This is a genomic window from Mesorhizobium sp. B2-3-2, from assembly GCF_006442295.1.
GTDB lineage: Bacteria > Pseudomonadota > Alphaproteobacteria > Rhizobiales > Rhizobiaceae > Mesorhizobium.
Genome location: NZ_VFWA01000001.1, coordinates 1 through 57,671, shown reverse-complemented (window position 1 = coordinate 57,671; position 57,671 = coordinate 1). Strand labels below are relative to the sequence as shown.

Genomic DNA, 57,671 nt, shown 5'->3' with positions numbered 1-57,671 from the left:
GCATCGCCGAGCCGATCCTGATCGGCCGCCCGCACGTCATCGAGGTGCGCTTGAAGCGCTACGGACTGCGCATCAAGCCGGGCGTCGACTTCGGCCTGATCAACCCGGAGGACGATCCGCGCTACCGCCACTATGTCGACCTGCTGATCGAGCTCGCCGGCCGGCGCGGCGTGACGACGGAGGCGGCGCGCACCATGGTGCGCACCGACAACACGGTGATCGCGGCCCTCGCATTGAAGCGCGGCGACGCCGACGCCATGGTCTGCGGCCTCGAAGGGCGTTTCGAACGGCACCTGCGCAACGTCACGCTGATCATCGGACCACGAACCGGCATCAAGGACCGGGATCTGTCGACGCTGTCCATGCTGATCTCGCAACGCGGCATCATCTTCCTGACCGACACACACGTTTCCGTCGACCCGACGGCCGACGAGATCGCCGAGATGACGGTGCTGGCGGCGGAAGAAATTCAGCGCTTCGGCATCGAGCCGAAGGCCGCACTCCTGTCGCATTCGGATTTCGGCTCGCGCGATTCGCCGAGCGCGCTCAAGATGCGGCAGGCGGCGGCGATCCTGGCGCGCATCGCGCCCGAGCTGCAATGCGACGGCGAGATGCATGCCGATTCCGCGCTGTCGGAACATCTGCGCCAGCGCGTCTATCCGCATTCGCGTCTGAAGGGCGAAGCCAATCTCCTGGTTTTCCCCAACCTCGATTCCGCCAACATCACGCTGACCGCGCTCAGGACCATGATGGATGCACTGCATGTCGGCCCGATCCTGCTTGGCACCGACAAGCCTGCGCATATCCTGACGCCCTCCGTGACCTCGCGCGGCGTCGTCAACATGACAGCGCTGGCGGTGGTCGAGGCCGCCCACAAGGCGCAGGCCGTCGTCGATCTGGGCTGAACGCCGATTCGGGGGTAAACTGCGGCTTAACCACGAGCACGTAGCGTGCGGCGGAACAACCAAGCAGGGTTTCGGGCGGATGATGGGCGAAGGGTGGAAGCAGGCGCATCTTGCCGTGCTGCTTGGCCTGCTGCTTTCGGGCGCCGCCGTCTCCGAGCCGCAGGCCGCCTCGCGCGTCTGCCGCCAACTCGAGGCCGATCTTGCCGCGACCTCGCGCGGCGGCGGTGGACCGGCCTTGATCCGCAAATATGACGCCGCGATCGACCGGCAACGCGAGCAGATTTCAAAGGTCCGCGGCCAGTCCAGCGGCGCCGGCTGCGGCTTCTCGCTGTTCAGCCGCAATGTCAGCCAATGCGCCGGGTTCAACGCCACCATCGAGCGCATGAACGCCAATCTCGATAGCTTGCAGGCCAAACGCGCCCGCCTCGCCGGCGGCGGTTCGCGCCGCGATCGCGGACGAATCCTGGCCGCGCTCGACGCCAATGGCTGCCGCGAGGACGCGGTGGCGCCGCGCCGCGAACCGCCGCGCGAAGCGGAACGGGAACAAGGCAACGGCAATCTGTTCGACCAGCTGTTCGGTGGCGACACACGCCGGCTCGACACGCTCGACCAGTCTGACGACCCCGGCGAGGAGCGCAATGTCCGCCGCGTGCCGGGCCGGTCCGGCATACCGGACTTTCCCGGCGTCGGCGGCGAGTTCCGTACCACCTGCGTGCGCACCTGCGACGGCTACTTCTTCCCGATGTCGAATGCCGCTTCGGTCGGCGATTTCGAGCGCGACCAGAAGAACTGCGAATCGAGCTGTCCCGGCACCGAAATCCAGGTCTTCTATTCGCGCGGCATGGGCGACGATTCAGCCGACATGACTTCGTCGGTCACCGGCCGACCTTACAGCGAACTGCCGACGGCCTATCTTTACAAGCAGCCCAACCTGTCGCGGCCGCCGGCCTGCGGCTGCAACGCCGCGCAGAACTTCCAGATTATCGGCGGCAATCCGCCAAGCCAGCAACAGTCGCAGCCGCAAACGGAGGGTGCCCCGTTCATTCCGGTGCCTGCCTCCAAACCCGATCCAGGTGCCGATCCTGAGACGCTGGCAAACGCCGCTGGCGGGCTGGACCGCGACGCCATCAAGCGGCTTGCGGTCAAACCGGTCACGTCGCCGGTCCCGGTGTTGCCGCCGGAACAGCGAAAGGTCAGGGTCGTCGGGCCAACGTTCCTTCCCGACCCATCAGCGGCAATAGATCTGCAAGCTCCGGTCCCGAAGTCAGTCCGGTAAGGGCGAGCCTCAGCGGCATGAACAGCGCCTTGCCCTTGCGGCCGGTCGCTTCCCTGATCTTGGCCGTCCAGTCCTTCCAGACGGTCCCGCTCCAAGGCTCCTCGGGCAGGAGATCGATGGCCTGGTGAAGAAAATCTCGATCAGCGTCGGAAAATTCCGGCTTTTCCTGCGGTCCTTCGCGCAGGATGCGCCACCAGCCGACAGCATCGGCCAGCCGGTCGAGATTGCCGCGCACAGCCAGCCAGAACGGTTCCGCCTGCTCACCCGATATGCCGAGCACCACCAGCCGATTCTGCGCTTCGGAGAAGGGCATTTGGTGCAGCAGCGTCCGGTTGAGCACGAAAAGCTCGTCCGGATCGAACTTTGCCGCCGACTTCGAGGTCGCAGCCGGGTCGAAACGGCTGGCGAGTTCGGCCAGGTCGTGCGCGGCGGCGACATTCTCCGACGTGCCGACCAGCACGGCCAGCGAAGCGACCGCCATCGGCTCGATGCCGTCCTCGCGCAGGCTTTCGATGGAAAGTGCCCCAGTGCGCTTCGACAGCCCCTCGCCCGAAACCGTGGTCAGCAGATTATGGTGACCGAATTCCGGCGGCTCGGCGCTCAGCGCCCGGAACAGCGCGATCTGCACGCCGGTGTTGGTGACGTGGTCGTCGCCGCGGATGACATGGCTGACGCCCATCTCGATATCGTCGACGACGGATGGCAGCGTATAGAGATAGGTGCCGTCCTCGCGCACCAGCACCGGGTCCGACAGCGAGGCGAGATCGACGGTTTCCTGCCCGCGCACCAGGTCGTTCCAATGGATTTCAGTGCGCTCCGGCTGCTGCGGATCGCCGGTGAAATTGGGCAGCAGGAAGCGCCAGTGCGGCCGGCGGCCATCGGCCTGATATTCGGCGATCTGTTCCGACGTCAGCGTCAGCGCTTCGCGGCCATAGACTGGCGGCAGGCCGCGCGTGCGGCGCACCTTGCGCCTGAGGTCGAGCTCCTCCGGTGTTTCATAGCAGGCATAGAGAACGCCCGCCGCCTTCAGCCGCTCGACCGCCGCGTCATAGATCTCGAAGCGACGCGACTGGTATTCGGTGGTGTCGGGAAAGATGCCAAGCCAATGCAGGTCGTAAAGGATGGCGTCGGAAAATTCCTGCTTCGAGCGCGCGACATCGGTGTCGTCGAAGCGCTGGATGAAGCGCCCCTTATGGTTCATGGCGAACAGCCAGTTGAACAGGGCGGTGCGCGCATTGCCAATATGGATGCGGCCTGTCGGTGAAGGGGCGAAACGAACGGTAACTGTCATGAGCGGGGCGTACCGGATGCTTTTGTGATTGACAAGACGCGCCCCCGTGCCGTGCCGCAGACATAGAACATGGCGCAAGCAATGAAAAGACTTGGCAGACGCGGCTCCGCCAGCAATCCGACGTCCCGCACCGCCCGCCCGTCAGACCGACAGCGCCTGATGGGATGGCCTCCGGGCCAGAGCCGGAGGCCGTCCCCGATCAGGTGACAAGTCCCTTGGTCAATTCGAGCGCCTGGCGCTCGAACAGGCGGCGGTAGATGCCGCCCTGCAGCCGGATCAGCGCGTCATGCGAGCCTTCCTCGGCGATCTTGCCGCGATCGAAGACCAACAGCCTGTCGAGCGCCCGCACCGTCGAAAGCCGGTGCGCGATGACCAGCGTGGTGCGGCCGACCATCAGCCGCTCCATCGCCTGCTGGATCAGCACCTCCGATTCCGAATCGAGGCTCGACGTCGCCTCGTCCAGGATCAGGATGCGCGCATCGGCGAGGAACGCGCGTGCGATCGCCACGCGCTGGCGCTCGCCGCCCGACAGCTTCACGCCCCGCTCGCCGACGAGCGTGCCGTAGCCCTTCGGCAGGTTGACGATGAAGTCGTGCGCGCTCGCCAGCTTCGCGGCGTGCTCGACCTCGGCCTGCGTGGCGCCGGGCCGGGCATAGGCGATGTTTTCGGCCAGCGAGCGGTGGAACAGGATCGGCTCCTGTTGCACGATGGCGATCTGCGCACGCAGCGACGCCTGCGCCACCTCCGAAATGTCCTGGCCGTCGATCAGGATCCGGCCGGCGTTCACGTCATAGAGCCTCTGGATCAGCTTGACGAAAGTCGTCTTGCCCGACCCGGAATGGCCGACCAGCCCGACCCGCTCGCCCGGCGCGATATCGACCGAGAAATCGCGATAGAGCGGCGAACGGTGACTGCCGTAATGGAAGGTAACGTCGTCGAAGGCGATGCCCCCTTGCGTGATACGGATCGGCCCGGCGCCGGGCCGGTCCTCGATGCCAAGCGGTTCGGACTGGAAGTCGACCAGTTCCTCCATGTCGTTGATCGAGCGCTGCAGGTTGCGGATATGCGTTCCGATATCCCTGAGATAGCCTTGCAGGACGAAGAAAGACGTCAGCACGAAGGCGACATCGCCGGCGGTTGCCTGTCCCCACGACCACAGCATCAGCGCCAGCCCGATGACCGCCGCTCTCATCACCAGCAGCAGCGCCCCTTGCGTGGTGCCGTTGATGGTTCCGCGCACCCAGGTCCGCCGCGTGCGGGCGCGCCATTTGGCGACGACTTTGGCAAGCCGGTTCTCCTCGCGCTCCTCGGCGCCAAACCCCTTGACCACGGCGTTGCAGCTCACCGCGTCGGCCAGCGAGCCGCCAAGGCGCGTGTCCCAGGTGTTGGCGAGCCTGGCCGCCGGCGCGACATAGCCAAGCGACAGCATCGCCGTGACGACGATGAACAGCACCGAGCCGGCGGCGACAACCGCTCCCATCAGCGGCCAGAACCAGCCCAGCAGCAGCGTCGAGCCGACCAGCATGACGACGGACGGCAGCAGCGCGATCAGGATCGTGTCGTTGAGCAGGTCCAACGCCCACATGCCGCGCGTCACCTTGCGCACGGTCGAACCGGCGAAGCTGTTGGCATGCCAGTCGGTGGAAAAGCGCTGGACACGATGGAAGGCGTCGGCGGCGATATCGGCCATCATCTTCAGCGTCAGTTCGACGATTCCCATGAAGGCCAGATTACGCAGGACGACACCGGCCAGCGCCAACGTCATCAGCATGGAAAACGCGGTCATCGCGGCATTCCAGGCAATCTCGTCGGCGCCGGCGCTGCTGGCGACGGCATCGACCAGCCGGCCGGAATAGAGCGGCGTCAGCACATCGGCCAGCGTCGACAGCAGGAAACCAACCATGATCAGCGAAAGCCGCCAGGGCTGGCGCCGCCAATGGGTGAAAGTGAAGCCAAGAACGCTGCGAAAGGCGCTCGCGCGCAAATCGATTCGAAAACGAGCCATGATGTCATTCGGGCGCAAAAAGCCCGATCCCGGTAAGGTCGAAAATGAAAAAACCGCGCAAGGGGCTCAATGCCCGGGAATGCGGAGGTTCGGTTATGAATGGCCGCTTGCCCGAAGGCGGCGACCGGCATCGGCAAAGGCCTGTTCTCGATCCGGCTTCGTTCCGAGGGTGAAAACCCTGCGGCGCGCCGGTCGGGACCTAGGCTTCGCGGCCTCGCATAACGATGTCAAATCCTGGCATTCGGTCCTCCCTAAAGGGAATCGCGGAGAGGCCCTTATAGAGATGCCTCATCGTATCGCCAAGGCTGGCCGTCACCAAAACGGCATCTGGCCCAGCCGATGAGGCGATTTTGCAACAGTCGCGGGTTGAGCCTACCGTCGCGCACGCCGCTCATCCGGCAGGCGGTGCGCGTTCGAGGCGCATGTACCGCCCATCGGTCGACGGCTTGAAGCCCAATTTCTCATAAACCCCATGCGCGTCACTGGTCGACAGGCTCCAGTGCGAAACGGTGCCGAGTTCGGGATGATCGATGAGCGCCCGCACCAGTCGCAGGCCTATACCCTGGCCGCGATATTGCGGCCAGACGATGATATCGGCGAGATAGGCAAACACCGTGCGGTCGGTGATCGCCCGGCCGAAGCCGACCTGTTTGCCTTCGACATAAGCGCCGACGCAGAGCGAATTGGCGAAGGCGCGGCGGTGGGTCTCGTCACTGCGTCCGCCGCCCCAATAGCTGGCCATCAACAGGTCCGAGGTCGCCCGGAAGTCGATCCGCGACAGGTCGAAGCTGATTTCACACTCAGGCATCGCTACCCTCGCCTGCGGCATGACGCGAATTTTCGGCCGGAACGGTGTCTAGCCGCGATCCCGGAACCGATTGGTGATGGGATAGCGGCGGTCGCGGCCGAAATTCTTCCTGGTGATCTTCACGCCGGGCGCCGCCTGCCGGCGCTTGTATTCGGCGACGTAGAGCAGGTGCTCGATGCGCGTCACCGTCGCCCGGTCATGGCCGCGCGCGACGATGTCGTCGACGCCCATCTCGTTCTCGACGAGGCATTCGAGGATGTCGTCCAGCGCCGGATAGGGCGGCAGCGAATCCTGGTCGGTCTGGTTCTCGCGCAGTTCCGCCGACGGCGCCTTGTCGATGATGTTCTTTGGGATCACCTCGCCCGACGGTCCGAGCGCGCCCGGCGGCACATGGCTGTTGCGCCAGCGCGACAGCGCATAGACCTGCATCTTGTAGAGGTCCTTGATCGGATTGAAGCCGCCATTCATGTCGCCGTAGAGCGTGGCATAGCCGACCGACATCTCGCTCTTGTTGCCTGTCGTAACCACCATCGAGCCGAATTTGTTGGAAATCGCCATCAGGATGGTGCCGCGGGCGCGGCTCTGCAAATTCTCCTCGGTGATGCCTTCCTTGGTGCCCTCGAAAAGCTGCGTCAGCGCATGCAGAAACCCTTCGACAGGCTCGAAGATCGGCACGATGTCATAGCGGCAGCCGAGTGCGCGGGCACAGTCCTCAGCGTCCTTGAGCGAATCCTTCGACGTGTAGCGGTAAGGCATCATCACCGCGCGCAGCCGCTCCTCGCCGAGCGCGTCGACCGCAAGGGCCGCGCAGATGGCCGAATCGATGCCGCCCGACAGGCCAAGCACGACGTTCTTGAACCCGTTCTTGTTGACGTAGTCGCGCAAACCCAGCATGCAGGCGCGGTAGTCGGCCTCCTCCCGTTCGGGGATCTTCGACATCGGTCCTTCCGAACAGACCCAGTTTTCGCCCTGTCGCCTCCAGGTGGTGATGTCGACCGCCTCCTCGAACTGGCTCATCTGGAAGGCAAGCCGCTTGTCGGCACCTATGGCAAACGACGCGCCGTCGAAGATCAACTCGTCCTGGCCGCCGAGCTGGTTTGCATAGATCATCGGCAGCCCGCATTCGATAACCTGGCGGATGACGACCTGGTGGCGCACATCGATCTTGGCGCGGTAGTAGGGCGAGCCGTTCGGCACCAACAGGATTTCCGCGCCGCTCTCGGCCAGCGTCTCGCAGACGCCGACCTCGCCCCAGATGTCCTCGCAGATCGGGATTCCCAGACGCACGCCGCGGAAATTGACGGGCCCCTGTATCTCCGGTCCGGCCTGGAAGACGCGCTTCTCGTCGAACTCGCCATAATTCGGCAGATCGAGCTTATAGCGCTCGCCGATGATCTTGCCGCCATCGGCGAAGACGATGGAGTTGTGGGTGCCCGTCTTGCGCTTCAGCGGCGTGCCGATGATGACGCCGGGACCGCCATCGGCGGTGTCGGCGGCGATCTCCTGTGCCGCCCGCTCGCAGGCCTTGAGGAAGGCCGGTTTCAGCACCAGATCCTCCGGCGGATAGCCGGCGAGGAAAAGCTCGGTGTAGAGCACGAGATCGGCGCCTTGACGCGCGGCATCCGCCCTCGCCTCCCGCGCCTTGGCGAGATTGCCGGCGACGTCGCCCACTGTCGGGTTGAGCTGGGCAACGGCGATGCGCAGTATGTCGGGCTTCTTGGTCATGCTGCTGACTTAGCGCGGCAAAATTCGCCCGGCAATGGCGTTTGCTTGGGCCAATTTCGGCATCAGTCGTCGCCCATATAGTCGCGCAGCGCTTGAGGCGAATGGTTCTCGCCGACCGACATCGCCAGGATGCGCGAAATGTGCCGGCGCGGCAGACCGGTATCCGCAACCCATCGGTTGACCTGGGCCTGGATCTTGTCGAGATCCTTCTTCGACGTCGGGCTTTCGGCGATATCGAGCCCGGCGTCGCGAAGGGCGGCCGCCATGTCGGCCGAAATGACGAAGGCGTCCCAACCCAGCCAGCGCAGGAAATACTGGCCGGTGTTGCCGCCGAGCCGGCTGCCATGCTTGCCGAGATAGGCCATCAGCCCGACCTGGTCGTCGGCGGGCCACTCGGCGAGGAATGTGCCAAAGCCGCCATGCTCTTTCGACACGCGCTCGACGAAGGCAGCGTTGTCGCGAACGGATTTGATCTTCTGTGGATTGCGCACGATGCGCTGGTCGGACGCCAGTTCGTGCCAGAAATCGTCAGGCTGGAACAGCAACCGCTTCGGCTCGAAGCGCAGAAACGCCTCTTCGAATCCAGGCCATTTCTGCTCGATGACGCGCCAGACGAAACCGGCGGCGAAGACGCGCTCGGCCATCGTCGACAGAATACGGTCGTCCCCGATATCGGCTACGGCGGCGTTGTCGGGAATCGGCCCGAGCAGCGAGACCAGTTCCTCCTCGCCGCCCTTGCGCTTTGCGGCGCGAGCGCGAATTTTCTTGAAGTCGGCCATAAGTCCCTCCGGTTCCCCTCAATCTAGCACTTCCCGCGCGGGCCGGCAGCCTCTACCTCTATCGCCAGCCAAGCCCTTGGAGACGGCCATGAACAAGACGATCGACGATCTGGCGAACCGCTGGCTGAGACGAAAGCCGGATGGTCTCAGTGCCCTGGAGAATCGGGTGCTGCAGTCGACCCTCGAGCGCACCACGATCTCGAGGGACACCAACAAGGCCGTCGCCTTCCACCAGACCTTTGGCGACCGCCTTGCCGATACCATCGCCCGCATCGGCGGCTCCTGGACCTTCATCCTCGGTTTCATTGCCTTCCTGATCGTCTGGACATCAGGCAATGCCTGGCTTCTGACGCGCGACGCCTTCGATCCCTACCCCTTCATCTTCCTCAATCTCGTCCTGTCCATGGTCGCGGCGCTGCAGGCGCCGGTGATCATGATGGCGCAGAACCGTCAGACCGAGCGCGACCGCATCGATGCCGCCCACGACTACGAGGTCAATCTGAAGGCCGAGATCGAGATCATGGCGCTGCACGAAAAGCTGGACGAAATGCGCCACGGCCAGATTATCGGCATGCGCGACGAGATCGTGCGGTTGGCCGAACTGGTCAAGCGGATCGACGACAGGCTGTCGCAGCAATCGCCGTCATGAGCGACGCGATCCATCATTTCATAGAACAATACGGGCTGATCGCCGTTTTTCTGGGCTGTGTCGCCGAGGGCGAAAGTGCCGCCATACTCGGCGGCTTCTTCGCCCATCAGCATATCTTCGTCCTCTGGCAGACTGTCGTCGTGGCAGCGCTTGGCGCCTTCGCCGGCGACACCTGCTTCTTCATCCTGGGGAGAAGTTTCGCGGACCATCGCTATGTCGTCGGGTTGCGCAAGCGGCCCGGCTTCCGCCGCGCCTATCGTCTGCTCAACACCCATCCCAACATCTTCGTGCTGTCGAACCGCTACGTCTATGGCATGCGCCTGGTCGGTGGCATCGCGGCCGGTCTGTCTAACATCGCAGCACCCCGCTTCATCGTCTTGAACGCCATTTCCTCGGCGGTCTGGGCGGTGCTGTTCAGCACCATCGGCTATGTCTTCGGGTTGGGCGCCGAGCATTTCGTCGGCCAGGCGCTGCTTCGCCATGAGCGGATATTGGTGGGCCTGGCTATCGGCCTGGCCGTGGCCGTATTCGCCTGGCTCATCGCCCGCCATTTCGCCCGAAAGGAACGCGCCAGGGAGAACTGATGGTCGGCCAGCGGTCGAAAGCTCAGATCGGCAGCCCGACGATACGCTCGATGATCGCGATGCCCCAGACGCCGGCGACGATCGCCACAGAGATCAGCACCGCCAGCGAACCGCAGTCCTTGGCCAGTTGGATGTCGACATTGAATTCGCGGCTGAAGGCATCGCAGGCCGCTTCGATGCCCGTGTTCAGCACCTCGACCATGATCAAGAGCAGCACCGCGCCGATCAGCAGCGCGTAGCCGCGCCACGACACCGAAACGAACCAGCCGAGCGGAAAGGCAAGGGCGAGCAGCGCCAGCTCCTGCTGGAAAGCTTTTTCAGTTGCAGCCAGCTTGCGGAACGCCCGCAGCGAGTTGAAATAAGCGTCGATCAGCCGCTGCATGCCAAACCCCTTTGCGAATCACCGGCACGGGATAAAGCAATGGCCCGATCAATGGAATAAGCTGTCTCACCCAAAATTCATTCGTCGGCGACCTTCACCGATGGGGTCGACTTCTCGAATTGAGGCAGCGCGTCGTCGATCGAATAATAATCGCCCTTGTCACCCACGAATATGTGGCATTGGCCTTCGAGGCCTGTCGGTTCATCGAACGATCCCGCCAGAACCGAAACATAGGCGTCGTCCCGCGGTTTCCAGAAAAGCAGCGATCCGCATGTCTTGCAAAAACCGCGCCCGGCGAAGGCGGATGCCTCATACCAGGTGATGTTGTCGGCGCCGTCGATATCGATATTGGCGTCCGGGACATTGGTTGCGGCATAGAAATGTCCACTCTGCTTGCGACATTGCGAGCAATGGCAATAGATGACGCCGCGCAACGGCCCTCGCGTCCTGAAGCGAACCGCCCCGCAGAGACACGATCCCGTATGATTTTCACTCATCGCACCATCCCAAAAGAAATCGCTGCTGACAGGATCCCAGCTTTTCGGTGGCTTTGCGCAAGAAAATGCGACATGCATTTGGCCCGCTCGGGAATTGTTTGTTCACAAATGAAGGCCTGTATAGCCGGAATCAGCGGAAAACAGGCCGGATTCAGCGGATTAAGGAAACTTTAGCGCTGCTGCATTTATGATCCTCACAAGCGAAAGTCGTGAGTGGGGACGCGCCTTTTTTCGCAAGATGGACTGGAATGGCCAGCGTTCCCCAGGTCGGCGACATTGGATGCCTGCGACTGTCGCAGCGTGTTCCCCGGGGAAGAGTGAACAGAACATGCAGCCGGCAGCCGTCCAGAGCGAACGAAGCACCGATATTGCGAGCACCGTCCTCGCCACAATGCGCCAGCTCGGCGTGCTCGGTCTGCCACGCAATTACGAGATCTTCTACGAAGCCCTGAGCGGATCCAATCGCGAGCTCAGCCTTGCCGTCGTGTCGCTGAGCGGCCGACCGACACAGGACGACCTCGACCGGATCGGACGCACCTTCTTTGCCCAGAACCATGGCTCCGGCATCGTCGAGCATGCCAGGGAAGTCATCGCCAACGAACTCGAGGACATCGCTTCGCTGCTGAGGAGCGAGCGCAGCCACATCGAGAAATACGGCAGGATCCTCAATGAAACGTCGAGCGGACTCGGCAGAAACAGCCTGCTGTCGCCGGATGTTCTGCAGAAGATCGTCAATGCCATGGCGGTCGCCACCAATTCGACGATCGATCATGGCCGGCAAGTTGCCTCGACGCTCAGCGACAAGACCGCGGAACTGGAAAGCGTCAAGTCGAAACTCGAGGAATACAAGCGCCTGGCCGACACCGATCCCCTGACGCAAATCTGGAACCGCCGCGCCTTCGACAAGGAAATCACCAGGATCTACAACAGCAACAAAGGCATCCTGTTCAACGCATTGATCCTCGCCGACATCGATCGGTTCAAGGACATCAACGACAGGTACGGCCATCCCGTCGGCGACAAGATCCTCCAGATCATCGCCGATATATTCCAGTCCAGCATTCGCGCCGACATGTTCGTCGCCCGCACCGGCGGCGAGGAATTCGCGCTCATCGTCGAGGGCGCAAGCGAGGACGCCACCTACGAAATCGCCGAACGCCTTCGCGCGCTGATCGAACAGTCGCCTTTCACCAGCAGCCAGACCGGCATGAATTATGGCACCGTCACCGTCTCGATGGGCATCTGCATGGCCTCCGAAGCCGAGGGTCCTGAAGACCTCTACAGCAAGGCGGACCGGGCGCTTTACCGCTCAAAGGTCAGCGGACGTAACCGCGTGACCAGGCATTCGACAATGGCGGGCCGCGCCGGCAAGAGCTGGCTGCTCTACAAGCAAGACTGATTTATCGGCAGGAACCGCTTTTCCTGTGAACTGCTTTGGATGAGGGCAGAATTCAGCCGTTGGCGACCTGCTTGTGTTGCACAGGGTGGCTCTTCTTGAGCAGGTCCGACACCAGGAACGCCAGTTCGATGGCCTGGTCGGCATTGAGACGCGGGTCGCAATGGGTGTGATAGCGGTCCTGCAATTCCTCGGCGGTGATGGCGCGGGCGCCCCCGGTGCATTCGGTCACGTTCTTGCCGGTCATCTCGACATGGATGCCGCCCGGATGCGTGCCTTCGGCGCGGTGCACCTCGAAGAAGATCTGCACCTCCTTCAGGATGCGGTCGAACGGCCGCGTCTTGTACCCGGCCGCCTCGATCGTGTTGCCATGCATGGGGTCTGACGACCAGACGACGCTGCGGCCTTCCTTCTGCACGGCGCGCACCAGCTTCGGCAGATGGTCGGCGACCTTGTCAGAGCCGAAGCGGGCGATCAGCGTCAGCCTGCCCGGCTCGTTCTCGGGGTTGAGCAGATCGATCAGTTCCAGCAAGCCGTCCGGCGTCAGCGATGGGCCGCATTTCAGGCCGAGCGGGTTCTTGATGCCGCGGCAATATTCGACATGCGCATGGTCCGGCTGGCGGGTGCGGTCGCCGATCCAGATCATGTGGCCAGACGTCGCGTACCAGTCGCCGGAGGTGGAATCGACACGCGTCAGCGCCTCCTCGTAGCCGAGCAGCAGCGCCTCATGGCTGGTATAGAAATCGGTCTCGCGCAGCGCGAAATTGGTCTCGGAGGTGATGCCGACCGCGCGCATGAAATCCATCGTCTCGGTGATGCGATTGGCGAGCGACTCGTATTTCTCGCCTTGTGGGCTGTCGGAGACGAAGCCGAGCATCCAGCGATGCACGTTCTCCAGGCTGGCGTAGCCGCCCTGCGCGAAGGCGCGCAGAAGGTTGAGCGTCGCCGCCGACTGGCGGTACGCCATCTCCTGGCGGGCAGGATCGGGAATGCGCGACTTGGCGTCGAATTCAATGCCGTTGATGATATCGCCGCGATAGCTCGGCAGCGTCACCTCGCCCTTGGTCTCGTTGTCGGACGAGCGCGGCTTGGCGAACTGGCCCGCAACGCGGCCGATCTTCACCACCGGCTGCGCACCGGCGAAGGTCAGCACCACCGACATTTGCAGGAAGACGCGGAAGAAGTCGCGGATATTGTCCGCGCCATGTTCGGCGAAACTCTCGGCGCAGTCGCCGCCCTGGAGCAGGAATGCCTCGCCGGCAGCGACGCTGGCCAGCTGCTTCTTCAGCTTGCGCGCTTCACCGGCAAAAACCAGCGGCGGAAAGGTGGCGAGCTGGGCCTCCGTGTTCTTCAGCGCGGCAAGGTCCGGATAAGCCGGGACCTGCTTGATCGGCTTTGCCCTCCACGAATTCGGCGACCATTTCGTCATCGCTGCACCCAACGCTCTTTCCGGCAAGCACCCTCGCCCGCCATTTCCAGCCCCCATGTGGGGTGGCGGCTCCATACACGAAGCCGATTTCCTATTCTAGACCGGAATTTCGGCGCTGGCGAATGGTGCGGACCGGCTACGCCGCCTTCTCCACCAGCCGCGCCAGTTGCGTCATGACGACAGCCGAGCCTGCCAAACGCTTTTCCGCCGTTGGCCAGTCGCGGGTGAAGACGACACTTTGGTCCGGCCGGATCTTGGCCAGCGAACCTTGCTCGCCGATGAATTTGACCAGCCCGACCGGGTTGAAAAATTCGCGCTTGCGGAAATGGATGACGACGCCCTTCGGTCCGGCATCGAGCTTCTCGACATTGGCCTTGCGGCAGAGCGCCTTGATGAAGACGATCTTGAGGAGATGCTTCACCTCCTCCGGCAGCGGGCCGAAACGGTCGATCAGCTCGGCGCCGAAAGCATCGATTTCCTCGGTGGTCTCGAGGTCGCCGAGGCGCCGATAGAGCGCCAGCCTGAGCTGCAGGTCCGGCACATAGCTCTCCGGGATCATCACCGCCGTGCCCACGGCGATCTGCGGCGACCAGCCGCCATCCAGCACCTCGCCGGAATCCTTCACCTCCGCGACCGCCTCCTCCAGCATCTGCTGGTAGAGTTCGAAGCCGACCTCCTTGATGTGGCCGGACTGCTCTTCGCCGAGCAGATTGCCTGCGCCTCTGATGTCGAGATCATGGCTGGCGAGCTGGAATCCGGCGCCCAGCGTGTCCAGCGACTGCAGCACTTTCAGCCGGCGTTCGGCGGTGTCGGTCAGCTTGCGCTTGGCCGGCAGCGTGAACAGCGCATAGGCGCGCACCTTGGAGCGTCCGACACGGCCGCGCAACTGGTAGAGCTGCGACAGGCCGAACATGTCGGCGCGATGGACGATCAGCGTGTTGGCGGTCGGGATGTCGAGGCCGGATTCGACGATGGTGGTCGACAAGAGAACGTCGTATTGGCCGTCGTAGAAGGCGTTCATGATGTCGTCGAGCTCGCCCGGCGGCATCTGGCCATGGGCCACTGCCACCTTCAGTTCCGGCACGGATTGGTTCAGGAAATCATGGATTTCCGCCAGATCGCTGATGCGCGGCACGACATAGAAGGAATGGCCGCCGCGATAACGCTCGCGCAACAACGTCTCGCGAATGACCAGCGGATCGAAGGGCGAGATGAAGGTGCGCACCGCCATGCGGTCAACCGGCGGCGTGGCGATCAGCGACAGTTCGCGCACGCCGGTCAGCGCCAGTTGCAGCGTGCGCGGGATAGGCGTCGCCGACAGCGTCAGCACGTGGACGTCAGTCTTCAGGTCCTTCAGCCGTTCCTTGTGCTTGACGCCAAAATGCTGCTCTTCATCGATGATCAGCAGGCCGAGATTCTTGAACGAGATCGCGCTGCCGAGCAGCGCGTGGGTGCCGACCACGACATCGACCGTCCCTTCGGCGATGCCCTTCTTGGTCTCGGCCAGGTCTTTTGCGCCCACCAGCCGCGATGCCTGGGCGACGCGGATCGGCAGGCCGGAAAAGCGCTGCGAGAAGGTCTTGAAGTGCTGGCGCGACAACAGGGTCGTCGGCACGACGACCGCCACCTGGAAACCTTCCATCGCCGCGATGAAGGCGGCGCGCAGCGCCACTTCCGTCTTGCCGAAGCCGACGTCGCCGCAGATCAGCCGGTCCATCGGCTTGCCGGCCGCCAGATCGTCCCTGACGGAATCGATCGCCGTCTGCTGGTCATCGGTCTCCTCATAGGGGAAGCGCGCGGCGAACTCGCCGTAGAGGCCTTCCGCCGGCACCAGCGGGGGTGCCGCGCGCATCTGCCGTTCGGCGGCGATGCGGATCAACTGCCCTGCCATGTCGAGCAGGCGTTTCTTCAGCCGCGCCTTGCGCGATTGCCAGGCGCCACCGCCGAGCTTGTCGAGCGTCGCCTCGGCTGTATCGGAGCCGTAGCGCGACAGGAGCTCGATGTTTTCCACCGGCAGGAACAGCCGGTCGTCGCCGGCATAGTGGATTTCCAGGCAATCATGCGGCGCCCCGACGGCTTCGATGGTGCGCAGGCCGATGAAGCGGCCAATGCCGTGGTCGGCATGGACGACGATGTCGCCAGCCGACAGGGCCGAGGCTTCGGCAATGAAGTCGGACGCGCGCTTCTTGCGCTTGGAGCGCCGGATCAGCCGGTCGCCCAAAATGTCCTGTTCGGCGACGACGACCAATCTTTCGGTCTCGAAACCGGATTCCAGCGGCAGCACGGCCAACGCCGCCTGCCCTGGCTCGAGTTTCTCCGCCTCCGCCAAGGTCGCCACCGGCGCAAGATTGCCCAGATGGTGTTCGGCGAGAATTTGGCCGAGCCGGTCGAGCGAACCCTCCGTCCAGCCGGCGACAATGACGCGGCGGCGTGCCGCACGTTCGTCGGCAATGTGCTTCACCACGACGTCGAAGACATTGACGTTCGGGTCGGCGCGCTCTTCCGCGAAGCTGCGACCATGGCGCGAGCCGGCATGGAAGACCTTTTTGGCGCCCGCATCGGGGGCGTCGAAGGCCGTGAAGTCGATCGCTTCGCGCGGTCCGAGTGAAGCGACGAGATTTTCCAGCGAAAGGTACAGCAGGTCCGGCGCCACCGGCTTGTAGGGCACCGCGTCCTTCAGCGCACCTTCGGCCTGCTTCTTGCGCGCCTCGTAATGATCGAGGATCAGAGTGTGGCGTTCGGCAAGCGCTTCATGTGCCAGATGGTCGAAAACGACAGGCGTGTCCGGCAGGTAGTCGAACACGGTCTCCAACCGCTCGTAGAAGAACGGCAGCCAGTGTTCCATGCCCGCGAAGCGCCGGCCTTCGCTGACCGCGGCGTAAAGCCCATCGTCACGCGACGGCGCCCCGAACGCTTCGATGTAGGCGCGGCGGAAGCGGCTGATCGTCTCCGGCGTCAGCGCCACCTCGCTCATCGCCTGCAGCGCCATGGACTTGCGCTGCCCGGTGGTGCGCTGGGTAGCCACATCGAAGACGCGGATCGATTCCAGCGTATCGCCGAAGAAATCGAGCCTCAGCGCCTCGGTCCAGCCGGGTGCGAAAAGGTCAAGGATGCCGCCGCGCACGGCGAACTCGCCGATGCCGCGTACCGTCGGCACCCGCTCGAAGCCCGATGCCTCCAGCCGCGACACCAGCGCGTTCATATCGATCTGGTTGCCAGGTTTGGCGTGAAAGGTCTGTGCCTCGACAAGGTCCGCGGGCGGGATGCGCTGGAGCAGCGCATTGGCGGTGGTGAGAATGACGGCGCGATGCGGCTTCCTCGCCAGCGCGATCATGGCGGCGAGCGCGTCGAGCCGCCGGGCGGCCGCGTCCGAACCGGGCGAGACGCGGTCATAGGGCAGGCAGTCCCAGGCGGGCAGTTCCAGCACCGGCAGGCCGGGAGCGGCAAAGGCCAGCGCCTCTGTGATTGCCGGCAGGCGCTGCCCGTCGCGCGCCACGAACAGCACGGGCTTGTCGGGCGCGATTTCGTGCGCCGCCTGCACCAGCGCGAAGGCTTCATAGCCGTCGGCGACGCCGTCGACGATGAACTGGCCGGCGCGGCCTTTCGGCAAGCCGATGGTGGGAATGAGGCTCATGGAAACGTTCTTCAAAAGGTCATTGTCCGGCGTGAAGCCACGATTTTTTGCAGGACCGCACAATCGATGTCGGCGGGAACAGGACGTTCGCCGGTGATCAAGGGCAGGAATTCGGTGTCGGGAATATCGAGGAGCTTTTCATATTGGTCGATTTCGTCGCCGGTCAAGGCGCCGATTTCGGCATCGGCGAAAGTGCCGAGGATAAGGTCCATCTCGCGCATGCCACGGTGCCAGGAGCGGAACAAGAGCTTGCGGCGGCGGGCGTCGAGCCCCTCGCTTGATCGTTTCGTTCCCGTCATTGTGCCGCATCCTCACTTGCTGCGGCGCATATAGCGTGGATAGAGATCGGTGTCAGCCTTGCAAGGCAAAGTAAGACACCCGACAATCAACTTGAAATGACTGCATTCCTTCGCGCCCCCCTCTGTCCTGCCGGACATCTCCCCCACTTGGGGGGAGATCGGACGGCGGTTCCGCTTTCGCCAATCTTCAACGTTGCAGAACGGGCACCACGCCGAAGCTGCCAATCTCCCCCCTCGTGGGGGAGATGTCCGGCAGGACAGAGGGGGGCGCGAAGGAACTCGGCCTATCCAGCTTCCAAACCGGCGCAGCACTGATGCGTCCTTCCATCCTCGACCCCCTTTTCGTCCCGATCACGTCGCTCGCGGGTGTTGGGCCGAAGGTCGGCGCGCTGATCGAAAAAGTCGTCGCGGCCGATCTCGGCGACCGCGCGGCGCGCGCCGGCGATCTCCTGTTCGTGCTGCCGCATACCGTCATCGACCGTCGCAACCGGCCGGGCATTGCCGGCTCGGCCGAAGGCGCCATCGTAACGCTAGACCTGCGCATCGACCGCCACCAGCCGCCGCCGCGCGGCAACAGGTCGGTGCCTTACCGGGTCTACGCCCATGACGATACCGGCGAAGTGGCGCTGACCTTCTTCCACGCCCACGCTGCCTATCTGGAAAAATCGATGCCGGTTGGCGAGCATGTTGTGGTTTCCGGCCGCATGGAATGGTTCAACGGGCGCCCGACCATGGTCCATCCGGATCATATTGCCTTGGCCGGCGACGCCGAAAACCTGCCGCTGGTCGAGCCGGTCTATCCTCTCACGGCAGGACTGTCCGGCAAGGTGCTGCGCCGCGCCATCGGCCAGGCGCTCGGCCGTCTGCCGGAGCTGCCGGAGTGGCAGGATGGCGCTTTCATGCGCCGCCAGAGTTTCCCGTCTTTCGGTGACGCGCTGGCCCGCATCCATCATCCCGCGGACCCGATCGATGTCGCCATCGAAGGCGCCGCATGGCGGCGTCTTGCCTATGACGAGTTGCTGGCGGGCCAGGTGTCGCTGGCCCTGGTCCGGTCGAGGGTCCGCAGGCTGTCCGGCCGGCCACTCACCGGCGACGGCCGGATCGTCGAGAAGCTGCGCGCGGTCCTGCCTTATTCGTTGACCGCGTCCCAGGAATTCGCGCTCGCCGAAATCAATGCCGACCTCGCCGACCCCGAACGCATGCTGCGCCTCCTGCAGGGCGATGTCGGCTCCGGCAAGACGGTCGTCGCGCTGCTGGCCATGGCGCGTGCCGTCGAGGCTGGCGGCCAGGCTGCCCTGATGGCGCCGACAGAGATCCTGGCGCGCCAGCATTTGGCGACGATCGCCCCTTTGGCGGAACAAGCAGGCATGCGCACGGCGATCCTCACCGGTCGCGAAAAGGGCCGCGAGCGCACCGAAACGCTGGCGGGGCTGGCCGGCGGCGAGATCGACATCGTCATCGGCACCCACGCGCTGTTTCAGGAAACGGTGGCATTCCACGATCTGGTCCTTGCCGTCGTTGACGAGCAGCACCGCTTCGGCGTCCACCAGCGGCTTGCCATCACCGCCAAGGGCGACGCGCCGGACATGCTGGTGATGACGGCAACCCCAATCCCGCGCACGCTGGTGCTGACCGCCTTCGGCGACATGGACGTCTCCAAGCTGACGGAAAAGCCCGCCGGCCGGCAGCCGATCCGCACCGTCACGCTGCCGCTTGAGCGGCTCGACGAGCTCGTCGATCGCATGGTGGAAGCGGTGGCCGGCGGCCAGAAAATCTACTGGATATGCCCGCTTGTGGAAGAATCCGAAGAGGTAAAGCTGATGTCGGCCGAAGACCGCTTTGCTTCCTTGAAGCCCCTGTTCGGCGACCAGATCGGCCTTGTCCACGGCCGCATGAAGGGCGCCGAGAAGGACGAAGCGATGCGCGCCTTCAAGCAAGGCGAGACGCGCATCCTGATTGCCACAACCGTCATCGAGGTCGGCGTCGACGTGCCGGACGCCACCATCATGGTCATCGAACATGCCGAACGTTTCGGCCTCGCCCAGCTGCACCAGTTGCGCGGCCGCGTCGGGCGCGGCGACAAGCCTTCGTCCTGTGTGCTGCTCTACAAGGATCCGCTCGGCGAAACGGCCAAGCGGCGCCTGTCGGTGATGCGCGAGACCGAGGATGGGTTCGTGATCGCCGAGGAGGACCTGAAGCTGCGCGGCGAAGGCGAATTGCTTGGCACCCGTCAGTCCGGCACGCCGGGCTTCCAGGTCGCGCGCATCGAGGCGCATGCGGACCTGCTTGAAGCGGCCCGCGATGACGCAAGGCTGATCCTGTCACGCGATCCGGACCTGCAGACCGAGCGCGGCGAAGCGCTGCGCCTGCTGCTCTACTTGTTCGGCCGCGACGAGGCGGTGCGGCTCCTGCGGGCGGGATAAGGCCCGAGCGGCGGATTGGCCAGGGTGCCCGTGATCGGTTCGCCATTCAGCGTCACCAGCTTCGTTTTCACCTCCGGCGCCACCAGCCCGGCCGAGACGATCAGCTTGGCGCCATCCTCGATCGTCATGTCGAGCAGCACGATGTCCGACTTCGGCACATACATCAGGAAGCCCGTCGTCGGATTAGGCGTGCAGGGCATGAAGACAGCGATCAGCGGATCGCCTTCCTGGTCAAGCTTCTGGTTGATCTCGGTTTCCTTTTCGCTGGCCACGAACACCAGCGACCAGACCCCCTTGCGCGGATACTCGACCAAGCCGACCTGGCGAAACATGTCGCCTTTGTTCGACAGCACGGTCTCGAAAATCTGCTTCAGCGAGCGATAGATGCCCCGCACCAGCGGCATGCGGCCAAGCAGGCGCTCGCCGAAATTGACGATGGCACGGCCGACGATATTGGCGGTCATGAACCCGATCAGCGTGATCAGGACGAGCGCCACGATCAGTCCGAACCCCGGAACCGGGAACGGCAGGTAGGTATCGGGACTATAGCGGGCCGGAATATAGGGTTTGACCCAGGAATCCACCCAACCGATGAAGGACCACGCGATATAAGCGGTGATCGCAAGCGGCGCGCAGACGACGAAGCCCGTGAGGAAATAGTTCCTCAGCCGGGTCATGCCGAAGGTCTTGAGAGCATCTGACATGGTTCACCGGGAGCGCTGCCTACAGCGCGACATTAATGAACCGCTAAGCGCTTTGGAACTGCGAAGTTTTTAAAGAGCTCGCTTATGACGTGGCTTTCAGTGTTCCAAATGGAAGCTGCGTCCATTCGCGATTAGCCGAAGCATCCGTCGCTTCGTCATCCACGGGCGAGCAAGGAGCGAAGCGACGCGGCGCAGACCCGAGGATGACGAAAGAAGAGGCCATCGCCAGCTGGACTTCGATTACTGGGCGCGAAGCGAACAGGGACAGTGCTACTCCACCGTCACCGATTTCGCCAGATTGCGCGGCTGGTCGACATCGGTGCCCATGAACACGGCGGCGAAATAGGCCAGCATCTGGATCGGCAGCGCATAGATGATCGGCGAGATGATTTCCGGCACGTCCGGTAGGATGATCGTGTCCATCGTCTTCACGCTCGCCTGCGCGGCGCCCTTGGCGTCGGTGATCAGGATGATCTTGCCGCCGCGCGCCGCCACTTCCTGCATGTTGGACACGGTCTTCTCGAAAATGCGGTCATGCGGCGCAATGACGATGACCGGCATGTTCTCGTCGATGAGGGCGATCGGCCCGTGCTTCAACTCGCCCGCGGCATAGCCTTCGGCATGGATGTAAGAGATCTCCTTGAGCTTCAGCGCGCCTTCCATGGCGAGCGGGAAATTGGTGTCGCGTCCGAGATAGAGCACGTCCTTGTAGCGCGACAGTTCCCGCGCGATCCGTTCGATCTGCTCTTCGAGTTTGAGCACCTGGTTGGCATAGCGAGGCGCCTCGGAAAGCGCCCGGACCAGCGACTTTTCCTCGTCCCGCGAGATCGTGCCGCGCGCCACGCCTGCCCGGACGGCGAGCGAGGCCAGCACCGACAACTGGCAGGTGAAGGCCTTGGTCGAGGCGACACCGATCTCCGGCCCGGCCAGCGTCGGCAGGATGACGTCGGATTCGCGCGCCATGGTCGATTCCCGCACGTTGACAACGGCGCCGATCTTCATGCCGGCCTTGCGGCAATAACGCAGTGAGGCCAGCGTGTCGGCGGTCTCGCCCGACTGCGAGATGAAGAAGGCGGCGTCGTTCTTCGACAGCGGCATTTCGCGGTAGCGAAATTCGGAGGCGACATCGATGTCGACCGGCAGCCGCGCGTAGCGCTCGAACCAGTATTTGCTGATGAGTCCGGCCAGATAAGCAGTGCCGCAGGCCGAAATCGCCAGCCGGTCGATGGTGGCGAAGTCGAATGGCAGGTCGAGCGGCTTGGAGGCGCCGGAAACAAAATCGACATAATGCGCCAGCGTGTGCGAGATCACTTCCGGCTGCTCATGGATTTCCTTCTCCATGAAGTGACGGCGATTGCCCTTGTCGACCATGAAGCTGGTCGAGAGCGACTGCTGGCGCTTGCGGTCGACCTTTTTGCCGTCGATGTCGAAGATGGCGACGCCGCTGCGGCGCACCACCGCCCAGTCGCCGTCCTCCAGATAGGTGATCGAATTGGTGAACGGGGCCAACGCGATGGCGTCGGAGCCCAGGAACATCTCGCCATCTCCATGGCCGACCGCCAGCGGCGGGCCGTTGCGGGCGCCGACGATGAGGTCCTCGTCGCCCGTGAACATGATAGCCAGCGCAAAGGCGCCTTCCAGCCGCTTGAGCGCCTTGTGCGCGGCATCGACCGGTTTCAAGCCTTTGGCGACTTCCCGCGCCATCAGATGCGCGACAACCTCGGTATCGGTCTGCGACGAGAAGGAATAGCCGTCGCGGATCAATTCGTCGCGCAGCTCGGCGAAATTCTCGATGATGCCATTGTGGACGATGGCGACGCCATTGGAGAAATGCGGATGCGCGTTGGTCTCGTTCGGCACGCCATGCGTGGCCCAGCGGGTGTGACCGATGCCGATCGTGCCGTCGAGAGGCTCGTCCTTCAGCCGGCGTTCGAGATTGACCAGCTTGCCTTCAGCGCGGCGGCGGCCAAGCGCCCCCTTCTCTATGGTGGCAACGCCGGCCGAATCGTAGCCGCGATATTCAAGCCGCTTCAGCGCATCGACGATGAGCGGCGCAACCTGCGAATGGCCGACAATTCCAACGATACCGCACATGCAGACGTCCCCAATTTCCCGCAGAAGCCGGCGCTATCTACGGATTGCCGGGCTGCCGCGAAAGTCACTTTGCGTTTCGTTCCGTGTAATGGGAACAGTCTCGTACGCATGCATCATGACACAGGGCACTTGCAATCCAGTTACTGCAATCGTTCAGTTTTTGAAGACTGGGTTTACCTCTTTTTGGCAGCGGCGGCCGACGCGAAGCGTTCGCGCAATTCCTTGCCTTTGCCGGGGATCGTCTTCTGGCGGGCGCGGCCGAAGGCCAGCGCATCGTCGGGCACGCTTTCGGTGATGACGCTGCCTGAGGCGATATAGCCGCCATTGCCGATGGTGACCGGAGCCACAAGTGAGGAATTCGAGCCGACGAAGGCGCCCTCGCCGATATCGGTGAAGTGCTTCAGATAGCCATCATAATTGCAGGTGATCGTGCCGGCCCCGATATTGGCGCCTGCTCCCACCCGTGCGTCGCCGATATAGGTCAGATGGTTGACCTTGGCGCCCTCCTCGATCACGGCCTGCTTGACCTCGCAGAAATTGCCGACCTTGGCCTTCTGCTTGAGGTCCGCGCCCGGCCGCAGCCGCGCGAAGGGGCCGACATCGCAATGAGCGGCGACGATGGCGCCCTCGATATGGCTGAAGGCGTGGATCCTGGCGCCGCCGGCAATCTTCACGCCCGGGCCGAACCAGACGTTCGGCTCGACAATGGTGTCGGCGCCGATCTGGGTGTCGTGCGAGAAGAAAACGGTCTCCGGCGCGATCAGCGTCACGCCCGAAAGCATCGCCTCCTGCCGGCGGCGTGCCTGCCAGATGCCTTCGGCTTGCGCCAGCTCGGCGCGGTTGTTGATGCCAAGTGCATTCTCGAAGCTGGCTTCGGTGGCGACGAGATCGAGGCCCTGCGCGCCGGCGATCTCGACGATATCGGTCAGATAATACTCGCCCTTGGCGTTCTTGTTGCCGACGGCATCGAGCAGTTTCAGCGCCTGGCCGCCGGCAATCGCCATCAGCCCGCCATTGCAGAAGGTGATCTTCTTCTCCTCGTCGGAGCAGTCCTTTTCCTCGCGGATGGCGACGAGCTTGCCACCTTTTTCGATCAGGCGGCCATAGCCGGTAGGGTTCGCCGTGCGAAAGCCGATGACAACGACGGCAGCACCTTGCGCCAACTTCAGGCGCGCCGCCGTCAGCGCGTCCGGATCGATCAGCGGCGTATCGCCGAACATGACGAGGACATCGTCGTAACCTTTTGATATCGCAGCGCGCGCGGCAAGCACCGCATGCGCGGTGCCGAGTCGCTTTTCCTGCACGAAAGCCTCTGCCTTCGGCGCGAATTTCTGCGCCGCCTTGCGCATCTCCTCGGCGCCGTGGCCGATCACCAGCGCAAGGTCGCCGGCACCCGCCGCCTCGGCCGCCTTGACGACATGCGCGACCATCGGCAGGCCGGCAATCTGGTGCAGCACCTTGGGCAGCGCGCTCTTCATGCGCGTGCCTTCACCGGCGGCGAGGATGATGGACAGGCATGTTCTCTGGCTCATGGAAGACAACCATAGGAAAAGCGTTGGGAATCAAATCATGCTAGCAGCGGCGCCATGCTGCACCAATGCGGTTAAATTCCGGTGAGATGGTTGAGCAACTGACTTTTAATCAGTAGGCGCACCGTCTGTTGCTTTACTTACCCCAGGCGACCCAGCACCGGAAAATTCTCCAGCAGCCAATAGGATACGGTCTGCACGCCGCCGGTGAGGAAAAACACGCCGGCGACGACCAGCAATGCGCCGATCGCCTTCTCCACGCGGCCGAGATGGACGCGGAATTTGCCGAGGAAACGCATGAAGGCGCCGGAAAACAGCGCCGCGATCAGGAACGGAATGCCCAGCCCGAGCGAATAGGCGGCGAGCAGCAATGCGCCCTCGCCCACCGTCTCGCGGCCGCCGGCCAGCGTCAGGATCGGCCCCAGCACCGGGCCGATGCACGGCGTCCAGCCGAAAGCGAAGGCCAGTCCCATGACATAGGCTGCGACAGTGCTCGCGGGCTTGCCCTGCGACTGGAAGCGCGCCTCGCGCGACAAAAGCGGAATGCGCAGGATGCCGAGGAAATTCAGGCCCATCAGGATGATCAGCACGCCGGCGCCCATCGCCAGCGGCTCCTGCCACACGCGCAGGAGGCGGCCGATGGTCGAGGCGCCGGCGCCCAGCGCGACGAACACGGTCGAGAAGCCGAGCACGAAAGCAATCGAGGAATAAAGCAGCGCGGTGCGGGCGCCGGCTTTGGCTGCCGCTCCGGCATTGCCGCGAAAATCGTCGACCGACACGCCAGCCATGTAGCAGAGATAGGGCGGCACCAGCGGCAGCACGCAAGGTGACAGGAACGAGATCGCCCCTGCCCCGACCGCGCTGACATAGCCGATATCCAACGCCATTCCAAAGGCTCCAATTGTTCTGGGGACGATATAGCGGCACGCGGGTTCGTCCGCCAATCACCATCGTGTGGCAAGTCATCGCGGGCGGGAAGCGGGCGGGAAGAAAGCAACCGCGCATTGCGTTGATACAACGAGACCGCGACTTTCCGCGCGTCTCCAGATATCAGCCAGGGAGATTTCCATGAAAATTATAACCGCAGGGCTGGCCGGGCTCCTGCTCAGCACCGCCGCCTCCTTTGCCGCCGAGGCGTGGAAGGAAGCTGAGGTCAACGGCACCAAGATCTATACCGATGCCAATGGCATGACGCTCTACACCTATGACAAGGATGAGAAGGGCAAGACCAACTGCTACGACAAATGCGCCACAAACTGGCCGCCGCTGAAGGCCGAGGCCGGCGCCAAGGCGGACGATGAATGGACCGTCGTCGACCGCACCGACGGCACCAAGATGTGGGCCTATGACGGCAAGCCCGTCTACACCTTCATCAAGGACAAGAAGGCCGGCGATGTGTCCGGTGACGGCGTCGGCGGCGTCTGGCACATCGTCAAGGCCGACTGAGGCGGCCGGCTTAACTTCGACGTGCTGCCGGGCGTGCCTCCACGCCTGGCAGCATGCATCAGTAGCGCTGGCGCGGCATTTGGCTCAGTCTGCCGGGTCACCGACGACTCATCGGCGCCAATATGAGCCGCCCCTCACCGCTCCAGCCATTTGTCTTGGTTACCCCTCAACAATGTGATCTTCTCCATACACTCTTAGAGTGTATTGCTGTCGGCACTCTTGCAATTTGGCCGCTTCCCCTTGACCGGATGCAAAAGCGCGGCCATGTGAGCGACGAACAGAACCGAGATTTCGTCGCGCGCAGCGGAATTCTTCTGCCGCATCACAGCTGATATGAGCCCTCATGGACGTCGTCGTCGTCGAATCGCCGGCCAAGGCGAAGACAATCAACAAATACCTCGGCAGGAACTACAAGGTCCTGGCCTCGTTCGGCCATGTCCGTGATTTGCCGGCCAAGGACGGCTCGGTGCGACCCGACGAGGATTTCGCCATGTCCTGGGCGGTCGACACGGCCTCCGGCAAGCGCCTCGCCGACATCGCCAAGGCGGTCAAGGACGCCGACGGCCTGATCCTCGCCACCGACCCGGACCGCGAGGGCGAAGCCATTTCCTGGCACGTGCTGGAAGTCTTGCGGCAGAAGCGCGCGCTGAAGGACAAGCCGGTCAGCCGCGTCGTCTTCAACGCCATCACCAAAAGCTCGGTGCTCGAGGCGATGGCCAATCCGCGCCAGATCGATGCGCCGCTGGTGGACGCCTATCTCGCCCGCCGGGCGCTCGACTATCTCGTAGGCTTCACGCTCTCGCCGGTACTGTGGCGCAAGCTCCCCGGAGCCCGTTCCGCCGGCCGCGTGCAGTCGGTCGCCTTGCGGCTGGTCTGCGACCGCGAATCCGAGATCGAACGCTTCATCCGCGAGGAGTATTGGCAGATCGCTGCCATCCTCGGCACGCCGCGCAACGAGAACTTCGAGGCGCGCCTGACCGCTTTCGAGCGCAAGAAATTGCAAAAGCTCGACATCGCCAACAAGGCGCAGGCCGACGACATCAAGGCGATGCTTGAGGGCGCCGCCTTCAAGGCGCTGTCCGTCGAGGCAAAACCCACTAAGCGCAATCCAGGCCCGCCCTTCACCACCTCGACATTGCAGCAGGCCGCCTCGTCTGGCCTCGGCTTTTCGGCCAACCGCACGATGCAGGTGGCGCAGCGCCTCTATGAAGGAATGGAGATCGGCGGCGAGACCACCGGCCTGATCACCTATATGCGAACCGACGGCGTGCAGATGGCGCCCGAGGCGATCACGGCCGCACGCGATGCCATCGCCAAGGAATTCGGCCCGAAATACCTGCCGGAAAAGCCGCGGCTGTACACGACCAAGGCCAAGAACGCCCAGGAAGCGCACGAAGCGATCCGCCCGACAGATTTCATGCGCACGCCGGCATCGGTCAGGCAATATCTCGATGCCGACCAGATGCGGCTCTACGAATTGATCTGGAAGCGCGCCATCGCCAGCCAGATGCAGCCCGCCGAGATCGAGCGCACCACGGTCGAGATCGAGGCGGTCAACGGCGCACGCACAGCCGAGTTGCGCGCCGTCGGTTCAGTCGTGCGCTTCGATGGTTTCATCGCCGCCTATACCGACCAGAAGGACGATGATTCCGAGGACGAGGAAAACCGCCGCCTGCCCGAAATCCGTGCCGGCGAGCAGCTTTCCCGCCAGGCGATCAACGCCACCCAGCATACGACCGAGCCGCCGCCGCGCTATTCCGAAGCTTCGCTGATCAAGAAGCTGGAGGAGCTCGGCATCGGCCGTCCCTCGACTTACACGGCGATCCTGAAGACGCTCGAGGACCGCGACTATGTCACCATCGACAAGCGCCGGCTGGTGCCGCAGGCAAAGGGCCGGCTGCTGTCGGCCTTCCTGGAAAGCTTCTTCGAGCGTTATGTCGAATACGACTTCACCGCATCGCTCGAAGAAAAGCTCGACGAGATCTCCGACGGCAAGCTCGCCTGGAAGGACGTTCTGCGCGATTTCTGGAAGGATTTTTCCGGCGCCGTCGCCGACATCAAGGAGCTGCGGGTCACCGACGTGCTCGATGCGCTGAACGAGGAACTGGCGCCGCTGGTCTTCCCTGCCCGGGAGGACGGCTCCAATCCGCGCATCTGCCCCAAATGCGGCACCGGCAATTTGTCGCTGAAGCTCGGCAAGTTCGGCGCCTTCGTCGGCTGCTCGAACTATCCCGAATGCTCCTTCACCCGCCAGCTTGGCGACGCTGCCAACCCCAATGGCGAGAATGGCGGCGGCGAGGACGGCACCAAAGTGCTCGGCAAGGATCCCTACACGGCCGAGGAGATCACGCTGCGCAGCGGCCGCTTCGGTCCCTATATCCAGCGTGGCGACGGCAAGGAAGCCAAGCGTTCCAGCTTGCCCAAGGGCTGGACGCCCGATTCGATCGACCATGAGAAGGCGCTTGCCCTGCTTTCCCTGCCGCGGGATGTCGGCAAGCATCCGGAAACCGGCAAGATGATCTCGGCCGGGCTCGGCCGCTACGGGCCTTTCGTGCTGCATGACGGCACCTACGCCAATCTCGACAGCATCGAGGATGTGTTCTCGATCGGCCTCAACCGCGCCGTTTCGGTGATCGCCGAAAAGCAGTTGAAGGGCAAGGGTGGCCGCAATGGCGGCACTGCGGCAGCCCTCAAGGAGCTTGGCGATCATCCCGACGGTGGCGGCAAGATCGTCGTGCGCGACGGCAAATACGGGCCTTACGTCAATTTCGGCAAGGTCAATGCCACGCTGCCCAAGGGCAAGGATCCGCAATCGGTGACGATGGAGGATGCGCTGGCGCTGATCGCCGAGAAGGAAGCCAAGGGCGGCGGCGGCAAGAAGCCTTTCCGCAAGGCCGCGGCGGCCAAGGCGCCCGCTACCAAGAAGACGGCGGCCAAGAAGCCTGCCGCCAAGAAAAAGGGATAGAACGGCGTGGCGCGCAGGATCTCCGCAAGAAACCACGGCGACCCGCGCACCGCCGACACAACGGCCAAGGTCCAGAGCGATTACCGGCCCTCGCGTGACGAAATCCTGCGCTACATCGCCGAAAATCCGGATCGCGCTGGAAAACGCGACATCGCCAAGGCGTTTGCGCTGCGCGGCCCGGACCGCATCTGGCTGAAGGATCTCCTGCGCGACCTGCAGGACGAAGGCGTCCTGACCAAGGAACGTAAGCGCCTGGCTCGCGTTGGCGCCCTGCCCCATGTCACGGTGCTCGACATTTTCGACCGCGACGCCGACGGCGTGCTGCTGGCGCGTCCCACCGAACACACCGCCAATGGACCGCCCCCCATCGTTTCCATCCGCTTGTCGCGCAGCGGCGGCGGACCGGCGCCGGGCATCGGCGACCGCGTGCTGGCCAAGACCTTTCCCGCTGACGACACAAACGTCACCTTGGGCGGCCCGGCCTACACAGGGCGGGTGATGAAGATATTCGAGAAGGGCACGGATGCCGTTCTCGGCGTCTTTCGGGTGCTTCAGGACGGGAGCTTCCGCATCGAGCCGGTGGAGCGCCGGCAACCCGAACTGATCGTCGACAAGGAATTCCAGAACGGCGCCAGGAACGGCGATCTTGTCGAGGTCGAGCCCGCGCGGGCTTCGCGCTATGGCTTGCCGAGAGCAAAAGTACTCAACGTGCTGGGCTCGCTGACCAGCGAAAAGGCGGTCTCGATGATCGCCATCCACGCGCATGACATTCCGCATGTCTTCCCGGCCGACGTCATCGCCGAAGCCGAAGCCGTCAAGCCTGCGACGATGGCCAACCGCGAGGACTGGCGCGACCTGCCGCTGGTCACCATCGACCCGGCCGATGCCAAGGACCACGACGACGCGGTGTTTGCCACGCCCGATGTCGATGAGAAGAACCCCGGCGGCGTGGTCATCACGGTCGCCATCGCCGACGTGGCTGCTTACGTCCGCTACGGCACGGCACTCGACCGCGAAGCGCTGAAACGCGGCAACTCGGTCTATTTCCCCGACCGCGTCGTGCCGATGCTGCCCGAGCGCATCTCCAACGATCTCTGCTCGCTGCGCGAAGGCCAGGATCGCCCGGCGCTAGCCGTGCGCATGACCTTCTCGGCGGACGGGCGCAAGATCAGGCATTCCTTCCATCGCGTGATGATGAAATCGGCGGCCAAGCTCGCCTACCCACAGGCGCAAGCCGCGATAGACGGCGCGCCTGACGACAAGACCGGCCCGATCCTCGACACGGTGCTGAAGCCGCTATGGGATGCCTATGCGATTCTCAAGCGCGGACGCGATGACCGCCAGCCGCTGGAGCTCGACCTGCCGGAGCGCAAGATCCTGCTGAAAGACGACGGCACCGTCGATCGCGTCGTCGTGCCGGAACGGCTCGATGCCCACAAGCTCATCGAAGAATTCATGATCCAGGCCAATGTCGCCGCCGCCGAGACGCTCGAGGCGAAGAAGCAGGCGCTGGTCTACCGCACCCACGACGCCCCCTCTCTGGCCAAGCAGGAATCGCTGCGCGAATTTCTGCAGACGCTGGGCCTGTCGCTGGCGCGCGGCGCGCAGATGCGGCCCGCCCAGTTCAACGGCATTCTCGAGCGCGTGCGTGGCGCCGACAATGAAGGCCTGGTCAACGAGGTGGTGCTGCGCTCGCAAAGCCAGGCCGAATATTCGCCCAAGAACATCGGCCATTTCGGCCTCAACCTCAGGCGCTACGCGCATTTCACCTCGCCGATCCGCCGCTACGCCGACCTCATCGTGCACCGCGGGCTTATCGCCGCACTCGGCCTTGGCCCGGGCGGCCTGACGCAGGAGGAGGAAGCGCGGCTCGAGGATGTTTCGGTGCTGATTTCCGGCACAGAACGCCGTGCAATGGCGGCCGAACGCGACACGGTCGACCGGCTGATATCAGCCCATCTCGCCGAGCGCATCGACGACCGTTTCGACGCCCGCATTTCGGGCGTCACCAAATCGGGACTATTTGTCCAATTGCCGCAGTATGGCGCGGATGGTTTCATCCCTGTGTCAACTCTGGGCGGCGATTACTATATATACGACGAAACGGCCCGCTCGCTCTACGGAGAACGCTCGGGCAAGGGTTATCAGTTGGCGGACCGTGTCGAGGTCCGTCTCGTCGAGGTGGCGCCGATGGCCGGCGCGATGCGCTTTGAGATGTTGACCGACCCGAAGCCCCTGCCTGGCTCCGTCAGGTCGTTTCACAAGGCAAAAGGCCGCGCCCGTGCGTCACAATCGCGCCCAGGCTCGCGCGGCAGGAGACGATGATGGCAAGAGGCACGGAAGAACAGGTTTTCGGCGGCGAACATCACTCGGGCCGGATCGCGCGACCGCTTTGGACGGCGATGAAGCGCGGCATGCTCGGCCGCTGCCCGCATTGCGGCGAAGGCAAGCTGTTTCGCGGTTTCACCAAGACCGTCGAGACATGCAGCGTGTGCGGCGAGGAGATGCACCACCACCGGGCCGACGACCTGCCCGCCTATCTGGTCATCGTCATCGTCGGCCACATCGTGCTCGGCGCCTTCATGGGCGTGGAGGCGACGTCGACCCTTTCCACCTGGCAGCACATCGCCATCTGGGTTCCGCTGACGATCCTGCTGTCGGTTGCACTGCTGCAACCGGTGAAAGGAGCCGTCATCGGATTGCAATGGGCGTTCTATATGCACGGTTTTGCTGGCGAACACGACGTGGCTGAACCCCACCCCGGTGCCTGAGGTGCTGGCTGGCGCAACATGCCAACCGTCAAGGCTACTTTCGCATGCAAGACGTTTCCGCTAGGTCCTGCACATGGAAGGAATGACCAAGGCGGACGTCGACAGGCTCGACAAGGGTCTGGCCACGCATGGCGGCCGGGCGATTCGTCCACGTGATGCCGCGACCCTGATCCTGCTCGACGGCAAGGCCAACGACTTGCGGGTCTTGATGGGTCGCCGTCATGCCGGTCACGCCTTTATGCCGGGCAAGTTCGTGTTTCCCGGCGGCCGTACCGACCCGGCGGACAGCCGCATCCCCACCGCCACCGCGCTGCATCCCGAGCAGGAAGCAAAGCTGATTGCCGGTCCAGGCCGCACCAGCGAGGCGCGTGCCCGCGCCATCGCCTTGTCGGCCATCCGCGAGACCTATGAGGAAGCCGGGCTGCTGATCGGTCGCAAAGGCGCCTTCGCCACCGCAAGGGCCGATTGGCAAGGCTTTGTCGAACACAGCGTGCAACCCTCCCTGGACATGCTGCGCTTCATTGCGCGCGCCATCACCCCGCCTAACCGGGTGCGCCGCTTCGACACCCGCTTCTTCTGCGCCTGGCGCGGCGACGTCGCCGTCGAACTACCGGGTGGCGGCCCAACCGACGAACTCGAGGAACTGGTCTGGCTGCCGCTTGCCAAGGCCAGGGAAGCCGACATTCCCGACATCACCCGGATGATCCTGGACGAGCTGGAAAGCCGCCTCGCCCATGATCCGCTGTTGCGTCCGGGCGGTCCCGTGCCCTTCTACCGGCTTGTCCGCAACCGCTTCACCCGCGAAATTCTGTAGATCATCGAGTATTCAGACATAACATGACGGTCGATACCCAACCAAAGGGCGACGAGCGCGTACACTGGCTGCCGATGGTGGCGGCGATCTCGTCTATCAGCGTCGTCGGCATCGCCATCGGCCTCGGCATGCCGCTGCTCAGCGTCATTCTGGAAACGCGCGGTCATTCGGCCTCGATGATCGGCCTTAATACGGCCGTCGCCGGCCTGGCCTCGATCGCCGGCGCCCCGCTGGCCACGCCGCTCGCCATGCGGTTCGGTGTTGCCTGGACGATGATCGCCATGATTGCCGCCGGTGCGCTGGCTTTCGTCGGCTTCCACTTCGCACCCGATTTCTGGATGTGGTTCCCGCTGCGCATAGTGCTGCACATCGCGCTGACGGTACTGTTCATCCTGTCGGAATTCTGGATCAGCACCTCGGCGCCGCCGCACCGGCGAGGCCTTGTGCTCGGCATCTATGCCACCGTTCTGTCGCTCGGCTTTGCCGCGGGACCGTGGCTGTTCGCCCATCTCGGCAGTTCCGGCTTCAGGCCGTTCGGCGTCATCATCGCCTTGGTGACGCTGGCGGCGATACCGGTGCTGGCCGCGCGCAACGAAAGCCCCGCCATCGTGGCGGAGAGTGAAACCAGCCACTTCCTGCGCTACATCTGGCTGGTGCCGACCGCCACCTTCGCCGTGCTGGTGTTCGGCGCCGTCGAGACCGGCGGTTTCGCCCTGTTCCCGGTCTATGGCAGCCGGATCGGCTACTCCGAGGCCGATGCAGCGTTGCTGCTGACCATGATCGGGCTCGGCAACGTGCTGTTACAGATCCCCATCGGCATGATCAGCGACCGCGTTTCGGACCGGCGCCATCTGCTGCTCGCCTGTGCCATCGTCGGCCTCGCCGGCACGGTGTTCATGCCTTTCTTTGCCACGAACTGGCATTTGATGGCGGCCCTTCTCTTCGTCTGGGGCGGTGTCGTCGCGGCCATGTACACGATCGGCCTCGCCCATCTCGGTTCGCAATTGTCCGGCCATGAACTGGCGTCGGCAAACGCCGCCTTCGTGCTGTGTTACGGCGTCGGCATGGTGCTGGGCCCGCAGGCGATCGGCATCGGCATGGACAGTTTCGGGCCTTCCGGATTCGGCTGGTCGCTCGGCCTGTTCTTCGGCGCCTATATCGCCCTGGTCTGCTTCAGGCTCGTCCGCAAGATCCTGCTGTAGCACCCCACAGTCGAGTGCCCTTATCCGCCGCGCCGCGGCAGATGCTGACAGAACCGTGTCAGGAGTGTCCGGTTAAAAGAGTGTCCCCTGATACCCGAAGTTGAGGACACTGCCATGATCGACAGCGGCTTTGAGACCACATCACTGCGAATGACGCTTCTGCTGCTTGTAACCTTCCAGGCTCCGGCCTCGGACGTGGACCGCATCATGGATGCGGTGGTAGCGATCGCCCCGCTGGTCATGGGCAAATATGATCGAAACGCCTACCAGTCGGCGCATGGCATCGAGCGCTACCGGCCACTTGACGGCGCGGCCGCCGGCGCCGAGACCGAATTGCGGCGGCGCCCCGGGACGGTCGAGGTTTCGTTCGAACTGCCCGATGACCAGGAATTGGCGGCGCGCGTCGTCGAAGCGATCTTCCAGGCTCACAGCTACCAGGAGCCGGTGATCCGCATTCAGCCGGTCCTTGCCAGCCGTTCCAAGGGGCTGGACGACCGCGCCAACCCGAATCGCTGGTGGAACACCACGGGAGATTGGAAGAAAACCATCGTTCTGAAAGCGGAACACGTTTGAATGCCGACAGGCATTGGCTTTCGTGACGGCCGCAAGGACGCGCCGCGGCTCTCGGTAGCTAATCAACTTGTCCGGTTTGGTTGCAAGCTGTCCGCTTCATCCCCAGCCTCTGTTGGCTGGCGATAAAACCGGACAACTCACGTGCTTACCTAATCCGGACAACTCATCTGCTTACGACACAGGCGGATAAGCCGGGCTTGACTTTCCGGGCGCGTTCTTTATGTGTCGCGGCAAGTTTCCCGCGTCCGGGTGTTTTCCCGTGCTCCAGCGGCCAAAACCCCACGAACAAACGGACTGATACCATGGCCAAAGCCGCAAACATCAAGATCAAGCTTCTGTCCACCGCCGACACCGGTTTCTTCTACGTGACCAGCAAGAACAGCCGCACCAAGACGGACAAGCTGTCGTTCCGCAAATACGACCCGGTCGCCAAGAAGCACGTCGAGTTCAAGGAAACCAAGATCAAGTAATCTGGTTTTCCAGGAGAATGCAAAAACGCCGCCCATCGGGCGGCGTTTTTGCATGCAATATGGTCTTGGCCGCTCGGCAGGCGGGACCCCTACCCTATCCGGTCGCCGCTTTTCGGGTCGAAAACATGCAGCGCCGCCGGATCGGCCGATAACCGCACCGTCTCGCCAGGCTTCACGCCGGCGCGGCCCATGGCGAACACGCAAAGCTGCTGGCCGGCCAGCTTGACGTAGAACTGCGTCGAAAGGCCGAGCGGCTCGACCACCACGACTTCGCCTTGCAGCGTGCCGTCATCCGCCAGCCTTATATGCTCCGGCCGCAAGCCGACGGTAACCGCATCGCCGTCCCTGAGCGGCAGGCTATCCGGCAACCGCAGTTTCTGGCCATCGGACAGCACGGCATCCGCCACGCCACCCTTCTCAACACTTGCTGGCAGGAAATTCATGCCGGGCGAGCCGATGAATCCGGCGACGAACACATTGGCCGGGCGATCGTAGAGGTCGAGCGGCGCGCCGACCTGCTGGACGACGCCGTCATGCATGACGACGATGCGATCGGCCATGGTCATGGCTTCGATCTGGTCATGCGTGACATAGACGGACGTGGTCTTCAGTTGCTGGTGAAGCGCCTTGATCTCGGCGCGCATGTGCACGCGCAGCTTGGCGTCGAGGTTCGAAAGCGGCTCGTCGAAAAGAAAGACTTTTGGATCGCGCACGATCGCCCGCCCCATGGCGACGCGCTGGCGCTGGCCGCCGGAAAGCTGGCGCGGCAGGCGTTGCAGGAAACTGTCCAGCCCGAGGCGCCTTGCGGCGCCATCGACACGCGCGTCGATCGCCTGCTTCTCCGCCTTCCTCAGCATCAGGCTGAAGCCCATGTTCTTCGACACGTCCATATGCGGATAGAGCGCGTAGGACTGGAACACCATGGCGATGTCGCGGTCCTTCGGCGCGACGTCGTTGACCAGCCGCTCGCCGATACGGATTTCGCCATCGGAAACCTCCTCCAGGCCGGCGATCATGCGCAGAAGCGTCGATTTCCCGCAGCCGGACGGACCGACGAGGACGACGAACTCGCCGTCGGCGATGTCGAGGTCGACCGCGTGCAGCACACGCACGGCGCCATAATCTTTGCGGACCTTTTCCAGCGTAACGGAAGCCATCGATTATCCCTTCACGGCGCCGGCGGTGAGGCCGGTGACGAGATAGCGTTGCAGGAAGCCGAAGAAGATGCAGACCGGGATCAGCGCCAGGATCGACGCCGCCATCATCTGCCCCCAGTCGACGGCGAACTTGCCGATGAAGGTGAGCAGGCCGACGGCGAAGGTCTTCTTGTCATCGCTTGAGATCAGCATCAGCGCGAACAGGAGTTCGCTCCAGGCGGCGGTGAAGACAAAGCCGAGCGTGGCGCCCATGCCGGGCAGCGTCAGCGGCACGATCACCCGGCGCATCGCCTGCGCGCGTGTGCAGCCGTCGATCATCGCCGCCTCCTCCAGGTCCTTCGGAATGCCGTCGAAGAAGGACTGCATCAGGAAGGTTGCAAACGCGGTGTTGAAGGCGGTGTAGATGATGATCAGTCCGGTCAGGCTGTTGATCAGGCCGATCTGGCCCATCACGCGATAGATCGGTGGAATGACCATGACTAGCGGGAAAGTCTGGGTCAAAAGCAACATCAGCGCCAGTGCCGCCTTGCCGCGAAAGGTGAAGCGCGACATGGCGTAGCCGGCTAGCGTGGCGATGACAGTCACCAGTGCCGCCGTCGAAACCGAGACGATGACGCTGTTGAGGAAATAACGCGGAAAGTCGGTGGCCTCGAGCACGGTGACGAAGTTCTGCAACGTCATCTGCGACGGCCAGAAGCTGATGCCTTCGGAATAGAGAAGCCGTTCCGGTGTAACCGATATCTTCAGGGTCCAGAAGATCGGGAACAGGGCGAAGATCACATAGGCCGCGATGGCCGCATAGAGCCCGACGCCGCCGAAGAAGCGCTGCGAAGATGAGCGTCCCGCGATCATCAGACGTGCCTCACCAGAGAGCGACGGATGGCGATCAGCGCAATCGCATAGGCTATGAGCAGGACGAGCAGCAGCACGGCAACCGCCGATGCGTAGCCCTTGTCCAGCGACTTGAAGGCGCTGACATAGATGTAGACCGGCACCGTATTGGTCGACCCGGCCGGCCCGCCCTCGGTCATGACGAAGATCAGGTCGGCGAAAGTGGCGATCCAGATGGTGCGCAGCATCACCGTGATGGCGATGGTCGGCGCCAGGAACGGCAGTGTCACCTTGGTGAAACGTTGCCAGGGCGAGGCGCCGTCGATCGCCGCAGCCTCATGCAGTTCCGCGGGAATGGATTTCAGTGCCGCCAGCAACGTGATGGCAAAGAACGGGATGCCGAACCAGACATTGGCGACGATCGGCCCCCACATGGCCGTCGCGGGATCGGAGAGAATGTTGGTCGGCTCGGCCTTCAGCCCCAGCGCGAACAGCCAGTGCGGCAGCGGCCCGATGATCGGATTGAACAGCCAGGCCCAGGTCAGGCCCGACAGGAAGGACGGCACCGCCCAGGGCAGGAACACCAGCGCTTGCACGAGTTTACGGCCGTGAAACGGCTTGTCGAGCAGCAGCGCCAGGCCAAGGCCGAGGAAAAACTGGAAGAACAGGCTGGAGACCGTCCACCACAGCGTGTTGACCAGCGCCTGGCCGAGCACGGCATCCGACAGCATAGCCTGATACTGCCCGAGCCCGACATATTCCGACTTGAAAGCCGAAAACTTACGGAACGAATAGCTGATGCCGATGACCAGCGGCACCAAAAGCACCACGACCAGCAGGATGATCGCCGGGCTTAGATAGAGCCAGGGTTCGGTTGCAGCGTGCGTCAGCCGCTTCTTTCGAGGCTTGCCGGCGGGTCGTATTTCGGAAACGGCATAGGTCATTGGCGCTCGCGGTGAAGGGTGGATGCCGGCGTGGCAACAGCACCCTTCTCCCCGTTCAACGGGGAGAAGATGCCGGCAGGCAGATGAGGGCAGCGCTGAGTTGACGGAACCTGGCGCAGCCTCTCATCCGGCCCTATCGGGCCGCCTTCTCCCCGGGAACGGGAAGAAGGGAAGAAAAGCTATTTCTTGTTCTTCGCCATCCAGTCCTGCTGTTCCTTGGTCAGGAAGGCAGCCCATTGGTCGGCAACCTCCTTGGCCGTCTTTTGGCCAAGCAGCACTTCCTGGAAATTCTTGATCGCCACCTGGTCGACGAAATTGCCGAGGTTCTCCAGATGCGTCGGCGGCGTCACCATTTCATATTTGGCGCTGTCGCTAAGCTCGGTGAACCAGCCCTTGAACTGCTCGGTCTTGAAATGCGGATCCTGGTCGGCGCCGTTGTGGATCGGAACGACGCCGACTTCCTTGGCCCATTCGAGATTGTCCTTGGGCGACAAAAGCGTCGCCATCAGCTTCCAGGCGTCGTCCTTGTGCTGGGAATTGGCGAACATCGCCCAACCGGCATAGCCGAGCGTCGGATAGGACTTGCCGCTCGGACCAACGGGGAGCGGCGCCACGGCGAAGTCGTCGGCGCTCATCTTGTCGGCGATACCCAGCAGCGCGTCCGGATCCTGGTTGAGCATGGCGCAGGTGCCGGAATAGAAGCCGGTGACGGTTTCGTTGAAACCCCAGCTCACCGCGTCCTTGGGCGCCAGGCCCTGCTTGTACATGTCGGCCAGCATCTGCAGGCCCCTGACCGAGCCCTCCTCGTTGATGGTCGAGGTGCCGTCCTCGTTGAAGTATCCACCCTTGCCCTGAGCGATGTTCATGAACATGTGCATGCCGTTGAAGGCGCCGGGTCCGCCGCGCAGGCAGTAGCCGTATTTGCCGGGAATGGCGGAGATCTTCTTGGAATCGGCGACGAACTCGTCGAGCGTGGCCGGCGGGCCGTCGAGGCCGGCTTCCTTGAACAGCTTCTTGTTCCAGAACAGCGCGTTCACATAGTAGCCGTACGGGATCATGAACTGGGTGTTGTTGACGGTCGAGCCGAACTGCTTGGCGCGCTCGCCGAGCGTCTTGGCATCGTTCCATTTGGCCATATACGGACCGAGATCCTCCAGCTGGGCATTGTTGGCGTAGAGGCCCATCCAGCGTTCCGGCATCTCAACCACGTCGGGCGTATCGCCTGCCTGCACCATGGTCAGGAACTTTTCGAAAGCCTGGCCCCAGGGCAGCGAGATCAATTCGACCTTGATGCCGGGATTGGCCTTTTCGAATTCGGCGATCTGCTTCTTCAGGAACTCCGTGCGCGGCGGGCTGGTGATGACTTCGACCATTTTCAGGGTCGAATCGGCCAGCGCGTCTCCGGCGGAAATCGCCAACCCCGCAACGGTGGCAAGCATGACGGTCAGTTTTTTCATCTTCAAGACTCCCATTTTGAAGCGGCTTGTTATTTTCTGGCTTTTTCGAAGGCCTGCGCCACGTCGGCCCACAGGTCCTCGACATTCTCCAATCCGACATTGAAGCGGATGGTTCGGGGGCTGACGCCGAAGCGCGCCATCGAATTCAGTCCCGGCGTCTGCTCCAGCGACGCCTTGGCCGGCACGACCAGGCTTTCATGGCCGCCCCAGCTCACGCCGATGCGGAAGTATTTCAACGCATCGACGAAGACGGGGATGTCGATATCCTCGGTGACCTCGAAGGAAAACAACCCGGCGTAACCAGCAAGCGTCGCCTTGCCCGGATGGTTCGAATAGGCGGGGTGGTTGACGCGCTCGACATTGCCGTGCGCCTTCAGCCGCTCGGCGATGGCGAGCCCGCTCTTCATGTGGTACGGCAGGCGCAGCGGCAGCGTGCGCAGCCCGCGCAGCAAGAGCCAGGCCTCGAAAGGCGAAAGCTTGCCGCCGAGATAGGAATAGGTCTGCTCGTTGATGTGCTTGATGTGGGCGGCCGAGCCTGCCACCACGCCGGCGACCGTATCGCTGTGGCCGCCGAGATATTTCGATGCCGAATGCAACACCAGATCGACGCCATGCGCGATCGGCTTCTGGAACACAGGCGTTGCCCAGGAATTGTCGATCGTGGTGACTATGCCCTGCTCCTTCGCCAGTCGGGTCAGGTGAGCCAGGTCCTGCAGCTCGAACATCATCGAGGTCGGGCTCTCCAGATAAAGCAGCCTGGCGCCCGGAAGTGCCGCCGCGACGGCGTCCGGGTCAGAGCCGTCGACATAATCGACCTTGATGTTGAGCCGCGGCAAAAGCCGCTCGAACAGCCGATAGGCATCACCATAGCAATTGCGCACCGCAACGATGCGCTCGCCGGCGCCGACGAAAGCGAGCACCGTGGCGCTGATCGCCGCCATGCCGCTGGAAAAACCACGCGCAGCCTCTGCCCCTTCGAGGGCCGCAACGCGCGCTTCGAATTCCATCACCGTCGGATTGTCGCCCCGCGAATAGATCGGCTGCTTTCGTTTGCCGGCAAAGGTGTCGGCCATCTCGGCATAGTTGGCGAAGGTGAACAGCGAGGTCTGGTAGATCGGCGGCACCACGGCGCCGCCCGGGAAAGGCTCGTCATGCGCCAGAAGCGTCGCCGCCTCGGCAAGATAGTCGTGATCGAAACCTGAGGGATGTTCGTTCATGTCTGGCTCGAAAGTTTGAGTTTGGCCGCGCCGCGCTTGAGGTCGTCCTCGACGGTGGCGATCAGCTTGAGCGCCTCGGCGCGGGCGCCGTGCGGGTCGCGCGCGGCGATGCGCTCGTAAATGGTCCGATGATAGGGAAAGCTGGCGTGGCCGAAGTCGCGCACGCCGAGGGGATGCTCCCAGAAGCGGTGAAACAATTCGTGCATGGCGGCGATGATCTGCTCGAACAGCGGGTTGCCGGACACCCTGTAGATCGCCTGGTGGAACTCCCAGTCCTCTTCCGAAGACATGCCTTCGCGCGTGCGGAACGCCTGCTCCATGATGTCGAGCTTGTGCTCGATTTCGGCGATGTCGGTCTGGCTAGCGCGTTCGGCGCAAAGGGCGGCGGCTTCCGCCTCCAGCGCGCGGCGGACTTCAAGCGTCCGCATCAGGCTGGTGAAGTCGTTGCCGCCCGCAAGCGTCAGCGGCAGATGCAACATGTCGGGCGAAACGGCTGCCTTGAGATAGGTACCGCTGCCTTGCCGGCGCTCGACCAACCCGAGCCCTTCCCAGCGCGTCAGCGCCTCGCGCACCGTGTTGCGGCTGACCTTCAGCCGCTCGGCCAGAATGCGTTCCGTTGGCAGCCGCTCGCCCGGCTGGAGGGCTTCGGCACGAACAAAGCCTACCAACGCCTTCAGCACGGCGTCGTCACGCGCCGTCGTCTGAATAGGTGGCAGGCTGTTTTGATCCACGCGCGTTCCAAGTGGTCCAATGGTCCAACCAATTTCTGCACAGATGGTACCTCCTGTCAACGGGATGTCAGGAGACCTTACGCCCTAAAAGCTCGCAATGCGTGCCAAGCACACGTTTGCGGCGGGTCTCGCCAGGCCAGCCTCGACCCTGCTACGCCACAGCAGCGGGCGGCCCGAACCAGGTGGTCAGCGCATCGGCCAGTCCCTGTTGGCTTCCGGAACCAACCCATGCCACGTACCCGTCGGGGCGGATCAGCACCGCGTCGGGCCCGGCGACGGCCCCGAGAACTGGCAGCTCCCAGTCGCCGTCGTACACGGCGTCGACCTGCTGGACCCGATCCGCCCACGGCTTGATGTCCAGCCTGCCGGGCGTGCCGAGGTTGATCAGCACCGACCGGGCATGGTGCAGCAAGGTAAACAGCCGCGCCGGCCCGCTGGCGGTGAGCAGATCGAGATCGGGCATTCGCCGCCCAAGCAACGGATGCCGCTCGCCGAAGTCGAAACGAATGTCCAAGCCGGACATTTCGGCCGCGATGCGTTTGCGAGGCTCGTCCATGCCGAGCAGTTCGGCAATGGTGTCGCCCAGAGCCTTGGTGCGGTCATCCATGCGCCGAAGCGCGACCTGTGCCATCGTGTTGCGCAACACGCGGGCGGCGACCGGATGACGCTCGGCTTGATAGCTGTCGAGTAGGTTGTCGGGTGATGTCCGCTTGACGACCTGGGCCAGTTTCCATCCCAGGTTGACCGCGTCTTGCACACCGATATTGAGCCCCTGCCCGCCCATCGGAGGATGGACATGCGCCGCGTCGCCGGCCAGCAGGACACGCCCGACGCGGTAAGCGGCAGCCTGACGCGTCATATCGGTGAACCGCGACATCCAGGTCGGATTGTGGACGCCGAAATCGGTGCCATAGATAACGGTGAGCGCCTCGCGGAGATCGTCCAATGTCGGTTCACCACCGATGATCAGTTGTCTCTCGGTCAGCACGACACCGACCCTATCGCCTTCCTCGATCTTGCCTATCGCATGGGTTCCTTGGGCGTCGCTGCGAAAGCCCAATGGCGGTTCTTCCGACATCTCGACCTCGGCGATCATCCAGCTCATCGTCGGATCCCATCCGGCGAACTCGATGCCCGCCGCCTTGCGGATCGTGCTGCGTCCTCCGTCGCATCCGACGAGGTACTGCGCCTTCATGCGTTGGCCATCGGCAAGCCCCACATCCACGCCACTGTCGTCCTGCATGAAATCCGTGACTTCCTGTCCGCGATGGATCGGCACCCCCAACTCGCCGATCCAGTCGGCCAATATCCGCTCGATATGGTTTTGCCGCAGCGCCAGCAGATAGTTGTGCCGGCTGGGAAAATCGCTGATGTCCAAACGGATCATGTGGAAGCCAACGGTCGGGAAGCATCGCCCCTGGGAGAGAAACCGGTCCGCGATCCCGCGCTGGTCGAGCATCTCGATTGTGCGTGCGTGCAGGCCACCCGCGCGCAAGCCAATCAGCTGCTGGGTCGGGCGCCGCTCGACGATGCCGACATCGATGCCCGCCAATGCGAGTTCGCCTGCCAGCATCAATCCTGTCGGGCCGCCCCCGGCGACAATCACCGCATGATTTCGCGATCCATCTTTCGGTGCACGCATTCCCGTCACTCCGCTCCCATTGGCCAGGGCCGCGGTTTTACGGGAGGAACCCAGGCTTGAAGCAAGCCCCCTGGGCGCCATATGTATGAAGTGAGGAGCGATGCTCCCTGCCGAATGGCAAGAGAGCGTGGGGCGCAGCTCTTCTCATCGTCGCTCGCCTCTACAGTCCAAAAGCGCTGTCGATATCTCGTGCGCAAAAAGCCCGTGATTTCCGGAGCTTGGCGCAGAGTCCTGATGCTATTTTGAAAGGGGGCCGGTCGGCGTTTGGCAGCGGTACGAGGAGGCCACTATGTGCCAGCGCCGGCCGGCCGACCCCACGGACCCAGGAGATGCGGCGGACCTGAGCATCATGGGGTATTTTTTGATCGACCCGGCTGTCTGTCCTCGTGCCGGCGTCGCTCTGTCTGTGGCCGCACATTTGCGCAAGAGCTTATGAAAATCAACAGTTTCTTAACCAAGCCTCGCGAATCGCTTGGATTAAGGTAAATGGGTAACCTTGCCGGATTGACGGATACTCTTATCCGGTCCGTCAGGCAGCCTTGGCCACGACGCGGTTACGGCCACCGCTCTTGGCCTCATAGAGCGCCAGATCGGCGCGTTTCATCAACGCCGCCACCGTATCCACCCCCTTCAGCACCGACGAGACGCCGACGCTGACGGTGACCTCGATGGCCCTGCCGTCGGGCCCGATGGCGAACGGCATCTGGGCAATTTCGGCGCGGATGCGTTCGGCCACCTTTTCGGCGATCGCCCCATCGGTATCAGGCATGACCACGACGAACTCCTCGCCGCCGAACCGGCAGGCCAGATCGATGCCGCGCACGTTCTTGCGCAGCCGCCGCGCGAATTCCCGCAGCACCTCGTCGCCGCCGTCATGGCCATGCGTATCGTTGATCGACTTGAAGCGGTCGAGGTCGGTGATCATCACCGACAGCGGCCGTCGGCGCGCCACGGCGCGGTCGAACAGCGTCTGGAGATGGCTGTCGAGATAGCGGCGGTTGTGCAGCCCGGTCAGCCCGTCGGTCACCGCCATTTCGATCGTCTGCGTCACGCTGGCGCGCAATTGGTCGTTGTAGCGCTTGCGGCGCACCTGGGTGCGCAACCGCGCCGTCAGTTCCTGCTGGTCGATCGGCCGCATCAGATAGTCGTTGATGCCGAGCTCGAGGCCACGGATGATGCGCTCCTCCTCGCCCTCCTCCGCCAGCAGGATGATCGGCAGGAAGCGGGTGCGATCGAGCGAGCGCAGTTGCGAGCAGAGCCGAAGCGGATCGAAATTGGCGAAGCTCGTCGAGATCATCACGCATTCATAGGGGGTCTCCGCCGCCTGGAAGAAGCCGGCATGCGGATCGCTGGCGACATCCAGGTCAGCACAGTCGCGCAGCATCTTCTGGACGCGCTCGATCGACGATTTGCGCTCATCGATCAGAAGCACTTTCGGCGTCGTGTCCTCGGAGGCGAAATTACGGCTGAGCAACTCTTCGATGCCGATGTTGCGCGTGGTCGAGGCGCGCAGCCGCAACTCGTCGGTCAGCGATTTCAGCCTGACGAGGCTTTTGACGCGCGTCATCAGTTGCAGGTCGTTGACGGGTTTGGTCAGGAAATCGTCGGCGCCGGCCTCAAGCCCGCGCACCCTGTCGGAAACCTGGTCGAGTGCGGTGATCATTACCACTGGAATATGCGACGTCGCCGGATCGCTCTTCAGGCGGCGGCAGACCTCGAAGCCGTCCATGTCCGGCATCATGACGTCGAGCAGCACGACATCGACCTTGCCGTTCTCGCAGGTCTCGATTGCATCCGGGCCGTTGGTAGCGGTCAACACCTCGAAATATTCGGCCAGCAGCCGAACCTCCAGCAACCTCACATTGGCAGGGATGTCGTCGACGACGAGGATCCGAGCGGTCATTTCACAAGGCTCCGGCTTTGGCGGCAAGGCGCATCAGGAATCACCTAGGTAGGACTTGATGGTTTCGATGAAGCGCGGCACCGAGATCGGCTTGGAGATGTAAGCTTCGCAGCCGCCCTGGCGAATGCGCTCCTCGTCGCCCTTCATCGCGAAGGCGGTGACGGCGATGACCGGGATGACGTGCAGGTCGTCATCTTCCTTCAGCCATTTCGTCACCTCCAGCCCCGACACTTCAGGCAACTGGATATCCATCAAAATGAGATCCGGCCGGTGCTGACGCGCCAGATCGAGCGCTTCCAGACCGTTGCGGGTGCGAACTGTCTCGTAACCGCTTGCTTCGATGAGGTCCCGAAAGAGCTTCATGTTGAGCTCATTGTCCTCGACGATCATGACCTTCTTAGGCATCGATATCCCGTCCCGGCCGCTGTTCCGATCGAAGGCAGCCGTTATGCGCCCTTCCGGAACGCACCAAACCCTGGTCGACTCTACGGCAATATGATTGACGAAACGGAAACCTGCGGCGAGAAAAGCTGCTCCGCTTCCACCTCGGGCCCCGCACTGAAGAGGTAGTGACTTGCCGCAAGCGACGCTTGCCATTACTGCGGAAGAGACTCACATTCCGCATACCCTGAAAGGTAATGATGGCAAACGCAGCGTCAATGCGCGAAGAGGCCGAAACCATTGCCGTGAAGGCTCTGGCCTTCCTCGCCTCGGATCCCGAACTGCTGCCTCGCTTCCTGGCGATCACCGGCATCGAGGCGCATTCGATCCGCAAAGCCGCCGGCGAGCCGGGATTTCTGGCCGGTGTGCTGCAGTTCGTTCTCGCCCACGAACCCACATTGCTGCGTTTTGCCGAGGAAACCGGCACGCCACCGGCTTCCGTCGGCAAGGCATTGCGCGCGCTGCCGCTGGGCGACGACAGTCACGAGCATTCGATATGAGCGAGATCCCGAGACCTCACCCCTGATCGCCAGGTCGCTCGAAGTTTGACGCTTGTCGCCCGAACGGATGAACGACATGTATAAAACGAAGGCTTGAACGCGACGCGTCACTTCATCCGAACGCGACGCGCTTTGGTGAGCCGAGCGGTTACGGTGTCGGATCCGCCTGGTCCATGTCGTCGCCGCTGTCGCCGTCGTCGATGCTGTCGTCTTCAACAGGATCGGCCGGCTTCAGCATAACGCCATTGACCAGGACCGAACCGTCCGGCTTGGCGTTGATGGCCCATTCCATGCGGCCGTCCGTCAAGGTCTTGCCGAACCCTTTCACCATCAGGGCCACAGGCACGTACTGCGCCACCTCCGGTTCCGATTTCGCCGCCTCCTGCAGGCCCTCGACGATCCTGTCGAAGCCGGCCACGTCCACCGTCACATTGGCTTCCGGCTTCTCGCCAGGAAACGTCATTTCGCCTTCCAGGGCGATTTCGGTATCCTTGTTCTTGATGGTGCTATGGCCAATGACGACCTTCGGCGTCTTGGCCATGAAGTCGGCTTTGAGCTGCTCCCCGAATTCGGCCGAAAGAGGCGGATTCTTATTGAGATCAAAGGCCCCGATTGCCTTCTTCGCCATGCTGTCGAGATCGATATTGGCGCCGCCGAAGTTCAGGTCGATATCGGTCGGCAGCAGCGCCATGCTCCAGTTCGGCAGAAGCTGCTGCGGCACGGTCAACCCAGACGCCCTGATCCCGTAGCCGAGCGTACCGCTCTGGGCGACGCCATCCATTCCGAAGGCGGTGCTGAGCTGCGCCGCGCCGAACGTGCCGACCGGGCTCTCGACCGCGAAATCCTTGAACCCGTATGTCCCGTCGATGCGCTCCCACACGGGTAGTGCGGCGAGCAGAAGCGATTTGAGCTGCGCCTGGTTGGCTTTCAGCGTGGCTTCGTTCTCATTGGCGACGGCAAATGCCAGGAGATCAAGCAGCGGCTTCGTCTGCACGCCCTTGCCTTTGGCCTCCACAGACAGTTCCGGTGATTTGACGGTGACCGGGAATTTCAGTCCGCTTTCAGGATCGTCGAACTTGATCGCCTCGACAAAGTTCGAGACTTTTTGCGACATCGTGAAATCGACGCCGCCATTGGCGGCCTTGGTGGCGGCCATGGTCGCGGTGCCGGCGTCGGCGCTGATTTCCATGTGCTGCTTGGCATCTTGCGAGGCCATCGTCATGCCCGCCATCGAACTGGTGCCACTGGTAAAGGCCGCCAGATTGGGATCGTAGACACCGGAACCCTTGCCGTCCTTGATCGAAAATTGCGTGCTTTGCAGCCCCTGCGGCCCGTTGAACGCGAAGGACGCGCTTTGCGAAAGATCCATCGAGACGTCCCAGGTCCCGTCGCTGCGCGGCTTGACCAGCAGGGCGTAGGGCGCAAAGTCGAATTTCAACAGCTTCTGGTCGGGCAAGGTGCCGGCGAGCGCCTTGAAATCGAACACGATCTTGTAGGCGCCGCCTTCGACCGAAACCTTCAGAATGCCCTTGTCGAGTGCCTGTTTGCCGACATAGCGGGACAGGTCCTCGGATAGTTGCTTCGCACCCTGGCTGTCGACGCTCTGGCCGAAAGCGGGCGCGCTGAGCAGAAGCGCGGTAAAGGCGATTGGCAACATCCGGTTCACGTAGGATTCTCCGTTTGGTCGAAAAGGCAAAATCGTATCCTGCCTCTGGTAGGGAAAGACCGTCGCAACTGCAAGACGGCGAAGTTCAGGCGCTCGGCTCCAGCACCAGCCGCATCAACGGTCGGCCCGCCTTGCGTTCCAGGAGCCGCTCAAACCCCGCCTTCTCGAACACGCGCGACGAGCCCACGAACAGCCCGATGGAGCGTGAATCCTTCGACAGGTCTATCGGGCAGGCTTCGACCATTCGCGCGCCGTTCCTGCGGGCGAAATCGATTCCGCCTTCGACCAGGCGATGGCTGATGCCCCGGCCCCGCGCCTTGGCGCGGATGAAGAAACAGGAAATCGCCCAGACGCCTGGATCCGATGCATCCGCGGGATCGACCGGAGCCGAGCCCCGGCCCCGGTTGTTCCATTCGGGCACATCGGCGCGCGGCCCTATCTGCATCCAGCCGATTGCCTTGCCGTCCTCGAACGCCAGCATGCCCGGTGGCGGGCCTGCTTCGATGCGCGCCCGGATGTGGTCCTTGTTGCGTTCGCGGCTGCTTTCGCGACGGACCGACGGCGCCAGCCGGAAATGCGTGCACCAGCAGCCGTAGCAGGCGCCCTGCTTGCCGAAGAGATCTTCGAATTCAGGCCAGAGCTCAGGCGTCAGCGGCACTATGGTCGTGCTCATGCGTTCTCCCCAGGCCAAGCTTGTCCCTGGCCTTGCACTGTCGTACCATTGCGTTTGTTCTCTTTATGTTCGCAGCGATGGCGGCTCCTGTCAATAATCCTGATCACGGTTTCTGCCGCGACTGCCTGGCCTTTCAGCGCAGCGATGCCAGGCGCTGCGAGCGATGCGGCAGCCCCAGGCTTGCCCGTCATCCCGAACTGTACCGGCTGCATCTGGCCCATATCGACTGCGACGCTTTCTATGCGGCGATCGAAAAACGCGACAACCCGGCACTGAAGGACAAGCCGCTGATCATCGGCGGCGGCAAGCGCGGCGTCGTCTCCACCGCCTGCTACATCGCCCGGATAAGGGGCGTGCGTTCCGCCATGCCCATGTTCAAGGCGCTCGAGGCTTGCCCCGAAGCGGTGGTTATCCCGCCCAACATGGAAAAATACGTGGCCGTCGGGCGCGAGGTGCGCGCCATGATGCAGGCGCTGACGCCCCTGGTCGAGCCGCTCTCGATCGACGAGGCGTTTCTCGACCTTGCCGGAACCGAACGGCTGCACGGCCTGCCGCCGGCGGTGGTGCTGGCCCGTTTCGCGCTGGCCGTCGAGAAGGAGATCGGCATCACCGTTTCGTCAGGCCTGTCCTACTGCAAGTTCCTGGCCAAGGTGGCGTCGGATTTCCGCAAACCGCGCGGCTTCTCCGTCATCGGCGAAGCGGAAGCCGTGGGCTTCCTGGCCACGCAGCCGGTGAACATGATCTGGGGTGTCGGCAAGGCATTCAGCGCCACGCTCGAACAGGATGGCATCCGCACCATCGGCCAGCTCCAGAAGATGGACCGCGGCGACCTCATGCGCCGCTATGGCGTGATGGGCGACCGGCTCTATCGGCTCTCGCGCGGCGAGGATGTCCGCCGCGTCGATCCCGACCAGGACGCCAAGAGCGTATCAGCCGAAACCACTTTCGACACAGATATCGCTTCGCTGGACGAGCTGGTCTCGGTGCTGCGGGGCCTTTCGGAAAAGGTCTCGGCGCGGCTGAAAAAGTCAGGCATCGCCGGGCGCACGGTGGTGCTCAAGCTGAAGACCCAGGATTTCAAGATCCGCACTCGCAACCGCCAGCTCGGCGACCCGACCCGGCTCGCCGACCGCATCTTTTCGACCGGCGTCGAGCTGCTGCGCAAGGAAACCGACGGCACCAAATACCGGCTGCTCGGCATCGGCGTCAGCGATCTTTCCGCCGATGACAAGGCCGATCCGCCCGATCTGGTCGATGTCCAGTCGCGCAAGCGGGCCATGGCCGAAGGCGCCATCGACACGCTGCGCGACAAGTTCGGCCGCAAGGCGGTGGAAACCGGCTATACGTTCGGCAAGCGCCGCGACACCCACCCGCCAGAGCCGCTGGAAGACTAAGCTTTAACGGGCTGCTGAAGAAGGCCGCAGTGTGGCAAAGCGCGTCACAACGCTACCGCCGCCCGCTAAGTTCGGGTTAGGTCTATCCTGCTCGTCACCATGCTCTTGCCGGTTTTCGGATCAGTGTCGATGACCGTCAGCCGCATGCCGTTCTCGCCTCGTTTCTCGACTTTCATCTGCGCCTTTCGGTCACCATTGACCTCCTTGGCCCAACGGATGCCGAGATTGATCGCGTTGCCCGAACGGGTGCCGTTCAATTGCGCAGGCCCGGTACGAGACCCGATATAAGTGCCGCTATATTTCGCTCCGGCAGTCCTCAGGTCCGCGCTGATGGCGCGCGTCACCACGATAAGCCCTCGGCAATTGCCATCGAGCGACAAGGAGGTCGATGTCGCGTTTGACCTGAAGGTGCAGGACACATTCACCGTCGGAGCGTCGGTGGTCACCTTGACGATGCCCTTGCCGGTGAAATTGCCCTTGAACGACTGGAGAAATCTGGACTCGTCGGCATGTGCCGCGCCTGCCGTGACTAACAGACAGCCAGCAAGCGCAAATTGCGCAAATGATCTCATCGAAGTTCTCCTATCGACTTTGAAAGGCACCTGCAAAGCACTTCCGATATTCGGAACTCAACGCTACCTGCCGTGCCAGGTTCCGCCTTCAACATGACTGTTTTGCACCATCCGGCTGGCCCAGAAGAATGCGGCTGCTAGCGGTTGCGGCAAAAGCCACGGCCTGCGACATAGCGGAGATGGCACCCACCCCTTCCATCCCCAAGGCCGCGTTCTGGATGGCGCTATCGATCGCCTCGTTCCTGGCGATGTCGGTCGCGGGCCGCGCCACCACGGCCGAGCTCAACGTTTTCCAGGTGCTGGAGCTGCGCTCGGTGATCGGCTTTTTCATCCTGCTGCCGCTGGTCATGCAAAATGGCGGCTTTGCCGCCATGCGCACGGGGCGCCCCCTCGCCCATGTGACGCGCAACGTGGTTCACTATACCGGCCAGGCGGCGTGGCTCTACGCTCTGACGCTAATCCCTTTGGCGGTACTGATCGCGATCGAATTCACGACGCCGATCTGGACGGCGATCCTTGCGGTCACCTTTCTCGGCGAAAGGCTCACCCGGCCGAAGCTCGGGGCCGTGGCGCTCGGGCTGATCGGTGTCGTGATCATCGTGCGCCCAGGCGTCGGCTCGGTCGATCCGGGACATCTGGTCGTGCTGGGCGCGGCAATGTGCTTCGGCATCTCGCTGGTGCTGGTCAAATCGCTGACGCGGACCGACAGCGTCGTGCGAATCATCTTCTGGATGTTGATCATCCAGTCGGTGCTCGGGCTGGTCCCGGCGCTCTACGAATGGCGCAACCCATCGCTCGAGCTGTGGCCGTGGATTCTGCTGATTGCCTTCACCGGCATGTCGTCGCATTTCTGCATGGCCTGGGCGCTGAGCTACGCCGATGCCACGGTCATTTCGCCGATGGATTTCCTGCGCGTGCCGCTGTCGGCATTGATCGGCTGGCTGCTCTACCAGGAGCAGATCGACGCCTTCACCGCAGGCGGGGCATTGCTGATCCTGATGGGCAATATGCTCAACCTGCAGCGCAGGCAGCCAAAGCCGGCGCAAGCGGCGGCATCGTAGCCCGCCCAAAAGTCCCCTCAAGCCATCCCTCAGTCACCACTGTCGGGTATGTTGAGGACATGCCCGCATGCCTTGCAGTGAACGGCGTCCGGCTCGTGCCGTTGCAGGCCGCATTGCGGACAGGGAAAGAACACCTTTGCCGGTCGAAAGATCGCCTGCGCCAGCCTGACGAACAGCGATATGCCGATGATCATGGTCACGATCGCCGTCAGTTTCCCCGCTATTCCCGGCAGCACGATGTCGCCGAACCCGGTCGTGGTCACCGTCGCGACGGTGAAGTAAAGCGCGTCGATGTAGCTTTCCAGCCCCGCTCCGCTGCGGAAGAAGAAAGTGTAGACGAAACCGGTGATGACGAAGAGAAAGGTCAAAAGATTGATGACCGCGTGGCTCGCCTCGCGCCAGGGCCTCAGACCACGCATCTCGAAATGCCGCCAGATCGAACCGCTGCGCGACAGCGACCACAGCCGCAGGATGCGCAGAAAGCCGAGATTGGCGAGCGCCGTCGGCATCAGCAGCGTCAAAAGGATGAAAATATCCACCCAGGACGTCGGCTGTTTCATCAGTCGCAGCATGTCGTTCGAAGCAAGCAGCCTGGCTACCAGGTCGGCCGCCACAAGCGCCGCCACCGCATAGTCGAGCCACAGGAACGAGGCCGATTCCTGGACGAGGGGCGTGGCGATGAAGAAGCCGATGATGGCGAGGTCGATAATGACCGCCACCAGTTGGAAGCGGAACGCCGCCGGCGTGCGGCCGTGGTAGAGCTTGCGCAACGTGTCGCGCAGCCGCACCATTGTGGAACGGTCCGGCGATCCGCCGCTGTCTTTCGTCCTCATGGCAATTGCGGTGACTTGAGCGGCGGATGCCGCCCGGCGGATTGCCACCAGTCCCCGGAAGTGGCGATCACACCAGCTCCACTTCGACCACGCCTGGCACGGCGCGCATCGCCGAGGCGATTTGCGGCGAGACGCGGTACCCCCCCTGCAGGGCAATCTCCACCTCGCCCTGCGCTTCTTCCTTGATGACGATGATGCTCACCTGACTTTCACCACGCTGGGTAAGCTGTGACTGAATGATGGAGGCTGGCGCGTCGTTTCTGACGAAGATGCGCAGTGCCTTCTGGATGCGGCTGGCCTCGTCCTCGAGCGACTGCACGGTCTGGATGCGCAGGTTGACGCCCTCCGGCCTGTCCTCCGCCGCCACGGTGATGACCACGGAGCGGCCCGGCTCCAGCATGTCGCGATACTGCGCCAATCCTTCGGAAAACAGCACCGCCTCATACTGGCCGGACGTGTCCGAGAACTGCACCACGCCCATCTTGTTGCCGGTCCGCGTCTTGCGCTCTTGCTTGGTGGTCACGGTGCCGGCGAGGCGCCCTGCGGTGGCACCGCGCTTGACCGCGGCCGAAAACTCCGCCCAGTTCTGCACCCGCATCTTCTGCAGCGCCGCCTTGTACTCGTCCAGCGGATGGGCGGAGAGATAGAAACCGACAACCTGGAATTCGCGGTGCAGGCGGTCGGCGGCGAGCCACGGTTCGGTCACCGGCAGGTTGAGCGCCTGCGACTGCGCCCCCAGGGATGCGCCGAAGATATCGGCCTGACCGGAGACGGCGTTCTGCTGCGCCAGCGACGCCAGCCCCATCATCCGCTCGACGCCAGCCATCATCGCAGCGCGGTCATGGCCGAAACAGTCCAGCGCTCCAGCCATGATCAGGCTTTCGAAAACGCGCTTGCCGACGATTTTCGGGTCGACCCTTTCGCAGAAATCGGCCAGGCTCTTGAACGGCTTTTCGCCGCGCATGGCGACGATATGCTCGACCGCCGCGTCGCCGACGCCCTTGAGCGCGGCCATCGAATAGTAGATGCGGTTCTCCCCGACCTCGAAGGGACGAAAGCTTGATATCACCGACGGCGCCACCACCTCGATGCCGAGGCGCAGCGCATCCTGGCGGAAATCCGCCAGCTTGTCGGTGTTTCCCATGTCGAGCGTCATCGACGCCGCCAGGAATTCGACCGGATAATGCGCCTTGAGATAGGCGGTCTGGTAGGAGACGACGGCGTAGGCGGCCGCGTGCGATTTGTTGAAACCGTAGTCGGCGAACTTTGCCAGCAGGTCGAAGATGAAGTCGGCCTGCGGCTTGGCGACGCCGCGTTCGACCGCGCCCGAGACGAAGCGCTCACGCTGCTTGTCCATCTCGGCACGGATCTTCTTGCCCATGGCGCGGCGCAGAAGGTCGGCTTCGCCCAGCGAATAGCCAGACAGCTCCTGCGCGATCTGCATGACCTGTTCCTGGTAGACGATGACGCCTTGCGTTTCCTTCACCAGATGGTCGATCTTGGGATGGATCGAGGCCATCTCCTCCTCGCCATGCTTCCTGGCGTTGTAGGTCGGGATGTTCTCCATCGGCCCCGGCCGGTAGAGCGCGACCAGCGCGATGATGTCCTCGATGCAGTCGGGCCGCATGCCGATCAGCGCCTTGCGCATGCCGGCACTTTCCACTTGGAACACGCCGACCACTTCGCCGCGCGACAGCATGGCATAGGTTTCGGGATCGTCGAGCGGGATCGTCGCCAGGTCGATGTCGATGCCGCGGCGGCGAATCAGCTTCACCGCCGTCTCCAGCACGGTCAGCGTCTTCAGGCCGAGAAAGTCGAACTTCACCAGCCCGGCCTGTTCGACATATTTCATGTTGAACTGGGTGACCGGCATGTCCGAACGAGGATCGCGGTACATCGGCACCAGCTCCGACAGCGGCCGGTCCCCGATGACGATGCCGGCGGCGTGCGTCGACGCGTGGCGATAAAGGCCTTCCAGCTTCTGTGCCATGTCGAGCAGCGTCTGGACGATCGGCTCCTTTTCGGCCTCCTCGGCAAAACGCGGCTCGTTGGCGATGGCGTCCGCCAGTTTCACCGGATTGGCCGGGTTCTGCGGCACCATCTTGGACAGCTTGTCGACCTGGCCGTAAGGCATCTGCAGCACGCGGCCGACATCGCGCAGCACCGCGCGGGCTTGCAGCGTTCCAAAGGTGATGATCTGGCCGACCTGGTCGCGTCCATATTTCTGCTGGACGTAGCGGATCACCTCTTCGCGGCGGTCCTGGCAGAAGTCGATGTCGAAATCGGGCATCGACACGCGATCCGGATTGAGGAAGCGCTCGAACAGCAGCGAGAAACGCAGCGGATCGATGTCGGTGATGGTGGTGGAATAGGCGACCAGCGAGCCCGCACCCGAGCCGCGCCCCGGCCCGACCGGGATGCCTTGCGACTTGGCCCATTTGATGAAGTCGGCAACGATCAGGAAGTAGCCCGGGAATTTCATCTTCTCGATGATGCCGAGCTCGAACTCGAGCCTCTCGCGGTATTGCTCGACCGTATAGCCCGGCGTCGCTCCGTGCGCGGCAAGCCGGGCCTCCAGCCCTTCACGCGCCTGGCGGGCGAGTTCGGCGGCCTCGGCCTTCTCGGCTGCGTCCTTGTCGGACGCGTCGCCGCCGGTGAAGCGCGGCAGGATCGGGCTGCGGGTTTTCGGATAATAGGAGCAGCGCAACGCGATCTCGACCGTGTTGTCGATCGCTTCAGGCAGGTCGGCGAACAACGCCGCCATCTCAGCCTGGCTACGCAGGAAATTGTCCGGCGAAAGCCGGCGGCGATTGTCCACGGCGACGACCGAGCCCTCCGCTATGGCGATCAGCGCATCATGCGCCTCATAATCGTCGCGCGACGAGAAGAACGCCTCGTTGGTGGCGACGAGCGGCAATTCGTGGGCATAGGCGAGATCGATCGTGGAATGTTCTATCAGCCGGTCGTAGCCGGAAACGCGTTCCAGTTCGACATAGAGCCGGTCGCCGAACAGGGCTTTCAGGGTCGACAGCCGGGTCTCCGCGAGATCGCGTCGATCCTCCTTCAGAGCCGCGCCGATAGGACCGCGGGGACCGCCGCTGAGGCAGATCAGCCCGTCGGCGTGGCCCTCCAGCATCTCGCTGGTCAGATGCACCGCCTCGCCGGGTGGCGTTTCCAGATAGACGCGGCTCACCAGCCTGACCAGATTGGAATAGCCGGCTTCGGTCGCCGCAATCAGCACGACTGGCCGCATCTCGGGCCCTTGCCGGCGGCGGTCGCGCTGGCCGTCGACGTTCTCGCCGGAAAAGGCGAGCGCGATCTGGCAGCCGATGATCGGCTGGATGCCGTCCTTCACCGCCTTCTGCGCGAATTCTAGCGCGCCGAACAGATTGTTGGTGTCGGTGACCGCGATAGCCGGACACTCGTCCTTGACCGCATGGCCGACGATCTTGCCAAGTTGGAGCGCGCCTTCCAGCAGCGAATAGGCCGAGTGAACGCGAAGATGCACGAAAGGACGCGCCGGCGCTTCGGGCGCCGCCGCCTTCACTGCCGCTTCGCGCAGCAAGGGGTCGCGTGGAAGTCTGTCATCCGCCATGGTTTTTCGCGTTTCCCGAAGGACTTGAGTCGATCAAGATGTATTGTCCGGCACCGGGCAATGCCAGTCCAGCACAAACGACCATCGGCCACAGGCTTCCGCCCGCGCCCGCTTCAGGCAAATTCCATGATCACCGCATCGACGGCCAGGCTGTCGCCCGGCTTGACGTTGAGTTTCGCCACCACGAGATCGCGCTCGGCGCGCAGCACGTTCTCCATCTTCATCGCCTCGACGACGGCCAGAGTCTCGCCGGCCTTGACCTCCTGGCCTTCGGCGACGGAGATCGACACGACGAGGCCGGGCATGGGACATAGCAGTAGGTTGGACGTGTCGGGCGCCAGCTTCTCCGGCATCAGCTTTTCCAGCGCGGCAATGCGCGGCAGCATGGCGCGCGCCGTCACGGAAAGCCCTTTCCAGGCGATGCGAAGGCCGTTTGGCGCCGGGCGCAGTTGCGCCACCATTTCGCGGCCACCGACGCTGCCGCGCCAAACAAGGTCGCCCGGCCGCCAGGCCGACGAAACCGTCAGCGGCTTGCCGCCCTCGATGGACAAGTCGACCTCCATCGGAATGGAGATCATGCCCTCCAGGATGGACGCGGACAGATAGTCCTTGCCGATCTTCACCACCCAGTCGCGCTTGAGTGCTCCCGAATGCGGCGCCAAGCGCCCGCCCAGCCGGTCGAGCCGGTCGCGGCGCAGCAATTCGACCACGGTGGCGACCGCCGCCAACACGGCCTTGTCGTCCTGATCGGGCAGGATCGGCGCGAAGCCGTCGGGATATTCCTCCGCGATGAATCCGGTCGAAATCCGCCCTTCCCGCCAGCGCGGATGCTGCATGAGCGCCGCCAGGAACGGGATGTTGTGCTCGATGCCATCGACGACAAAACTGTCCAGCGCTTCGGACATCGCGTCGATTGCCTCCAGCCGGGTCGGCGCCCAGGTGCACAGCTTGGCGATCATCGGATCGTAGAACATCGAAATCTCCGATCCCTCGGTGACGCCGGTGTCGTTGCGGATGACGACGTCGCCGACTTGCCCTTCCTGTGGCGGTCGATAGCGCGTCAGCCGGCCGATCGACGGCAGGAAGTTGCGATAGGGATCCTCGGCATAGAGCCGGCTCTCCACCGCCCAGCCATTCAGCTTCACGTCGCTTTGCTTCAAGGCGAGCTTCTCGCCGGCGGCCACACGGATCATCTGCTCGACCAGATCGACACCGGTGACAAGCTCCGTCACCGGATGCTCGACCTGCAATCGTGTATTCATTTCAAGGAAATAGAAGTTTTTCTCAGCGTCGACTATGAATTCCACCGTGCCGGCGCTCTGGTAGTCGACGGCCCTGGCCAGCGCTATCGACTGCTCGCCCATGGCCTTGCGCGTCCTGGCATCGAGAAAAGGCGATGGCGCCTCCTCGGCTACCTTCTGGTTGCGGCGCTGGATCGAGCATTCGCGCTCGCCGAGATAGAGCGCGTTGCCATGCGCGTCGGCCAGCACCTGGATCTCTATATGGCGTGGATCGACGATGAACTTCTCGATGAACACGCGGTCGTCCCCGAACGAGCTCTTGGCCTCCGAGCGCGCCCGGTCGAAGCCGTCGCGCACTTCCGATCGGTTCCAGGCGATGCGCATGCCCTTACCGCCGCCGCCGGCCGAGGCCTTGATCATCACGGGATAGCCGATCTCTCCGGCGATCTTCTCCGCGTGGTCGGCGTTCTCGATGACGCCGAGCCAGCCGGGAACCGTCGAAACATTGGCGGCGTTGGCGAATTTCTTCGATTCGATTTTGTCGCCCATGGCCTTGATGGCCTTCGGCTTCGGCCCGATGAAGACGATGCCCTCCTTCTCCAGCGCCTCGCAGAAGGATGCGCGCTCGGACAGGAAGCCATAGCCGGGATGCACGGCCTGAGCGCCGGTCGCCTTGCACGCCGCGATGATTTTCTCAGGCACGAGATAGCTCTGCGCGGCTGGCGACGGTCCGATATGCACCGCCTCGTCGGCCATCTCGACATGCACGGCATCGCGATCGGCGTCGGAATAGACAGCGACCGTGGCGATGCCCATCCTGCGCGCGGTCTTCATGACGCGGCAGGCGATCTCGCCACGGTTGGCGATCAGGATTTTGGTGAACATGCGGGCAAATTCCCCTCCGGCGGACGGTCCAGTTCTATGGATTATGTCGCTATGTCTCAAGTACCGTGTGCGTGGCGAACGCCTGCAGTCAACGGTGTGCTACCTGCGTCAAGAAAGCCGATATTTCGTCTCATCTGGCGGTTGATGAGCAGGCCAAAACCTGAAAGCCTGAGCGCAAAATCGCGTTGGAGGAATTGCCAGATGAAAACCCGCGCCGCCGTGGCCGTTGCTGCCGGAAAGCCGCTTGAGATCATGGAGGTCGACCTCGACGGTCCGCG

The 57,671-nt window shown here is 63.3% G+C and carries 47 protein-coding genes (1 of these 47 running past the window's edge); 17 read left to right on the top strand and 30 right to left on the bottom strand.

The window, feature by feature from the left end; genetic code table 11:
* A protein-coding gene (locus FJ964_RS00245) for an NADP-dependent malic enzyme (RefSeq protein WP_140548170.1) crosses the window boundary here: on the top strand, positions 1-905 show its final stretch. Its footprint begins 1,420 nt before the window's first position; 905 of the gene's 2,325 nt are visible here — the last part of the coding sequence; the start codon falls outside the window, past its left edge; it ends in the stop codon at positions 903-905.
* 79 nt (positions 906-984) lie between these two features.
* Positions 985-2,181: a DUF2865 domain-containing protein gene (locus FJ964_RS00240; protein WP_140548168.1), complete on the top strand. Its 1,197-nt coding sequence runs from the start codon at positions 985-987 to the stop codon at positions 2,179-2,181.
* Here the strand turns inward: FJ964_RS00240 and gltX are convergent.
* The 5 genes from gltX to FJ964_RS00215 all read right to left on the bottom strand — a co-directional run bounded on the left by gltX (position 2,099) and on the right by FJ964_RS00215 (position 8,789).
* On the bottom strand, positions 2,099-3,472 hold the full coding sequence (gltX, locus tag FJ964_RS00235) for a glutamate--tRNA ligase (protein ID WP_140548166.1): 1,374 nt from the start codon (positions 3,470-3,472) through the stop codon (positions 2,099-2,101). The genes FJ964_RS00240 and gltX overlap by 83 nt on opposite strands.
* Before the next feature lie 199 nt (positions 3,473-3,671).
* Entirely contained in the window at positions 3,672-5,477 is a 1,806-nt protein-coding gene (locus tag FJ964_RS00230) for an ABC transporter ATP-binding protein (protein ID WP_140548164.1), read from the bottom strand.
* A gap of 391 nt (positions 5,478-5,868) precedes the next feature.
* Positions 5,869-6,285 carry a GNAT family N-acetyltransferase gene (locus tag FJ964_RS00225; RefSeq protein WP_140548162.1) on the bottom strand — a complete coding sequence of 139 codons (417 nt, stop codon included), beginning with the start codon at positions 6,283-6,285 and terminating at the stop codon, positions 5,869-5,871.
* 48 nt (positions 6,286-6,333) lie between these two features.
* Positions 6,334-8,010: an NAD+ synthase gene (locus FJ964_RS00220; protein ID WP_140548160.1), complete on the bottom strand. Its 1,677-nt coding sequence runs from the start codon at positions 8,008-8,010 to the stop codon at positions 6,334-6,336.
* 62 nt (positions 8,011-8,072) lie between these two features.
* Positions 8,073-8,789 (bottom strand): DNA-3-methyladenine glycosylase I, encoded by a 717-nt coding sequence (locus FJ964_RS00215; protein ID WP_140548158.1) that lies wholly within the window; start codon positions 8,787-8,789, stop codon positions 8,073-8,075.
* An 88-nt stretch (positions 8,790-8,877) separates the two neighbouring features.
* On the opposite strand from FJ964_RS00215, the gene FJ964_RS00210 reads away from it, so the two are divergent.
* Positions 8,878-9,438, top strand: a complete 561-nt coding sequence (locus FJ964_RS00210) for a DUF1003 domain-containing protein (RefSeq protein ID WP_140548156.1) — start codon at positions 8,878-8,880, stop codon at positions 9,436-9,438.
* Entirely contained in the window at positions 9,435-10,022 is a 588-nt protein-coding gene (locus FJ964_RS00205; protein ID WP_140548154.1) for a DedA family protein, read from the top strand. Before FJ964_RS00210 ends, FJ964_RS00205 begins: the two co-directional genes overlap by 4 nt.
* A 22-nt stretch (positions 10,023-10,044) precedes the next feature.
* Here the strand turns inward: FJ964_RS00205 and FJ964_RS00200 are convergent, their stop codons facing one another.
* Both FJ964_RS00200 and FJ964_RS00195 read right to left on the bottom strand, forming a co-directional pair.
* Positions 10,045-10,404, bottom strand: coding sequence for a diacylglycerol kinase (locus FJ964_RS00200; protein WP_140548152.1), 360 nt, complete (start codon positions 10,402-10,404; stop codon positions 10,045-10,047).
* 77 nt (positions 10,405-10,481) lie between these two features.
* A complete protein-coding gene (locus FJ964_RS00195) occupies positions 10,482-10,901 on the bottom strand; it encodes a GFA family protein (RefSeq protein ID WP_140548150.1) in 420 nt (139 codons plus the stop codon).
* 328 nt (positions 10,902-11,229) lie between these two features.
* Between FJ964_RS00195 and FJ964_RS00190 the strand changes: the two genes are divergently transcribed.
* Positions 11,230-12,300 carry a diguanylate cyclase gene (locus tag FJ964_RS00190; protein ID WP_140548148.1) on the top strand — a complete coding sequence of 357 codons (1,071 nt, stop codon included), beginning with the start codon at positions 11,230-11,232 and terminating at the stop codon, positions 12,298-12,300.
* A 52-nt stretch (positions 12,301-12,352) separates the two neighbouring features.
* On the opposite strand, the gene FJ964_RS00185 is transcribed toward FJ964_RS00190, so the two are convergent.
* The 3 genes from FJ964_RS00185 to FJ964_RS00175 form a co-directional block, all read right to left on the bottom strand.
* The gene (locus FJ964_RS00185; protein ID WP_140548146.1) at positions 12,353-13,726 is read right to left on the bottom strand and encodes a 3-deoxy-7-phosphoheptulonate synthase class II; all 1,374 of its coding nucleotides are present in this window, start codon (positions 13,724-13,726) and stop codon (positions 12,353-12,355) included.
* Positions 13,727-13,862: 136 nt separating this feature from the next.
* A complete protein-coding gene (mfd, locus tag FJ964_RS00180) occupies positions 13,863-17,360 on the bottom strand; it encodes a transcription-repair coupling factor (protein WP_140548144.1) in 3,498 nt (1,165 codons plus the stop codon).
* A gap of 11 nt (positions 17,361-17,371) precedes the next feature.
* Positions 17,372-17,659, bottom strand: a complete 288-nt coding sequence (locus tag FJ964_RS00175; protein WP_140548142.1) for a succinate dehydrogenase assembly factor 2 — start codon at positions 17,657-17,659, stop codon at positions 17,372-17,374.
* Positions 17,660-17,973: 314 nt separating this feature from the next.
* Between FJ964_RS00175 and recG the strand changes: the two genes are divergently transcribed.
* Positions 17,974-20,082, top strand: a complete 2,109-nt coding sequence (gene recG, locus FJ964_RS00165; protein WP_140548140.1) for an ATP-dependent DNA helicase RecG — start codon at positions 17,974-17,976, stop codon at positions 20,080-20,082.
* Here recG and FJ964_RS00160 read toward each other — a convergent pair.
* The 4 genes from FJ964_RS00160 to FJ964_RS00145 form a co-directional block, all read right to left on the bottom strand.
* Positions 20,034-20,786 (bottom strand): DUF502 domain-containing protein, encoded by a 753-nt coding sequence (locus FJ964_RS00160; RefSeq protein ID WP_140548138.1) that lies wholly within the window; start codon positions 20,784-20,786, stop codon positions 20,034-20,036. The genes recG and FJ964_RS00160 overlap by 49 nt on opposite strands.
* A gap of 270 nt (positions 20,787-21,056) precedes the next feature.
* Positions 21,057-22,880: a glutamine--fructose-6-phosphate transaminase (isomerizing) gene (gene glmS, locus FJ964_RS00155; protein WP_140548137.1), complete on the bottom strand. Its 1,824-nt coding sequence runs from the start codon at positions 22,878-22,880 to the stop codon at positions 21,057-21,059.
* 173 nt (positions 22,881-23,053) lie between these two features.
* Complete coding sequence (gene glmU, locus FJ964_RS00150) at positions 23,054-24,412, bottom strand: bifunctional UDP-N-acetylglucosamine diphosphorylase/glucosamine-1-phosphate N-acetyltransferase GlmU (RefSeq protein ID WP_140548135.1); 1,359 nt, start codon at positions 24,410-24,412, stop codon at positions 23,054-23,056.
* Between the two features lie 137 nt (positions 24,413-24,549).
* Complete coding sequence (locus FJ964_RS00145) at positions 24,550-25,296, bottom strand: cytochrome c biogenesis CcdA family protein (RefSeq protein WP_140548133.1); 747 nt, start codon at positions 25,294-25,296, stop codon at positions 24,550-24,552.
* Between the two features lie 181 nt (positions 25,297-25,477).
* Between FJ964_RS00145 and FJ964_RS00140 the strand changes: the two genes are divergently transcribed.
* The 8 genes from FJ964_RS00140 (at position 25,478) to rpmG (ending at position 34,650) form a co-directional block, all read left to right on the top strand.
* Positions 25,478-25,855, top strand: coding sequence for a hypothetical protein (locus FJ964_RS00140; protein ID WP_140548131.1), 378 nt, complete (start codon positions 25,478-25,480; stop codon positions 25,853-25,855).
* A gap of 343 nt (positions 25,856-26,198) precedes the next feature.
* Complete coding sequence (gene topA, locus FJ964_RS00135; protein ID WP_140548129.1) at positions 26,199-28,820, top strand: type I DNA topoisomerase; 2,622 nt, start codon at positions 26,199-26,201, stop codon at positions 28,818-28,820.
* 6 nt (positions 28,821-28,826) lie between these two features.
* A complete protein-coding gene (gene rnr / locus FJ964_RS00130) occupies positions 28,827-31,145 on the top strand; it encodes a ribonuclease R (protein ID WP_140548127.1) in 2,319 nt (772 codons plus the stop codon).
* Positions 31,145-31,591: a DUF983 domain-containing protein gene (locus FJ964_RS00125; protein ID WP_140548125.1), complete on the top strand. Its 447-nt coding sequence runs from the start codon at positions 31,145-31,147 to the stop codon at positions 31,589-31,591. The genes rnr and FJ964_RS00125 overlap by 1 nt, the downstream gene beginning before the upstream one ends.
* Positions 31,592-31,664: 73 nt before the next feature.
* Positions 31,665-32,405, top strand: a complete 741-nt coding sequence (locus FJ964_RS00120; RefSeq protein WP_140548123.1) for an NUDIX domain-containing protein — start codon at positions 31,665-31,667, stop codon at positions 32,403-32,405.
* A 23-nt stretch (positions 32,406-32,428) separates the two neighbouring features.
* Entirely contained in the window at positions 32,429-33,607 is a 1,179-nt protein-coding gene (locus FJ964_RS00115) for an MFS transporter (RefSeq protein WP_140548121.1), read from the top strand.
* A 114-nt stretch (positions 33,608-33,721) separates the two neighbouring features.
* Complete coding sequence (locus FJ964_RS00110) at positions 33,722-34,180, top strand: hypothetical protein (protein WP_140548119.1); 459 nt, start codon at positions 33,722-33,724, stop codon at positions 34,178-34,180.
* A gap of 302 nt (positions 34,181-34,482) precedes the next feature.
* A complete protein-coding gene (gene rpmG / locus FJ964_RS00105) occupies positions 34,483-34,650 on the top strand; it encodes a 50S ribosomal protein L33 (RefSeq protein WP_006201775.1) in 168 nt (55 codons plus the stop codon).
* A gap of 89 nt (positions 34,651-34,739) precedes the next feature.
* On the opposite strand, the gene ugpC is transcribed toward rpmG, so the two are convergent.
* The 9 genes from ugpC to FJ964_RS00055 all read right to left on the bottom strand — a co-directional run bounded on the left by ugpC (position 34,740) and on the right by FJ964_RS00055 (position 44,937).
* The gene (gene ugpC, locus FJ964_RS00100; RefSeq protein ID WP_140548117.1) at positions 34,740-35,807 is read right to left on the bottom strand and encodes a sn-glycerol-3-phosphate ABC transporter ATP-binding protein UgpC; all 1,068 of its coding nucleotides are present in this window, start codon (positions 35,805-35,807) and stop codon (positions 34,740-34,742) included.
* 3 nt (positions 35,808-35,810) lie between these two features.
* Positions 35,811-36,659: a carbohydrate ABC transporter permease gene (locus FJ964_RS00095; RefSeq protein WP_140548115.1), complete on the bottom strand. Its 849-nt coding sequence runs from the start codon at positions 36,657-36,659 to the stop codon at positions 35,811-35,813.
* Positions 36,659-37,582: a sugar ABC transporter permease gene (locus FJ964_RS00090; RefSeq protein ID WP_140548113.1), complete on the bottom strand. Its 924-nt coding sequence runs from the start codon at positions 37,580-37,582 to the stop codon at positions 36,659-36,661. Before FJ964_RS00090 ends, FJ964_RS00095 begins: the two co-directional genes overlap by 1 nt.
* Positions 37,583-37,761: 179 nt before the next feature.
* Positions 37,762-39,039: a sugar ABC transporter substrate-binding protein gene (locus tag FJ964_RS00085; RefSeq protein ID WP_140548111.1), complete on the bottom strand. Its 1,278-nt coding sequence runs from the start codon at positions 39,037-39,039 to the stop codon at positions 37,762-37,764.
* Positions 39,040-39,068: 29 nt separating this feature from the next.
* On the bottom strand, positions 39,069-40,256 hold the full coding sequence (locus FJ964_RS00080) for a PLP-dependent transferase (RefSeq protein ID WP_140548109.1): 1,188 nt from the start codon (positions 40,254-40,256) through the stop codon (positions 39,069-39,071).
* A complete protein-coding gene (locus tag FJ964_RS00075; RefSeq protein ID WP_140548107.1) occupies positions 40,253-40,987 on the bottom strand; it encodes a FadR/GntR family transcriptional regulator in 735 nt (244 codons plus the stop codon). Before FJ964_RS00075 ends, FJ964_RS00080 begins: the two co-directional genes overlap by 4 nt.
* 151 nt (positions 40,988-41,138) lie before the next feature.
* Positions 41,139-42,629, bottom strand: coding sequence for an FAD-dependent monooxygenase (locus tag FJ964_RS00070; RefSeq protein ID WP_140548105.1), 1,491 nt, complete (start codon positions 42,627-42,629; stop codon positions 41,139-41,141).
* A 529-nt stretch (positions 42,630-43,158) separates the two neighbouring features.
* The gene (locus tag FJ964_RS00060) at positions 43,159-44,532 is read right to left on the bottom strand and encodes a PleD family two-component system response regulator (protein ID WP_140548103.1); all 1,374 of its coding nucleotides are present in this window, start codon (positions 44,530-44,532) and stop codon (positions 43,159-43,161) included.
* Between the two features lie 33 nt (positions 44,533-44,565).
* Positions 44,566-44,937, bottom strand: a complete 372-nt coding sequence (locus FJ964_RS00055) for a response regulator (protein ID WP_140501538.1) — start codon at positions 44,935-44,937, stop codon at positions 44,566-44,568.
* A 236-nt stretch (positions 44,938-45,173) separates the two neighbouring features.
* On the opposite strand from FJ964_RS00055, the gene FJ964_RS00050 reads away from it, so the two are divergent.
* Positions 45,174-45,473 (top strand): DUF3572 domain-containing protein, encoded by a 300-nt coding sequence (locus FJ964_RS00050; protein ID WP_140548101.1) that lies wholly within the window; start codon positions 45,174-45,176, stop codon positions 45,471-45,473.
* Positions 45,474-45,621: 148 nt separating this feature from the next.
* On the opposite strand, the gene FJ964_RS00045 is transcribed toward FJ964_RS00050, so the two are convergent.
* Complete coding sequence (locus tag FJ964_RS00045) at positions 45,622-47,130, bottom strand: hypothetical protein (protein ID WP_140549353.1); 1,509 nt, start codon at positions 47,128-47,130, stop codon at positions 45,622-45,624.
* Positions 47,131-47,224: 94 nt separating this feature from the next.
* The gene (locus FJ964_RS00040) at positions 47,225-47,812 is read right to left on the bottom strand and encodes a GNAT family N-acetyltransferase (RefSeq protein WP_140548099.1); all 588 of its coding nucleotides are present in this window, start codon (positions 47,810-47,812) and stop codon (positions 47,225-47,227) included.
* Positions 47,813-47,877: 65 nt separating this feature from the next.
* Between FJ964_RS00040 and FJ964_RS00035 the strand changes: the two genes are divergently transcribed.
* Positions 47,878-49,206 carry a DNA polymerase IV gene (locus FJ964_RS00035; protein ID WP_140548097.1) on the top strand — a complete coding sequence of 443 codons (1,329 nt, stop codon included), beginning with the start codon at positions 47,878-47,880 and terminating at the stop codon, positions 49,204-49,206.
* Positions 49,207-49,271: 65 nt separating this feature from the next.
* Here FJ964_RS00035 and FJ964_RS00030 read toward each other — a convergent pair whose 3' ends face one another.
* The gene (locus FJ964_RS00030; protein ID WP_140549352.1) at positions 49,272-49,778 is read right to left on the bottom strand and encodes a hypothetical protein; all 507 of its coding nucleotides are present in this window, start codon (positions 49,776-49,778) and stop codon (positions 49,272-49,274) included.
* 179 nt (positions 49,779-49,957) lie between these two features.
* Here FJ964_RS00030 and FJ964_RS00025 point away from each other — a divergent pair, with 179 nt between their 5' ends.
* Positions 49,958-50,839, top strand: coding sequence for a DMT family transporter (locus tag FJ964_RS00025; protein WP_140548095.1), 882 nt, complete (start codon positions 49,958-49,960; stop codon positions 50,837-50,839).
* Positions 50,840-50,868: 29 nt separating this feature from the next.
* Here the strand turns inward: FJ964_RS00025 and FJ964_RS00020 are convergent, their stop codons facing one another.
* From FJ964_RS00020 to FJ964_RS30865, 4 genes are all read right to left on the bottom strand, one after another.
* A complete protein-coding gene (locus tag FJ964_RS00020; protein WP_140548093.1) occupies positions 50,869-51,672 on the bottom strand; it encodes an ion channel in 804 nt (267 codons plus the stop codon).
* Between the two features lie 67 nt (positions 51,673-51,739).
* Positions 51,740-55,267, bottom strand: a complete 3,528-nt coding sequence (gene dnaE, locus FJ964_RS00015) for a DNA polymerase III subunit alpha (protein WP_140548091.1) — start codon at positions 55,265-55,267, stop codon at positions 51,740-51,742.
* 113 nt (positions 55,268-55,380) lie between these two features.
* Complete coding sequence (locus FJ964_RS00010) at positions 55,381-57,393, bottom strand: acetyl/propionyl/methylcrotonyl-CoA carboxylase subunit alpha (RefSeq protein ID WP_140548089.1); 2,013 nt, start codon at positions 57,391-57,393, stop codon at positions 55,381-55,383.
* A gap of 56 nt (positions 57,394-57,449) precedes the next feature.
* The coding region (locus FJ964_RS30865) for a hypothetical protein (protein WP_210243360.1) at positions 57,450-57,671 on the bottom strand (222 nt) is incomplete at its 5' end.

What these genes read in the sequence shown, in the direction of transcription:
- FJ964_RS00240 (WP_140548168.1), top strand. Translation starts at nt 985, where the DNA reads ATGATGGGCGAAGGGTGGAAGCAGGCGCATCTTGCCGTGCTGCTTGGC.
- gltX (WP_140548166.1), bottom strand. Translation starts at nt 3,472, where the DNA reads ATGACAGTTACCGTTCGTTTCGCCCCTTCACCGACAGGCCGCATCCAT.
- FJ964_RS00230 (WP_140548164.1), bottom strand. Translation starts at nt 5,477, where the DNA reads ATGGCTCGTTTTCGAATCGATTTGCGCGCGAGCGCCTTTCGCAGCGTT.
- FJ964_RS00225 (WP_140548162.1), bottom strand. Translation starts at nt 6,285, where the DNA reads ATGCCTGAGTGTGAAATCAGCTTCGACCTGTCGCGGATCGACTTCCGG.
- FJ964_RS00220 (WP_140548160.1), bottom strand. Translation starts at nt 8,010, where the DNA reads ATGACCAAGAAGCCCGACATACTGCGCATCGCCGTTGCCCAGCTCAAC.
- FJ964_RS00215 (WP_140548158.1), bottom strand. Translation starts at nt 8,789, where the DNA reads ATGGCCGACTTCAAGAAAATTCGCGCTCGCGCCGCAAAGCGCAAGGGC.
- FJ964_RS00210 (WP_140548156.1), top strand. Translation starts at nt 8,878, where the DNA reads ATGAACAAGACGATCGACGATCTGGCGAACCGCTGGCTGAGACGAAAG.
- FJ964_RS00205 (WP_140548154.1), top strand. Translation starts at nt 9,435, where the DNA reads ATGAGCGACGCGATCCATCATTTCATAGAACAATACGGGCTGATCGCC.
- FJ964_RS00200 (WP_140548152.1), bottom strand. Translation starts at nt 10,404, where the DNA reads ATGCAGCGGCTGATCGACGCTTATTTCAACTCGCTGCGGGCGTTCCGC.
- FJ964_RS00195 (WP_140548150.1), bottom strand. Translation starts at nt 10,901, where the DNA reads ATGAGTGAAAATCATACGGGATCGTGTCTCTGCGGGGCGGTTCGCTTC.
- FJ964_RS00190 (WP_140548148.1), top strand. Translation starts at nt 11,230, where the DNA reads ATGCAGCCGGCAGCCGTCCAGAGCGAACGAAGCACCGATATTGCGAGC.
- FJ964_RS00185 (WP_140548146.1), bottom strand. Translation starts at nt 13,726, where the DNA reads ATGACGAAATGGTCGCCGAATTCGTGGAGGGCAAAGCCGATCAAGCAG.
- mfd (WP_140548144.1), bottom strand. Translation starts at nt 17,360, where the DNA reads ATGAGCCTCATTCCCACCATCGGCTTGCCGAAAGGCCGCGCCGGCCAG.
- FJ964_RS00175 (WP_140548142.1), bottom strand. Translation starts at nt 17,659, where the DNA reads ATGACGGGAACGAAACGATCAAGCGAGGGGCTCGACGCCCGCCGCCGC.
- recG (WP_140548140.1), top strand. Translation starts at nt 17,974, where the DNA reads ATGCGTCCTTCCATCCTCGACCCCCTTTTCGTCCCGATCACGTCGCTC.
- FJ964_RS00160 (WP_140548138.1), bottom strand. Translation starts at nt 20,786, where the DNA reads ATGTCAGATGCTCTCAAGACCTTCGGCATGACCCGGCTGAGGAACTAT.
- glmS (WP_140548137.1), bottom strand. Translation starts at nt 22,880, where the DNA reads ATGTGCGGTATCGTTGGAATTGTCGGCCATTCGCAGGTTGCGCCGCTC.
- glmU (WP_140548135.1), bottom strand. Translation starts at nt 24,412, where the DNA reads ATGAGCCAGAGAACATGCCTGTCCATCATCCTCGCCGCCGGTGAAGGC.
- FJ964_RS00145 (WP_140548133.1), bottom strand. Translation starts at nt 25,296, where the DNA reads ATGGCGTTGGATATCGGCTATGTCAGCGCGGTCGGGGCAGGGGCGATC.
- FJ964_RS00140 (WP_140548131.1), top strand. Translation starts at nt 25,478, where the DNA reads ATGAAAATTATAACCGCAGGGCTGGCCGGGCTCCTGCTCAGCACCGCC.
- topA (WP_140548129.1), top strand. Translation starts at nt 26,199, where the DNA reads ATGGACGTCGTCGTCGTCGAATCGCCGGCCAAGGCGAAGACAATCAAC.
- FJ964_RS00125 (WP_140548125.1), top strand. Translation starts at nt 31,145, where the DNA reads ATGGCAAGAGGCACGGAAGAACAGGTTTTCGGCGGCGAACATCACTCG.
- FJ964_RS00120 (WP_140548123.1), top strand. Translation starts at nt 31,665, where the DNA reads ATGGAAGGAATGACCAAGGCGGACGTCGACAGGCTCGACAAGGGTCTG.
- FJ964_RS00115 (WP_140548121.1), top strand. Translation starts at nt 32,429, where the DNA reads ATGACGGTCGATACCCAACCAAAGGGCGACGAGCGCGTACACTGGCTG.
- FJ964_RS00110 (WP_140548119.1), top strand. Translation starts at nt 33,722, where the DNA reads ATGATCGACAGCGGCTTTGAGACCACATCACTGCGAATGACGCTTCTG.
- rpmG (WP_006201775.1), top strand. Translation starts at nt 34,483, where the DNA reads ATGGCCAAAGCCGCAAACATCAAGATCAAGCTTCTGTCCACCGCCGAC.
- ugpC (WP_140548117.1), bottom strand. Translation starts at nt 35,807, where the DNA reads ATGGCTTCCGTTACGCTGGAAAAGGTCCGCAAAGATTATGGCGCCGTG.
- FJ964_RS00095 (WP_140548115.1), bottom strand. Translation starts at nt 36,659, where the DNA reads ATGATCGCGGGACGCTCATCTTCGCAGCGCTTCTTCGGCGGCGTCGGG.
- FJ964_RS00090 (WP_140548113.1), bottom strand. Translation starts at nt 37,582, where the DNA reads ATGACCTATGCCGTTTCCGAAATACGACCCGCCGGCAAGCCTCGAAAG.
- FJ964_RS00085 (WP_140548111.1), bottom strand. Translation starts at nt 39,039, where the DNA reads ATGAAAAAACTGACCGTCATGCTTGCCACCGTTGCGGGGTTGGCGATT.
- FJ964_RS00080 (WP_140548109.1), bottom strand. Translation starts at nt 40,256, where the DNA reads ATGAACGAACATCCCTCAGGTTTCGATCACGACTATCTTGCCGAGGCG.
- FJ964_RS00070 (WP_140548105.1), bottom strand. Translation starts at nt 42,629, where the DNA reads ATGCGTGCACCGAAAGATGGATCGCGAAATCATGCGGTGATTGTCGCC.
- FJ964_RS00060 (WP_140548103.1), bottom strand. Translation starts at nt 44,532, where the DNA reads ATGACCGCTCGGATCCTCGTCGTCGACGACATCCCTGCCAATGTGAGG.
- FJ964_RS00055 (WP_140501538.1), bottom strand. Translation starts at nt 44,937, where the DNA reads ATGCCTAAGAAGGTCATGATCGTCGAGGACAATGAGCTCAACATGAAG.
- FJ964_RS00050 (WP_140548101.1), top strand. Translation starts at nt 45,174, where the DNA reads ATGGCAAACGCAGCGTCAATGCGCGAAGAGGCCGAAACCATTGCCGTG.
- FJ964_RS00045 (WP_140549353.1), bottom strand. Translation starts at nt 47,130, where the DNA reads ATGTTGCCAATCGCCTTTACCGCGCTTCTGCTCAGCGCGCCCGCTTTC.
- FJ964_RS00040 (WP_140548099.1), bottom strand. Translation starts at nt 47,812, where the DNA reads ATGAGCACGACCATAGTGCCGCTGACGCCTGAGCTCTGGCCTGAATTC.
- FJ964_RS00035 (WP_140548097.1), top strand. Translation starts at nt 47,878, where the DNA reads ATGTTCGCAGCGATGGCGGCTCCTGTCAATAATCCTGATCACGGTTTC.
- FJ964_RS00030 (WP_140549352.1), bottom strand. Translation starts at nt 49,778, where the DNA reads ATGAGATCATTTGCGCAATTTGCGCTTGCTGGCTGTCTGTTAGTCACG.
- FJ964_RS00025 (WP_140548095.1), top strand. Translation starts at nt 49,958, where the DNA reads ATGGCACCCACCCCTTCCATCCCCAAGGCCGCGTTCTGGATGGCGCTA.
- FJ964_RS00020 (WP_140548093.1), bottom strand. Translation starts at nt 51,672, where the DNA reads ATGAGGACGAAAGACAGCGGCGGATCGCCGGACCGTTCCACAATGGTG.
- dnaE (WP_140548091.1), bottom strand. Translation starts at nt 55,267, where the DNA reads ATGGCGGATGACAGACTTCCACGCGACCCCTTGCTGCGCGAAGCGGCA.
- FJ964_RS00010 (WP_140548089.1), bottom strand. Translation starts at nt 57,393, where the DNA reads ATGTTCACCAAAATCCTGATCGCCAACCGTGGCGAGATCGCCTGCCGC.